Source organism: Haloimpatiens lingqiaonensis (assembly GCF_901447495.1).
GTDB classification, from domain to species: Bacteria; Bacillota; Clostridia; order Clostridiales; family Clostridiaceae; genus Haloimpatiens; species Haloimpatiens lingqiaonensis.
In genome coordinates, this window is record NZ_CABDWS010000005.1 from 1 (window position 1) to 57,671 (window position 57,671).

60 protein-coding genes and 1 other annotated feature (1 of these 61 running past the window's edge) are annotated in these 57,671 nt (G+C 29.8%); of the genes, 58 read left to right on the forward strand and 2 right to left on the reverse strand.

The window, feature by feature from the left end:
• The first annotated feature begins 180 nt into the window (after positions 1-180).
• From FGK85_RS01695 to FGK85_RS01860, 34 genes are all read left to right on the forward strand, one after another.
• Positions 181-1,092, forward strand: a complete 912-nt coding sequence (locus FGK85_RS01695) for a sigma-54 interaction domain-containing protein (protein WP_138203160.1) — start codon at positions 181-183, stop codon at positions 1,090-1,092.
• 536 nt (positions 1,093-1,628) lie between these two features.
• A complete protein-coding gene (ord, locus tag FGK85_RS01700) occupies positions 1,629-2,678 on the forward strand; it encodes a 2,4-diaminopentanoate dehydrogenase (RefSeq protein WP_138203162.1) in 1,050 nt (349 codons plus the stop codon).
• Positions 2,679-2,683: 5 nt separating this feature from the next.
• The gene (gene ortA, locus FGK85_RS01705; protein WP_138203164.1) at positions 2,684-2,980 is read left to right on the forward strand and encodes a 2-amino-4-oxopentanoate thiolase subunit OrtA; all 297 of its coding nucleotides are present in this window, start codon (positions 2,684-2,686) and stop codon (positions 2,978-2,980) included.
• A 12-nt stretch (positions 2,981-2,992) separates the two neighbouring features.
• Positions 2,993-4,396, forward strand: a complete 1,404-nt coding sequence (gene ortB / locus FGK85_RS01710; RefSeq protein ID WP_138203166.1) for a 2-amino-4-oxopentanoate thiolase subunit OrtB — start codon at positions 2,993-2,995, stop codon at positions 4,394-4,396.
• A 27-nt stretch (positions 4,397-4,423) separates the two neighbouring features.
• On the forward strand, positions 4,424-4,792 hold the full coding sequence (locus FGK85_RS01715) for an ornithine aminomutase subunit alpha (RefSeq protein ID WP_138203168.1): 369 nt from the start codon (positions 4,424-4,426) through the stop codon (positions 4,790-4,792).
• Entirely contained in the window at positions 4,785-6,989 is a 2,205-nt protein-coding gene (oraE, locus tag FGK85_RS01720; RefSeq protein WP_138203170.1) for a D-ornithine 4,5-aminomutase subunit OraE, read from the forward strand. Before FGK85_RS01715 ends, oraE begins: the two co-directional genes overlap by 8 nt.
• Before the next feature lie 10 nt (positions 6,990-6,999).
• A complete protein-coding gene (locus FGK85_RS01725; protein ID WP_138203172.1) occupies positions 7,000-8,331 on the forward strand; it encodes a GlmL-related ornithine degradation protein in 1,332 nt (443 codons plus the stop codon).
• Positions 8,332-8,345: 14 nt separating this feature from the next.
• Positions 8,346-9,416 (forward strand): ornithine racemase Orr, encoded by a 1,071-nt coding sequence (gene orr, locus FGK85_RS01730; protein ID WP_138203174.1) that lies wholly within the window; start codon positions 8,346-8,348, stop codon positions 9,414-9,416.
• A gap of 270 nt (positions 9,417-9,686) precedes the next feature.
• A complete protein-coding gene (locus FGK85_RS01735; RefSeq protein ID WP_171011300.1) occupies positions 9,687-10,604 on the forward strand; it encodes an AEC family transporter in 918 nt (305 codons plus the stop codon).
• Positions 10,605-11,166: 562 nt separating this feature from the next.
• Positions 11,167-11,697: a flavin reductase family protein gene (locus FGK85_RS01740; protein WP_138203178.1), complete on the forward strand. Its 531-nt coding sequence runs from the start codon at positions 11,167-11,169 to the stop codon at positions 11,695-11,697.
• Between the two features lie 70 nt (positions 11,698-11,767).
• Positions 11,768-12,592, forward strand: a complete 825-nt coding sequence (locus tag FGK85_RS01745) for a hypothetical protein (protein WP_138203180.1) — start codon at positions 11,768-11,770, stop codon at positions 12,590-12,592.
• 304 nt (positions 12,593-12,896) lie between these two features.
• Complete coding sequence (locus FGK85_RS01750; RefSeq protein ID WP_138203182.1) at positions 12,897-13,055, forward strand: zinc-ribbon domain-containing protein; 159 nt, start codon at positions 12,897-12,899, stop codon at positions 13,053-13,055.
• Positions 13,056-13,209: 154 nt separating this feature from the next.
• Positions 13,210-13,632, forward strand: a complete 423-nt coding sequence (locus FGK85_RS01755) for an HNH endonuclease signature motif containing protein (protein WP_243122776.1) — start codon at positions 13,210-13,212, stop codon at positions 13,630-13,632.
• Between the two features lie 142 nt (positions 13,633-13,774).
• Positions 13,775-14,356: a GDSL-type esterase/lipase family protein gene (locus FGK85_RS01760; protein WP_138203186.1), complete on the forward strand. Its 582-nt coding sequence runs from the start codon at positions 13,775-13,777 to the stop codon at positions 14,354-14,356.
• Positions 14,357-14,515: 159 nt separating this feature from the next.
• Entirely contained in the window at positions 14,516-15,787 is a 1,272-nt protein-coding gene (locus FGK85_RS01765) for a replication-associated recombination protein A (protein WP_243122777.1), read from the forward strand.
• Positions 15,788-15,884: 97 nt separating this feature from the next.
• A complete protein-coding gene (locus tag FGK85_RS01770; protein ID WP_138203190.1) occupies positions 15,885-16,304 on the forward strand; it encodes an RrF2 family transcriptional regulator in 420 nt (139 codons plus the stop codon).
• Positions 16,305-16,316: 12 nt separating this feature from the next.
• Positions 16,317-17,507: a cysteine desulfurase NifS gene (gene nifS, locus FGK85_RS01775; RefSeq protein ID WP_138203192.1), complete on the forward strand. Its 1,191-nt coding sequence runs from the start codon at positions 16,317-16,319 to the stop codon at positions 17,505-17,507.
• A gap of 2 nt (positions 17,508-17,509) precedes the next feature.
• Complete coding sequence (nifU, locus tag FGK85_RS01780; protein ID WP_138203194.1) at positions 17,510-17,938, forward strand: Fe-S cluster assembly scaffold protein NifU; 429 nt, start codon at positions 17,510-17,512, stop codon at positions 17,936-17,938.
• 18 nt (positions 17,939-17,956) lie between these two features.
• Complete coding sequence (gene mnmA, locus FGK85_RS01785; protein ID WP_138203196.1) at positions 17,957-19,033, forward strand: tRNA 2-thiouridine(34) synthase MnmA; 1,077 nt, start codon at positions 17,957-17,959, stop codon at positions 19,031-19,033.
• Between the two features lie 57 nt (positions 19,034-19,090).
• Positions 19,091-19,507 (forward strand): Fe-S cluster assembly scaffold protein NifU, encoded by a 417-nt coding sequence (nifU, locus tag FGK85_RS01790; RefSeq protein WP_138203198.1) that lies wholly within the window; start codon positions 19,091-19,093, stop codon positions 19,505-19,507.
• A gap of 53 nt (positions 19,508-19,560) precedes the next feature.
• Positions 19,561-19,740, forward strand: a binding site (T-box leader).
• An 85-nt stretch (positions 19,741-19,825) separates the two neighbouring features.
• Complete coding sequence (alaS, locus tag FGK85_RS01795) at positions 19,826-22,459, forward strand: alanine--tRNA ligase (RefSeq protein ID WP_138203200.1); 2,634 nt, start codon at positions 19,826-19,828, stop codon at positions 22,457-22,459.
• A gap of 89 nt (positions 22,460-22,548) precedes the next feature.
• Positions 22,549-22,803 (forward strand): IreB family regulatory phosphoprotein, encoded by a 255-nt coding sequence (locus FGK85_RS01800; protein WP_138203202.1) that lies wholly within the window; start codon positions 22,549-22,551, stop codon positions 22,801-22,803.
• A 56-nt stretch (positions 22,804-22,859) separates the two neighbouring features.
• A complete protein-coding gene (ruvX, locus tag FGK85_RS01805; RefSeq protein ID WP_138203203.1) occupies positions 22,860-23,270 on the forward strand; it encodes a Holliday junction resolvase RuvX in 411 nt (136 codons plus the stop codon).
• Between the two features lie 26 nt (positions 23,271-23,296).
• Positions 23,297-23,557, forward strand: a complete 261-nt coding sequence (locus tag FGK85_RS01810) for a DUF1292 domain-containing protein (RefSeq protein ID WP_138203205.1) — start codon at positions 23,297-23,299, stop codon at positions 23,555-23,557.
• A gap of 114 nt (positions 23,558-23,671) precedes the next feature.
• Complete coding sequence (locus FGK85_RS01815) at positions 23,672-24,130, forward strand: Fur family transcriptional regulator (protein ID WP_138203208.1); 459 nt, start codon at positions 23,672-23,674, stop codon at positions 24,128-24,130.
• A 38-nt stretch (positions 24,131-24,168) separates the two neighbouring features.
• Positions 24,169-25,836, forward strand: coding sequence for a ribonuclease J (locus FGK85_RS01820; RefSeq protein WP_138203210.1), 1,668 nt, complete (start codon positions 24,169-24,171; stop codon positions 25,834-25,836).
• A gap of 22 nt (positions 25,837-25,858) precedes the next feature.
• On the forward strand, positions 25,859-26,209 hold the full coding sequence (locus FGK85_RS01825; RefSeq protein ID WP_138203212.1) for a YlbF family regulator: 351 nt from the start codon (positions 25,859-25,861) through the stop codon (positions 26,207-26,209).
• A 141-nt stretch (positions 26,210-26,350) separates the two neighbouring features.
• Complete coding sequence (typA, locus tag FGK85_RS01830) at positions 26,351-28,180, forward strand: translational GTPase TypA (RefSeq protein WP_138203214.1); 1,830 nt, start codon at positions 26,351-26,353, stop codon at positions 28,178-28,180.
• Positions 28,181-28,203: 23 nt separating this feature from the next.
• Complete coding sequence (mltG, locus tag FGK85_RS01835; RefSeq protein WP_138203216.1) at positions 28,204-29,205, forward strand: endolytic transglycosylase MltG; 1,002 nt, start codon at positions 28,204-28,206, stop codon at positions 29,203-29,205.
• A 35-nt stretch (positions 29,206-29,240) separates the two neighbouring features.
• Positions 29,241-29,894 carry an O-methyltransferase gene (locus tag FGK85_RS01840; protein WP_138203218.1) on the forward strand — a complete coding sequence of 218 codons (654 nt, stop codon included), beginning with the start codon at positions 29,241-29,243 and terminating at the stop codon, positions 29,892-29,894.
• Entirely contained in the window at positions 29,887-31,113 is a 1,227-nt protein-coding gene (locus FGK85_RS01845) for a peptidase U32 family protein (protein ID WP_138203220.1), read from the forward strand. The genes FGK85_RS01840 and FGK85_RS01845 overlap by 8 nt, the downstream gene beginning before the upstream one ends.
• Positions 31,113-31,733, forward strand: a complete 621-nt coding sequence (gene udk / locus FGK85_RS01850) for a uridine kinase (protein ID WP_138203222.1) — start codon at positions 31,113-31,115, stop codon at positions 31,731-31,733. Before FGK85_RS01845 ends, udk begins: the two co-directional genes overlap by 1 nt.
• A gap of 123 nt (positions 31,734-31,856) precedes the next feature.
• Positions 31,857-32,546, forward strand: a complete 690-nt coding sequence (gene sigK / locus FGK85_RS01855) for an RNA polymerase sporulation sigma factor SigK (protein WP_138203224.1) — start codon at positions 31,857-31,859, stop codon at positions 32,544-32,546.
• Between the two features lie 197 nt (positions 32,547-32,743).
• On the forward strand, positions 32,744-33,799 hold the full coding sequence (locus tag FGK85_RS01860; RefSeq protein ID WP_138203226.1) for a type IV pilus twitching motility protein PilT: 1,056 nt from the start codon (positions 32,744-32,746) through the stop codon (positions 33,797-33,799).
• A gap of 26 nt (positions 33,800-33,825) precedes the next feature.
• Here FGK85_RS01860 and FGK85_RS15235 read toward each other — a convergent pair whose 3' ends face one another.
• Complete coding sequence (locus FGK85_RS15235; RefSeq protein WP_171011301.1) at positions 33,826-33,969, reverse strand: hypothetical protein; 144 nt, start codon at positions 33,967-33,969, stop codon at positions 33,826-33,828.
• A gap of 226 nt (positions 33,970-34,195) precedes the next feature.
• Here FGK85_RS15235 and FGK85_RS01865 point away from each other — a divergent pair, with 226 nt between their 5' ends.
• The 21 genes from FGK85_RS01865 (at position 34,196) to spoIVA (ending at position 55,454) form a co-directional block, all read left to right on the forward strand.
• Positions 34,196-35,473, forward strand: a complete 1,278-nt coding sequence (locus tag FGK85_RS01865; RefSeq protein WP_243122778.1) for a glycosyltransferase family 2 protein — start codon at positions 34,196-34,198, stop codon at positions 35,471-35,473.
• 226 nt (positions 35,474-35,699) lie between these two features.
• Positions 35,700-36,971, forward strand: coding sequence for a cell division protein FtsA (ftsA, locus tag FGK85_RS01870; RefSeq protein ID WP_138203228.1), 1,272 nt, complete (start codon positions 35,700-35,702; stop codon positions 36,969-36,971).
• Between the two features lie 15 nt (positions 36,972-36,986).
• Complete coding sequence (gene ftsZ, locus FGK85_RS01875; RefSeq protein WP_138203230.1) at positions 36,987-38,102, forward strand: cell division protein FtsZ; 1,116 nt, start codon at positions 36,987-36,989, stop codon at positions 38,100-38,102.
• Positions 38,103-38,329: 227 nt separating this feature from the next.
• On the forward strand, positions 38,330-39,136 hold the full coding sequence (gene spoIIGA / locus FGK85_RS01880) for a sigma-E processing peptidase SpoIIGA (protein ID WP_138203232.1): 807 nt from the start codon (positions 38,330-38,332) through the stop codon (positions 39,134-39,136).
• Positions 39,137-39,148: 12 nt separating this feature from the next.
• Positions 39,149-39,856 carry an RNA polymerase sporulation sigma factor SigE gene (gene sigE, locus FGK85_RS01885; RefSeq protein WP_138203234.1) on the forward strand — a complete coding sequence of 236 codons (708 nt, stop codon included), beginning with the start codon at positions 39,149-39,151 and terminating at the stop codon, positions 39,854-39,856.
• 74 nt (positions 39,857-39,930) lie between these two features.
• Positions 39,931-40,704 (forward strand): RNA polymerase sporulation sigma factor SigG, encoded by a 774-nt coding sequence (gene sigG, locus FGK85_RS01890; protein WP_138203236.1) that lies wholly within the window; start codon positions 39,931-39,933, stop codon positions 40,702-40,704.
• Positions 40,705-40,803: 99 nt separating this feature from the next.
• Positions 40,804-41,055 (forward strand): YlmC/YmxH family sporulation protein, encoded by a 252-nt coding sequence (locus tag FGK85_RS01895; protein WP_138203238.1) that lies wholly within the window; start codon positions 40,804-40,806, stop codon positions 41,053-41,055.
• 60 nt (positions 41,056-41,115) lie between these two features.
• Complete coding sequence (nrdR, locus tag FGK85_RS01900; protein WP_138203240.1) at positions 41,116-41,571, forward strand: transcriptional regulator NrdR; 456 nt, start codon at positions 41,116-41,118, stop codon at positions 41,569-41,571.
• A gap of 61 nt (positions 41,572-41,632) precedes the next feature.
• Positions 41,633-42,340 (forward strand): peptidoglycan editing factor PgeF, encoded by a 708-nt coding sequence (gene pgeF, locus FGK85_RS01905; RefSeq protein ID WP_138203242.1) that lies wholly within the window; start codon positions 41,633-41,635, stop codon positions 42,338-42,340.
• Positions 42,341-42,352: 12 nt separating this feature from the next.
• Positions 42,353-43,045: a response regulator gene (locus tag FGK85_RS01910; RefSeq protein WP_138203244.1), complete on the forward strand. Its 693-nt coding sequence runs from the start codon at positions 42,353-42,355 to the stop codon at positions 43,043-43,045.
• 2 nt (positions 43,046-43,047) lie between these two features.
• On the forward strand, positions 43,048-44,757 hold the full coding sequence (gene pnpS / locus FGK85_RS01915; protein ID WP_138203246.1) for a two-component system histidine kinase PnpS: 1,710 nt from the start codon (positions 43,048-43,050) through the stop codon (positions 44,755-44,757).
• 235 nt (positions 44,758-44,992) lie between these two features.
• Positions 44,993-45,877 (forward strand): phosphate ABC transporter substrate-binding protein, encoded by an 885-nt coding sequence (locus FGK85_RS01920; protein ID WP_138203248.1) that lies wholly within the window; start codon positions 44,993-44,995, stop codon positions 45,875-45,877.
• 142 nt (positions 45,878-46,019) lie between these two features.
• On the forward strand, positions 46,020-46,919 hold the full coding sequence (gene pstC / locus FGK85_RS01925; RefSeq protein ID WP_138203250.1) for a phosphate ABC transporter permease subunit PstC: 900 nt from the start codon (positions 46,020-46,022) through the stop codon (positions 46,917-46,919).
• On the forward strand, positions 46,909-47,796 hold the full coding sequence (pstA, locus tag FGK85_RS01930) for a phosphate ABC transporter permease PstA (protein ID WP_138203252.1): 888 nt from the start codon (positions 46,909-46,911) through the stop codon (positions 47,794-47,796). The genes pstC and pstA overlap by 11 nt, the downstream gene beginning before the upstream one ends.
• Positions 47,797-47,806: 10 nt before the next feature.
• The gene (gene pstB / locus FGK85_RS01935; RefSeq protein WP_138203254.1) at positions 47,807-48,559 is read left to right on the forward strand and encodes a phosphate ABC transporter ATP-binding protein PstB; all 753 of its coding nucleotides are present in this window, start codon (positions 47,807-47,809) and stop codon (positions 48,557-48,559) included.
• A 39-nt stretch (positions 48,560-48,598) separates the two neighbouring features.
• On the forward strand, positions 48,599-49,255 hold the full coding sequence (gene phoU / locus FGK85_RS01940; RefSeq protein ID WP_138203255.1) for a phosphate signaling complex protein PhoU: 657 nt from the start codon (positions 48,599-48,601) through the stop codon (positions 49,253-49,255).
• A 50-nt stretch (positions 49,256-49,305) separates the two neighbouring features.
• Entirely contained in the window at positions 49,306-50,073 is a 768-nt protein-coding gene (locus FGK85_RS01945) for a substrate-binding domain-containing protein (RefSeq protein ID WP_138203257.1), read from the forward strand.
• A 138-nt stretch (positions 50,074-50,211) separates the two neighbouring features.
• A complete protein-coding gene (locus FGK85_RS01950) occupies positions 50,212-51,549 on the forward strand; it encodes a DUF512 domain-containing protein (protein WP_138203259.1) in 1,338 nt (445 codons plus the stop codon).
• A 2-nt stretch (positions 51,550-51,551) separates the two neighbouring features.
• Positions 51,552-52,868: a ribosome biogenesis GTPase Der gene (gene der, locus FGK85_RS01955; RefSeq protein WP_138203261.1), complete on the forward strand. Its 1,317-nt coding sequence runs from the start codon at positions 51,552-51,554 to the stop codon at positions 52,866-52,868.
• Between the two features lies 1 nt (position 52,869).
• Positions 52,870-53,862: an NAD(P)H-dependent glycerol-3-phosphate dehydrogenase gene (locus FGK85_RS01960; RefSeq protein WP_138203263.1), complete on the forward strand. Its 993-nt coding sequence runs from the start codon at positions 52,870-52,872 to the stop codon at positions 53,860-53,862.
• Positions 53,863-53,975: 113 nt separating this feature from the next.
• Complete coding sequence (spoIVA, locus tag FGK85_RS01965; protein WP_138203265.1) at positions 53,976-55,454, forward strand: stage IV sporulation protein A; 1,479 nt, start codon at positions 53,976-53,978, stop codon at positions 55,452-55,454.
• A 342-nt stretch (positions 55,455-55,796) separates the two neighbouring features.
• Here the strand turns inward: spoIVA and FGK85_RS01970 are convergent, their stop codons facing one another.
• Positions 55,797-56,654, reverse strand: coding sequence for a coiled-coil domain-containing protein (locus FGK85_RS01970; RefSeq protein WP_138203267.1), 858 nt, complete (start codon positions 56,652-56,654; stop codon positions 55,797-55,799).
• A 132-nt stretch (positions 56,655-56,786) separates the two neighbouring features.
• Here FGK85_RS01970 and FGK85_RS01975 point away from each other — a divergent pair, with 132 nt between their 5' ends.
• The 3 genes from FGK85_RS01975 to FGK85_RS01985 form a co-directional block, all read left to right on the forward strand.
• On the forward strand, positions 56,787-56,969 hold the full coding sequence (locus FGK85_RS01975; protein ID WP_138203269.1) for a hypothetical protein: 183 nt from the start codon (positions 56,787-56,789) through the stop codon (positions 56,967-56,969).
• 81 nt (positions 56,970-57,050) lie between these two features.
• Positions 57,051-57,287 (forward strand): holin, encoded by a 237-nt coding sequence (locus FGK85_RS01980; protein WP_138203271.1) that lies wholly within the window; start codon positions 57,051-57,053, stop codon positions 57,285-57,287.
• A 144-nt stretch (positions 57,288-57,431) separates the two neighbouring features.
• Positions 57,432-57,671 carry the 5' portion of an asparaginase gene (locus tag FGK85_RS01985; protein WP_138203273.1) on the forward strand. It continues 744 nt past the right edge of the window, so the window shows 240 of its 984 coding nt (coding positions 1-240); the start codon lies at positions 57,432-57,434; the stop codon falls past the right edge of the window.

The window sequence follows — 57,671 nt, forward strand, 5'->3', positions numbered from 1 at the left end:
TAAATGTGGACTGAAAATAGACAGAGATAAAAACGCTTCAATTAATCTTGGTAACTATAAATTAGCATAATATCACCTAAAAGATAATGCTAATATGTACCCTGCGTTGTGGGGGAATTCAAGTCCTTGGAGAGTTACACAAACTAGAGTAGAATAATTAATTATTCAAAATAGAACTCTATGAATAGGAAATGTTATTTGGTAACGAATAACACAAGTAAAATTTATATATTTATAACTTTTTATAAGTTTTATACAACGGTCTTTGCTCAAAGTATACATTATAACGGTATAAGAAGTAACCAGCCCTTTATACCCATAAATTGTGCAGCAATTCCCAGTACTCTTTTGGAAGGAATGCTTTTTGGTACCACTAAGGGAAGTTTTACAGGAGCAGAAAATAAGAAAGGATTATTTCAATTAGCTCATAGAGGCACAATACTTTTAGATGAAGTTAACTCTATGGACACATATCTTCAATCTAAGCTTCTTAGGGTGCTTCAAGATGGATATATAAGACCTATAGGTAGTAGTAAGGTTTTTGAAGTAGATGTTAGAGTAATAGCAACATTAAATAAGGAACCTAAGGAATTGATTAAACAGGGGAAACTACGAGAAGATTTTTATTATAGATTAAGTGTTATAAGAATAGATATACCTCCTTTAAGAAATAGAAAAGAAGATATAATAATTCTTACAAATTATTTTGTTCATTATTATAGTAAATTACTAGGAAAAGAGGTTCAAGGTGTAGATGAATTGGTGATGGAAAAATTCATAAATTATAATTGGCCAGGAAATGTGAGAGAACTAAAAAATATTATAGAATCTGCTATGAATATGAGTGATGAGGAAGAATTGCTTCATAAAGAATTTTTTGAGAATAAAATAATTAAGCAAGAAAAGGACAATATGTTAAGTGCATATAGTAATTCAAATTTAAATTTGAATGATTATATAGAGGAAATTGAAAGAAAAATAATTAAGCAGGAGCTAGAAAATCACCAGGGTAATATAACTAAGACTGCAGATAAATTGGGGATTTCTAGGCAGAATCTACAGTATAAAATTAAAAAATACAATATTATATAAAATAAAGTTATGAATTAGGTGGATTAAAATTTAGTAGAAATACATTTGGCTAAATTTTAATTCACTTTTATTTTTTATCTAATAGCTCTTTTGTTTTAAATGTTAGACTTTAAGTTTCTATTTAAATTGTTTTTCTATATAATGTATTGAATTTTTAATATGAATTTCAAAAAAAGTGCCATAAATTCGGCAGCATACTGCAAAATAATTTGCAGTATGCTTGAAAAATATGTATTTTCAATTAATTCAGATAAATGCAATAATATTATGATGCAATATTTTTTGCGGTTATATAATTTATAGGGTGATGAATAGATGAATTTTAAAAACTGAATTAAATATTAAGGAGGAAAATAAGATATAAACATTAAAAAAAGCTGAAAAACTCTTTAAAAACGGAAAATTACTTTAGGGTAATTTAAAATATACAGCTATATATTATAAATTTATGGCATGGAATTTGCTTATAATATTAATGAATAAATGTTGTGAAAAATGAATAATTTTATAGAATAAAAATTAAGGGGGAGTAACACATGAGTAAAGTTAAAGTGATTTCTTGGGGACTTGGAGCTATGGGCAGTGGAATGGCAAAAATGCTTTTAGAAAAAAAAGATGTGGAAATTGTGGCAGCAGTGGATATGGCGCCATTTAAAATTGGAAGGGATTTAGGAGAAGTTTTGGACATAGGTAAAAAATTAAATGTAAATGTAAGTGATGATTTTTCTAAAATAAAACACATTGAGGCGGATGTAGTAATTCTTGCTATAGATTCTTTTGTGAAAAACGTATTTCCTTGCATAAAACAAATAGTTGAAAGTAAAAAGAATTGTATAACTATTGCGGAAGAAATGGCCTATCCTTATGAAGAGCATAAAGAGCTAGCTGAGGAAATGGATAGATTAGCAAAAGAAAATGGAGTAACTATACTAGGTACAGGGGTAAATCCTGGTTTTGTACTTGATACTATGATAATTACATTATCTGCAGCTTGTAGAAAAGTACACTCTATAAGTGCTTCTAGAGTAAATGATTTATCTCCATTTGGACTTACAGTTATGAAAACACAAGGCGTAGGTACTACTCTACAGGAGTTTGAAGAGGGAATTAAAAATGGAAGTATAGTTGGACATATAGGATTTAAACAATCTATACCTATGATAGCTAAGGCATTAGGTTTAGAGATAGATGAAATAGTAGAAACTAGAGAACCTATTATATCTAATACTTATAGGGAAACTCACTGCATAAAAGTAGAGCCAGGAATGGTTGCAGGATGTTGTCATGTTGCTTATGGCAAAAAGAATGGAAAAACTGTAATAACCCTTGAACATCCACAACAAATAAATCCTCAAAGTGAAGGAGTGGATACAGGTGATTACATTCATATTAAGGGAGATGCAGATTTAGATCTTTGTATAAAACCAGAAACTCCTGGTGGAATAGGAACTATGGCTATGGCAGTTAATACTATACCATTAGTTATTTCGAGTAAACCAGGTCTTAAGACTATGATAGATTTGCCATTACCACATGCTATAGAAAATAGTTTTGTAGAGCAAATAAAATATTATAGAGGTGAATAGAAACTATGATAGAAAAGGGAACTTGGGTAGAAATAACCAGAACAGTTTTAGAACCTAATGAAAGAGCGGATAATATACCGGAGGATACCAAAAACACTCCTTTAAAAATGTGGGTTAAGGGCTTTTGCAAAAAAGATTGTAATATAGGAGAAGAAGTGGAAATAGAAACACTAACTGGAAGATGCGAAAAAGGAATAGTTACAGAGTGTGAACCAAGATATGTCCATGATTTTGGTGATTATGTGAAAGAAGTTTCTCACATAGGAATTCAAGCAAAAAAAATACTAAATAGTTTAGAGTAAGAAGGTGAAATTTTGAGTAAATATCATGAGCTTATGGAAAGAAAAAATGAAATAATGCTTAAATCTGTGAAAATAAATTATTCTAAATATGAAAAATCAAATATTGCATTTGATTATGAAGATATGATGAAGGATACAGGATATGAACTTCAGGATGTAATAAGAATACAGAAGGAGACAGGAGTAGGGAATACACCTCTATTAGAGTTAAGAAATTTAACGGCTTTAGCAAGAAAAGTATCTAAAACTGGTGAGGCTGCTAGAATATTTTTAAAAGATGAAAGTGCTAATCCTTCTGGAAGTTTTAAAGATAGAAGAGCTGCTTTATCTGTATATGATGCAAAACGAAAAGGTTATAAGGGAGTGGTTTCTGCAACATCAGGAAATTATGGTGCTGCAGTGGCTTCTCAGGCAGCTATGAGAGGATTGAAATGCATAATTGTTCAGGAATGTTATGATTCTAAAAAAATAGGACAACCAGAGATTATTGAAAAGGGTAGAAAATGTGAATGTCTTGGGGCAGAGGTAATTCAATTAACAGTAGGACCAGAACTTTTTTATACATTTTTAAAGGTTTTGGAGAGCACTGGATATTATAATGCTTCATTGTATTCACCTAGTGGTATAGCAGGGGTTGAAAGTCTTGGATATGAAATATATAACCAGTGTATGGAGAGGTTTGGAAAAGAACCAGAAGGAGTAGTTGTAACACATGCTGGAGGAGGAAATTTAACTGGTACTGCAAGGGGACTTAAAAAAGCAGGTGCTATAAATACAAAGGTAATAGGAGCTTCTGTAGATTTAACAGGTCTTCACATGGCATCAGATAAAGATTTTAACAGAAAATCCTTCACCACTGGACACACTGGTTTTGGTATTCCTTTTATGACTTGGCCTGATAGATCAGATGTGCCAAGAAGTGCTGCAAGGCCACTAAGATATATGGATAGATATGTAACGGTAAATCAAGGACAGGTATTTTATATGACGGAACTACTTTCTCAAATAGAGGGTATTGAGAGAGGGCCTGCAGGCAACACATCTTTAGCAGCAGCTTTTGTTATAGCTCAAGAGATGAGAAATGATGAAATTTTGATTGTACAAGAAACCGAATACACAGGGGCAGGAAAACATATATTACCTCAGCTTACTTTTGCAAAGAAAAATGGAGTAGAAGTAAAATTAGGTGATCCACGAGAAGAGGTGCTTGGAAAAAATATTATAATACCAGATCATCCATCAAAAATATTTATAAAGGAAAAACAATTAAATGATTATAAAAAATCTTTAATTAGAAACAATTTGAAAAGTTCTAAAGCGACTGTTTTAAATGAAGAGGATATAGAGTTTTTATGTGAAGAAACAAAGCTTAATAAAAGAGAGGTTTTGGACATAATACAAAGTTTAGATAAATAATCTAACAAACTACAAGGGGGGCTATTTGTGAAAAGAGAAGATGATTTTGAAAAGAGAAGAGAGCATATTAAAGATTTAACCAATGAGGAACTTTACAATAGATTTTGGAGTTTAACAGAAGAAATAGTAAAACCTATGGTGGATTTGGCATATAATCATACATCTCCATCTATAGAGCGTTCAGTACTTTTAAGAATGGGGTTTACGAGTATTGAAGCTTCTGAAATAGTTAAACAGGGAAGTAAATGGAAACTTTTAGGTAAAGGTATGGGGCACGTAGTTTTAAAATATGCAGATATAAAGAATATAAATTATATGGAAGCAGGAAGAGAGCTGGCAGAAGGTAAAGGATGGGATAAAGTAAGTGCTTTGATAGGTGGTGCATTAAATGAGTAATGAAAAAGAAAAACTTATAGAAAATGAAAAAATAAATGTGGAAGAAATATTAAAAGACTTAGATGAATACAAGCCAAAGAGAAGGGGATGGCATTGGAGAGAACCATATAATGAGTTAGTAGGAGAATTTAAATATAGCGAAATATCAAAACCACTTAAGAAGAGTAAAGCTCTTCCAGCAGCTAGAGGGTTTAATAATATTGATCCTCAACCTATTCAAGTTATCACTTCAGAAATTGCATCAGGTAGATTTGAAGATGATATAAGAAGAATGAGAATGGCAGCATGGCATGGTGCAGACCATATAATGGTTATAAGAACCGCAGGACAGAGTCACTACGATGGACTTATTGAGGGCACTCCAGAGGGAATAGGAGGAGTTCCTATTACCAGAAAAGAGGTAAGAGCTACTAGAAAAGCTTTAGACCTGATAGAAGAAGAAGTGGGAAGGGAGATAAATTTTCACTCCTATGTTTCAGGAGTAGCAGGTCCTGATATTGCAGTAATGTTTGCAGAAGAAGGAGTAAATGGGGCTCATCAAGATCCACAGTATAATGTTTTATATAGAAACATTAATATGATTAGATCTTTTGTAGATGCTGCAGTAGCTAAAAGAATAATGGCTTTTGCAGATATGCTTCAAATAGATGGAGCACATAATGCTAATGCTACAGCCATGAAAGGCTATAATGTATTGCCAGAGTTAATGGTTCAACATGCTATAAATGCTAAGTATTCAGAAATGGTTGGTATGAAAAAAGAAAATATATCACTTTCTACAGTGCCTCCAACAGCACCACCAGCTCCTTGCTTAAAATTAGATCTACCTTATGCTGTGGCTCTTAGAAAAATATTTAAAGATTATAAGATGAGGGCTCAAATGAATACTAAGTATATGGAGTCTTGTACTAGAGAAGCCACAGTGACTCATGTATTAAATATACTTATTTCTAAGCTAACTTCAGCGGATATACAAAGTACTATAACTCCAGATGAAGGAAGAAATGTTCCATGGCATTACAATAGCATACATGCAATTAATACAGCAAAACAAGCTTTATTAGGCATGGATGGATTAAAAGAAATGGTGGAGCTTAAAGATGAGGGATATCTACCAAATAAGGTTAGAGAAATTACAGAAAGAGCTGTTTTGTTTTTAGAAGAAATAATTCAGGTAGGAGGATATTTCAAGGCAGTAGAAGAAGGTTTCTTTGTGGATTCAGGAATGTATCCTGAAAGAAATGGCGATGGTATAGCAAGAAAAATAGATAAGGGAGTAGCAACAGATACTGTTGTCCCTAGAGATAAGGATTATTTTGCTCCAGTTTGTGCACATTTTGGATATAATCATATACCAGAGGAATATAGTATAGATAAACCTTGCGAAGCTATAGAAGGTTGTACATTATGTAAACATGAGAAAATACAGTATATAGATGAGTTAGATCCAAATGATAATGTATATAAAAGAATGGAAAAAGTTAAAGATGATGGAGCTATTAAGCCAGAAGTTGAATGGAAGAAAGATGGAATTGTAACTATTAATATGTTTATACCTGAAGATGAGAGAACCAGTGAAGCAGCAGCTTTGGAAATAGCTAAGAATATGAATTTATTAGATCCAGAGGTAATACACAAACAAGTTTTACAGGATAGTGAAGGAACTTATGTAGAGGTTAAAGGAAAAGTTGGTTTTTCAATTAACAAAAGTGAATTAAAAGTTCCGGAAAAGAAGAAAATTTTAAGTGATGAAACTATGAGAGAATTTGTTAAGAACCATCCAGTAAGAATAGTGGCAGCTACTGTAGGAGAAGATGAACATTCTGTTGGACTTAGAGAAATTATTGATATAAAGCATGGAGGAATAGAAAAATACGGAATAGATTGTGTATATCTTGGAACTTCTTGTCCAGTAGAAAAGCTTATAGATGCAGCTATAGAAACTAAGGCACAAGCCATACTTGCTAGTACTATAATAACTCATAATGATGTGCATATAAAAAATATGCAAAAGTTAAATAATCTTTGTATAGAAAAAGGTGTTAGAGACAAGATTATATTAGTTTCTGGTGGAACTCAAGTAACTGATGAAATTGCTAAGGCTAATGGAATGGATGTGGGATTTGGAAGAGGTTCACATGGTAATGATGTAGCTTCTTTTATAGTAGAAACACTTCAAAAGAGATTAGAAGAGTAGGATGAGCTTTATGAAAATTGATTATTTAATTGCAGAAATAGGGAGCACTACCACTGTAGTCAGTGCTTTGGATTTTAATAGTGAAAAAATACTTGTAGCTCAAGGAAAAGCAAATACAACAGTGCTCCAAGGTGATGTAACATTAGGTCTTAGAAATGCCATAAAAGAAATAGAGGAATTTTTAGGTGAAAAAATTACTTGGAATAAAATGCTGGCAACTAGTAGTGCTGCAGGAGGACTTAAGATAACAGTTCATGGACTAGTTGAAGATATGACAGTTAAAGCAGCTAAGGAGGCTGCACTGGGGGCAGGGGGTATAATTAAAACTGTTACAGCAGGAAAACTATATAGAAGTGATATAAGAAAGCTTAAGGAATTAAGACCAAATTTAATAATGATAGCTGGCGGAACTGATTATGGGGAGCGGGATACGGCTATTTATAATGCTGAAGTCATAAGCAAAGAAAATCTAGGTATACCTGTTATTTACTGTGGGAATATAGCTAATAGAGAAGATATAAAGGACATATTTAGCGAACAAGAAATTTATATTGTAGATAATGTATATCCTAGAATTGATGAATTAAATGTAGAACCAGCTAGAGAAGTTATACAAAAGGCTTTCGAAAAAAATATAGTTAAGGCTCCTGGCATGGACAGAATAAAAGAAATGGTGGATGGAACTATAATGCCTACCCCAGGAGCTGTAATGGAAAGTGCTAAATTATTATATGAATCCATTGGGGATGTTTTAGTTATTGATGTGGGAGGAGCTACTACTGATGTACATTCTGTTACAGAAGGCTCAAAAGAAATACAGGACATACTTTTAAGTCCAGAGCCTAAGGCGAAGAGAACTGTAGAAGGGGATTTGGGGGTATATATAAATAGTTCTAATATAATAGATATATTACAGGAGATAGAAATGCAGGGATTAGATGCGGAATATATAAGAAATAACATAGAACCTATTCCTAGCACAGAAGAGCAAAAAAGATGTAGTGTTATATTGACTCAAAAGGCCGTTGATGTGGGATTGCAACGGCATGTGGGATATATTAAAAGAGTTTATGGAGCGGGAAAGAAATTTATAGCCTTTGGAAAAGACTTATCTAAAATTAAGTATATAGTGGGAACTGGCGGAGCGCTTACAAGACTTCCAGGAGGAGAAAATATACTTAAAAGCTTAAGATATTGTAAAGAAGACTTAACTATGTATCCTAGAAAAGAAGCTAAAGTATTAATTGATCATATGTATATAATGGCTTGTGCAGGAGTGCTTGCTAGGGAAAATAAAGAGTGTGCTTTAAGACTTGTTAAAAAGAGTATTAACTTACAATAAAAGAGGGGAGTTTTATGGGAAAGAATTATCCTTGTATAGAAATAAATTTAAACAAAATAACCCATAATGCCAAAAAAATAGTAAACATATGCAGTGAAATAGGTATACATGTAGTTGGGGTAACTAAAGTGTTTTGTGCAGAAAGGCCTATTGTAGAAAGTGAAATTAAAGGTGGCGTGGAACTGGTAGGAGACTCAAGGTTAGAAAATTTAATTAAGATGAAAGATTTAAAATGTAGAAAGATGCTTTTGAGAATACCTATGGAGAGAAATAGTGCTAAGGTGGTTAAATACTCTGATATAAGTTTGAATTCTGAGTTTCGTACCATAAAGGCGTTATCTAGGGCGGCTAAAAAAATAAATAAAATACATGCGGTAATTTTAATGGTGGATGTGGGGGATTTAAGAGAAGGTGTTTTGGAAAAAGATGTGTTAAACACTGTTAAGGAAATAATAACTCTTCCAAATATAAAATTATGTGGAATTGGGACTAATTTAACTTGTTATGGTGGTGTGATTCCTGATGAAAATAATTTAGGAAGGCTTGTAAAAATAAAAGATATGCTAAAAGAACAGTTGAATTTAAATTTGCCTATTATATCAGGAGGAAATTCTAGTAGTATTTATTTGGCGCTAAATAAGAAAATGCCAGAAGGAATAAATCAACTTAGAATAGGTGAAGCTATTGTTCTTGGAAGAGAAACAGCTTTTGGAGAGCACATAGAAGGATGTTATAGTGATTGCTTTATATTAAAAGGAGAAATAGTGGAAATAAAAGAAAAACCATCTATACCTGTAGGTAATATAGGAATGGATGCTTTTGGACACGTTCCTCATTTTGATGATAAAGGAATAAGAAAAAGAGCTATTGTAGCTATGGGAAGACAGGATATAAGTGTGGAGGGTACCTTCCCTATAGATAAAGATATTACAGTATTAGGTGGTAGTAGTGATCACTTGATTTTAGATGTAACGGATAGTAAGAACAGTTATAATGTTGGAGATGTATTAGAATTTAATGTAGATTATGGTTGTTTACTTCAAGCTATGACTTCTCCTTATATTAAAAAATATTATATAGAATAATAAAAAAGGATTTAAGAGTGAAAAAGTAAGAACTAATAGATAAAAGGTAAGAACTAATAGATAAAAAGTAAGAGTTTCTTAAAAAAAATTCAGCAAGGCTGAATTTTTACCACAACTCTTACTTTTTACTTATCGATTACCTATCTGCAAATTTAAAATATTAGTATATAGTTGCATGTGACGAATATGTGATATTAATATTTATATGTTCAAATCAAGATTAATATCATATAATTAAATGTGTATTTTATTTTAAAAGGATGGTGTGCAGTGGGAAATTTAGGCGTTATAAATCAAGTACTAATTTTATTTTTAATTATTGCAGTAGGGTATATTGCTAGGAAAATAGGCATATTAAACAAAGAGATGAATAAGGGACTTTCAGATTTGTTACTTAAAATAACACTCCCTTTCATGATAGTTGCCTCTTTTAATTACAAGTTTTCTCCGGAGATGATGAAAAATATAAAAAGCATTTTTATATATTCATTAATTATACATATCCTATTGATTCCTTTGAGTAAACTTTTTTATATTAAATTTCCAAAGGATCAGGATAAAAAAGATATATTGAGATTTGTAACAGTATTTTCAAATTGTGGTTTTATGGGATATCCAGTACTTCAAAGCATATATGGAAATGTTGGGGTTTTATATGCATCGGTATTTAATATACCTTTTACTGTATTTAGCTGGACTTTCGGAGTTATGCTTTTCACAAGAGATAAGGAGTCTAGAAGTTTAAAAAAAGTAATTACAAATCCTGGAATAATAGCGGTTTTTATAGGTATAGCAATATTTTTATTTTCTATACAGTTACCTTATGCATTAATGAATACCTTAAATTTAGTAGGTTCTATTACAACACCAGTATCTATGCTAGTTATTGGCAGTATGTTAGCAGAGGTGAAATTTTCTGAGATATTTAAAGAAATATCTATATACTATGCATCTATAATAAGACTTTTAGTTATACCAATAGTTATTTATTATTTTATGAGTTTTTGTGGAATTGATAAATTTTTAATAAATATAGCTGTAATAGTTGAAGCTATGCCTGCAGCAGCTATATGTTCTATATTTGCTGAAAGCTATGGAAAAAATCCTAAATATGCATCACAGAGTGTATTTATTACAACGTTAATTTCTACAGTTACAATACCACTTATAGTTATGCTTATTAAATAATCTATATTTTTTTCAACAATTATGTTAATAATTCAACTTTCGCAGTTATAAAATTTGCAGATAAGTAATGGATATTAGCTAAGAAGTAAGAGTTAAGGATAAAACTCTAGGTGTTTTTTATAATTAATAGTTCTTACTTTTTCACTATTACCTATTACTTTTTACCTTGTATAGTGTAGGACTTAAAATTTATATGCAAAAGTTGAGTTAGTAACTAGTACCTAGCACCTAGTACCTACTACTTACCTTGTATAGTGTAGGACTTAAAATTTATATGCGAAAGTTGAGTAATTAATTTATAAGTAAGAGATATTGAAAGCTATATGCGAAAGTTAATAATTAATTCTAAGCTTTATGATAATTTTAAGACGAGGCTTAGAATTTTTTTATAGAAATATTCTATTAGAAAATAAATGTTTAAAGAAATCTTCTATATTTGAGAAGTGAATGCAAGATATGTTAAAATATAATATAGAAAATATAAATAATAAACCCTCACTTAAGATTGAACAAGTGGAGTATAGGTAAGTGTATAATAAAAAATTATAAAGGGAGCGATATTATGGAGAGTAATTATACTTTAAATTTGGAGGAAGCCTTAAAAAAATTACAACATAAGGGTGCATTTTTAACAGTTAGGGATAGGGACGAAAATACAAATACTATGACTATAGGATGGGGAAACATAGGCTATGAATGGGGAAGACCTGTGTTTATAGTACTTGTGAGAGAGTCAAGACATACTCATAAATTGTTAGAGAATGCTGAAGATTTTACTGTATCTATACCTATGGATGACAGCATGAAAAAGTCTATGGGATTCTGTGGAAGTAAATCAGGAAGAGATTATGATAAATTTAAAGAATGCAATTTAATTATGAAAGAGAGTAATAAGGTTAAATCTCCTTCTATAGAAAATTGTGGAATGATATATGAATGTAAAATAATTTATAAACATAAAATGGACATTAATTTATTAGATGAAGATATAAAAAGCAAATGGTATAAGGAAGAAGATAGTAAATGGTATACACCAGGAGATGTTCATACTATTTATTATGGAGAAATATTAGATTGCTATAATAATAAATAAAAAGTTCATGTTCTAAAAGCATATTTACACTTATAGAATAATATGGGAGTAATGCTAAGGAGAGGTATGGTTGAGCGATAAAATAGCAATACCTTTTTATTTAAACCAAAATGCCATAAATGATATATATACTATAATTATAAAAAAATATGTGAACATAAAAAGTATAACTAGAAAAAAGCAGTGTATAGTAAAATTAACTACGCCTTTAAGTAATGTTATGGAAGGTAAGTATGTAGAAGGGGATTTATCTATACAGGTACTAAATGAATATTCAAGAGAAAGAATAGATGAAAGAGTCTCTATACTAATAGAAACCTTTATTAGTGTTTTAGATGCATTAGAAGATAATGGAATGCTTAAGCATGTGAATAATGCAAAGGATTTAGAAAGTGTAGAAAATAATGATTATATATTGATTAATTCTAAAATTAATAAAACATCTGCAGTTCATAATATAGAAGAAATGATAAATATTATGGAGGCAGAAAAAATAATAAGGGGACAGGATGATTCGCAAAAGGATAAATTTTTAAAAGCCATTAAGGATCAGATGAATTATATTAAAGAGAATAAAAGTATTAAATATTTATCAGAAGATTTTCTTGGAACTAATGTAAAATTTATATTACCATTGAAAACAGAGTATATACGAGGTAATATTGAGCATTTAATGAACAGTGAATTGTTTGTATTTGCAAAGGTAATAAATTTTTGCAGTAGTAAAGCAGAAAAAGAAAGAGCTTTGAGAATTGGTGGAAGTTTTGATTGTTTAGAGGATATGTTAAATGATGCAGACTATAAAGGATTTATGAAAAATACTAAAAAAGATCAGCTAAGGGATATAGAAGAATATAATTTTATAGAAACAATACCAATAGCTATATATATATAATTCAATTTTTGTATATAAATTTTAATGAGCAATTATCAATGAAGGTTGAAATTCTTAGGTAATTTCTTTAATTCATATTTTCCGTTTTCAAAAACTCACCTAAAGAAGTTTTATCCTTTATTTTGAATTTTCAATTTTACATTTTAAATTACCACTTGCGTATATACACAAGTATTGAATAAACTATTAATATATGGTATAATAAGTAAAAAATAGTGATTTAACTTTTTTAAGAAAATTTACTCCTAGATTTGGAGAGAAACATGTTCTTAAATCGTTAAATCCAGGTTTAGGAGGTTTTTTTATGGCAGATAAAACTTTAGTTTGCAAAGATTGTGGTAAGGAATTTGTCTTTACAGAGGGTGAGCAAGAATTTTACAAAGAAAAAGGCTTTGAAAATGAACCAAAAAGATGCCCAGAGTGTAGAAGACAAAGAAAACAACAAAACAGAGCAAGAGATTAATTTGAATTATATAAACTTTAATTAATGTTTATTTAAATATAATTTTATAGATATAAAATAGGCAGTTCAATGGAATTGGTTATTTTATATCTTTTTTTTATTTTGTTAAAAAAATATGATTGATGGTATAATATACTATGTAGGAGGCGATGTTTTGAAAAGTTGTGTTGTATGTGGCAAGGCTGGAGAAAGACATCACATTGTATTTAAAAATTCAGGAGGATTTGATTTTCCTTTAAATTTTATATATTTATGTTCGGAGCATCATAGAGGGAAAAATGGGCCTCATAAAAATAGAATTGTAGATTTGAACTATAAAATCAGTATGCAAAATGAATTGTTTAATAGGTTAAGTGAAGAATATTATGCTATAAATGATATTGTAAAGATTTTAGAAATAAATCCAAGGCAAGCTAAAGTACTGGTAAATGATTTGGCAAAGTATAATAAGGGGTATAAAACTGAAGATGTGATAAAAAAGCTCATGGGTGGCAAATTTTATTACGGATTTATGATAGATGAGAACTATAAGGAATGGTGGAACATACCAGAAGAAGAGATATTTTTAAATAAATAATTCAACTTTCGCAGTTATAAAATAAAAATATAAAACTTACAGTCAAGTAATACTTAGTTAGGTACTAGCACCTTATTTATTATAGTGTAGAGCTTAAAATCTATATGCAAAAGTTGAGTAAATAACATAAAGGAGCATTATAATGAAAGTAATTTGTATTGGAGATAGTTTAACTTATGGATTTGGAGTAATGAAAAGACATACGTGGATGGAAATATTAAAAGAGAAACTAAAAATAGATTTTGTAAATAGGGGAATAAATGGAGATACTACTGCGGGAATGTTAGCCAGATCCTATGAAGATATTATTTTAAATTATCCAGATAAAGTTATAATAATGGGTGGTACTAATGATTTTATTTCAGGTTATAATTTAAAAAATGTTCAGGAAAATATAAACCTTTTAGCTAAGGAAGCTAAGGAACACGGTATAGAACCTATAATAGGTATACAAATACCTACAGAACCTAATATGGCAAGAGCTAAATGGACTAAAGAAGTGGATTATGAAAATGTGAATAGTAAGATAATGAATTATAGAGAGAAAATAATAGAAGATTGTAAATTAAATGGATATAAATATATAGATTTTTATAAGGCGTTTGTAGAAAAAATAATAGAGAATAAAGACTATAGATATTATACAGATGGAATACATCCTAATTATGAAGGACACAAAATAATGGCTGTAAGTGCTGAAAAGTTATTTACTATTAACTACTGATCCTTAGTCTTTAATACTAAAAATATTCTTATATAAACTTAATTTAAGCAAGAAGTCCCACTTAAGTATTAGTAAGTGGATAGATTTCGTGAAGTGCTTGAAAAAATCATAATTATCTAAAATAGTATGAAAATATATGAGGACTTTGGAGGGATTTTTTTGAAACCTTTAGCAGATAGTATACGACCAAATTCTATAGAAGAGGTGGTAGGACAAGAACATCTTTTGGGCAAAGGCAAAATTTTAAATAAGATGCTTTCCACAGGAAAGATTACTAATAGCATATTTTATGGACCACCGGGAGTGGGGAAAACCACTGTAGCAAATTTGATGGCAAAAGCATCTAATAAAAGCTTTTATAAATTAAATGCTACCAATGCTTCTTTAAAGGATATTAAGGATATTGTAGATGAACTTGATAGTTTAATGAATTTAAATGGAGTTATATTGTACTTAGATGAAATACAAAATTTCAATAAAAAACAGCAGCAATCTTTATTAGAATTTATGGAAAATGGCAAAATAACATTAATAGCCAGCACTACGGAGAATCCATTTCATTATGTGTATAAGGCTATTTTAAGTAGGTCTGCAGTTTTTGAATTCAAGCCTATAGGACATGAACACATAGAAATTGCATTAGAAAGGGCCTTAGAATTAGCTAAAAAGGATTTTAAAAATATAAACATAAAAGCTGATAAAAAAATATTATCTTACATAGCCACCTTAAGTGATGGAGACTTGCGAAGGGCTATAAATATTTTGGAATTATGTATAAATACAACGGATATAAATGACCAAGGCATACTAAATATAGATGAGGAAGTGGTTAAAAATTGTTGTGCAGCTAAAATATTAAATTATGACGGAAATGGTGAAAGTCATTACGATATTTTAAGTGCATTTCAAAAATCCATAAGGGGAAGCCATGTGGATGCTTCACTGCATTATTTGGCTAGATTAATAAAAGTAGGAGACTTAATATCTATATGCAGAAGGTTATTGGTTATAGCAGCAGAAGACATTGGACTTGCATATCCTAATGCTATAACTATAGTAAAATCCTGTACTGATGCTGCTATGCAATTGGGTTTTCCAGAGGCTAAAATACCTCTTGCTGAAGCAGTAATACTTTTGGCTACGGCACCAAAATCTAATTCGGCGTTGGTAGCTATAGATAGGGCATTGGAGGATTTGGAGAAAAGTTATATTAGTGAAATACCATCTAATATAAGAGATGGACACTATAAAGGGGCTGAAAGTTTAGGTAGAATGCAAAATTATAAATATCCTCATGATTATCCAAATAGCTATATACAGCAGCAATACATGCCTAGTAGTATTGAAGGTAATACATACTATGAACCAGGTAACAATAAATTAGAAAGAAATGCAAAAGAATATTGGGATAAAATAAAAGGTAAGATTTAATCTTACCTTTTATATTTTAATGTTGACAAGAATGGTCGGGTTTGATATTATTTATTTAGAAAGTTGAGTGAAAGACTCGGCATTAAGAGGTGATTGAATGAAATTATCTACTAAAGGTAGATATGGGGTGAAGGCTATGGTGGATTTAGCCATAAATTATGGAAAAAATCCTGTATCTATAAAGTCTATTTCAGAAAGACAGGATATATCTGAATATTATTTAGAACAGTTATTTTCACCTTTAAGAAAGGCAAAGCTTATAAAAAGTATTAGAGGTGCACAGGGTGGATATGTTTTAAATAAAGAACCAAAAGATATAACCATATTTGATATAATGGAAGTTTTAGAGGGACCAGTAGAAATATCTGGTTGCCTTGAAGGAAATAAATGCAATAATATAGAGTGTTGTGCCACTAGGCTTTTGTGGAAAAAGATAAAGGAAAGCATAGATGGTGTAACGAGATCAGTAACGCTACAAGACATTGTAGATGACTATAAAAGAATGAATGAAAAGTAGGGAGTGATATAAATGGAAAACAATAAAAGAATTTATATGGATTATGCAGCTACTACATATACAAAACCAGAGGTTTTGGAAGAAATGATTCCTTATTTCACACAAGAATTTGGAAATCCTTCATCCATATATTCATTATCAAGGGGAACAAAGAAAGCTATAGATTTAGCTAGAGAAAGAGTAGCTAAAGTTATAAATTGTGAGCCAGCTGAAGTGTTTTTTACTGGTGGAGGTTCAGAAGCTGATAACTGGGCTTTAAAAGGAATTGCTTTTGCAAATAAGCATAGAGGAAATCATATAATAACTACTAAAATAGAACACCACGCTATACTTCATGCCTGTGAGTTTTTAGAGAGAAATGGTTTTGAAGTAACTTATCTTCCAGTGGATGAAGAGGGCAAAATCAGTATAGAAGACTTAAAAAATGCTATAACTGATAAAACTATATTAGTTTCAATAATGTATGCAAATAACGAAATAGGAACTATACAGCCAATAAAGGAAATAGGAGAAATCTGCAGAGAAAAAAGAATATTCTTTCATACAGATGCAGTGCAAGCGGTAGGACATGAAAAAATAGATGTTAAGGATATGAAGATAGATTTATTATCCATGGCAGCACATAAATTTTATGGACCTAAAGGTGTGGGAGTTTTATATATAAGAAAAGGTATAAGAATAGATAACTTAGTTCATGGTGGTGGACAGGAAAGAGGAAGAAGAGCAGGAACTGAAAATATAGCTGGTATAGTTGGACTTGGAAAAGCTATAGAATTAGCAAATGAAAATCTAGAAAAAGAACATGAAAGACTTTCTAAGTTAAGAGATAAATTAATTAATGGACTTTTACAGGTTCCATACACTAGATTAAATGGGCCAACAGGAAAAGATAGACTTGCAGGAAATGTGAATGTATGTTTTAGATTTATAGAAGGTGAATCAATACTTCTTCTTTTAGATGCTAAAGGAATATGTGCTTCTAGTGGAAGTGCTTGTACATCAGGTTCTTTAGATCCTTCACATGTGCTTCTTGCTATAGGACTTCCTCATGAGATAGCTCATGGTTCGTTAAGATTAACATTAGGTGATAGAACCACAGAAGAAGATGTAGACTATGTGTTAGAGGTAGTGCCTAGTGTAGTTCAAAGATTAAGAGAAATGTCACCATTATGGGATGATTTTTTAAAGAAAGGGGATAAATAATTATGATATACAGCGAAAAAGTAATGGATCATTTTACAAATCCAAGAAATGTTGGAGAAATACAAGATGCCAATGGGGTGGGAGAAGTTGGTAACCCTAAATGTGGTGATATAATGAAAATTTATTTAAAAGTTGAAGATAATATAATTAAAGATGTTAAGTTTAAAACTTTCGGATGTGGTTCTGCCATAGCTTCATCTAGTATGGCTACAGAACTTATAAAGGGAAAAACAGTAGAAGAAGCTTGGGAATTAACTAATAAGGCAGTGGCTGAAGCTTTAGATGGACTTCCACCAGTAAAAATGCACTGTTCAGTTTTAGCAGAACAGGCTATACATAAAGCTATAAATGATTATAGAAAAGGTGAAGGTTTAGAGCTTTGGGATTATGAAGAAAAAGATGCCCATGAGCATGAACATGGAGAAGAGTAAAATAAAGGTGATAAAATTATGAAGAAAAAAGTTATTATAGGTATGAGCGGCGGAGTGGATAGCTCCGTAGCTGCATATCTTTTAAAAGAACAGGGTTATGATGTAATAGGCATAATGATGCGTTTAGCCCCAGATACTAAAGAATATGAAGAATGTGAAACTAGCTGTTGTAGTTTATCAGCGGTGGAGGATGCTAGGAAGGTTGCAGATAATTTAGAAATTCCATTTTATGTAATGAATTTCAAAAGAGAATTTGAGGATATGGTTATTAAGCCTTTTGTAGATGAATATGAAAAGGGCAGTACACCAAATCCATGCATAGCATGTAATAAGCACATTAAATTTCAAGCTTTTTTAAGAAAAGCAAGGGCTATAGGAGCAGATTATATTGCCACAGGACATTATGCTAGAATAGAAAAAGAAGGAGATAGATATCTTCTTAAAAAGGCATGTGATCCTAAAAAGGATCAAAGTTATGTATTATATAACTTAACGCAAGAACAGTTAGCACATACTCTAATGCCCTGTTCTAAATATACAAAAGAAGAAATAAGGGCTATAGCAGAGAAAATAGGACTAAAAGTGCATAACAAAAAAGATAGCCAAGAAATATGTTTCATACCAGATAATAATCATGGAAAATTTATAGAAAATTATACTAATAGAATTAGTAAACAAGGTGATTTTATAGATAAATCAGGAAATATATTGGGAAGGCATAAAGGAATAATACACTACACCATAGGACAAAGAAAAGGTTTAGGAGTTGCCCTAGGTAGACCTGTATTTGTAACAGATATAAATCCTACTACTAATGAAGTTACATTAGGAGATGAAGAGGACATATTTAAAACGGAGCTTTTAGCTGGAGATATGAATTTTATTCCTTTTGATTCCTTGGAAAAGCCTATGGAAGTAGAAGCTAAGATAAGGTATTCTTCAAAGCCTGCAAAAGCTATACTAATTCCAGAAAAAGAAGGAAAAGTAAGAGTTGTTTTTGATGAGAAGCAAAGGGCTATTACTAAAGGGCAATCAGTAGTATTTTATCAAGGTGATTTAGTAATTGGTGGTGGAATAATCAGAAAAATACTATAGACTTTAGCAAAGACAATACTTATCATAGGGAACTTTATAGTTTGGGAGATGTGTAATATGATGTATAGTGACAAAGTTTTAGAACATTTTTATGCTCCTAGAAATGTTGGGGTACTACCTAATGCAGATGCTATAGGGGAATATGGAGATCCAAAATGTGGAGATGTAATGAAATTTTATTTCATCATAGAGAATAATATAATAAAAGATGTTAAATTTAAAGCTTTTGGATGTGGTTCTGCAATAGCAGCAGCTAGTATAGCTACAGAACTTATAAAGGGTAAAACCTTAGAGGAAGCATGGAACATAACTAACAAATCTGTTATTGAGGCATTAGAAGGTTTGCCACCTTCAAAGATTCATTGTTCAGTATTGGCAGAACAAACTATACACAAAGCTATAAATAATTATAGGCAAGCCGAAGGGTTAGAAATTTGGCAAGATAAATATGGCAGTGAAGAAAGTGAAGAATAATATTGACATATATTATATTTTTTTTTATAATTTGATTTAAGTAACTAAAAGAATATATGGCGATGATAAGAATGAGTAAACATTAATTTGGCATTCAGAGAGAAAGTGGTTGGTGAAAACTTTTTGCAGATTATGTTGAAGCTATCTTTGAGCTATGATTTTATGAGAGACACAGTATGGTGTATTGTACTGTGTAATTAGGGTGGTAACGCGGAATGATTTTCGTCCCTTTAGGGATGGAAGTCATTTTATTTTTTTATGTTTTTAAGATGAATTAGTAAGATAATATAATTAAAGTTAAAAATAGGAGGAAATCGTATGAACAATATAGGATTAAACGAAATAAGAGAAGCTTATTTAAGTTTTTTTGAAAGTAAGCAACATTTGAGATTAAAAAGTTTTTCATTGGTACCTGAAAATGATAAGAGTTTACTTCTTATAAATGCAGGTATGGCACCACTGAAACCATATTTTACAGGACTTAAAACTCCACCAAATAAAAGAGTGACTACTTGTCAAAAATGCATAAGAACCGGAGATATTGAAAATGTAGGAAAAACATCAAGACACGCAACCTTCTTCGAGATGCTAGGAAACTTTTCTTTTGGTGATTATTTTAAAGAAGAAATTATTCCTTGGGCATGGGAATTTGTTACAGAGGTTTTGAAAATATCAAAGGATAAGCTATATGTAACTATATACTTAGATGATGATGAAGCATACGAAATTTGGAGTACAAAAACAGATATAGACCCTAAGAGAATATTTAGATTAGGAAAAGAAGATAATTTTTGGGAAATAGGTCAAGGACCTTGCGGACCATCATCAGAAATACATTTTGATAGAGGTACTGGAGAGATAAAAAATGCAGAGGAATTTGTAAAGGCATCAGAAGAGGATAGAGTTGTAGAGTTCTGGAATTTGGTTTTCACACAATTTGATAAAGATGAAGAAGGAAATTACAATAGATTATCTCATCCGAATATTGATACAGGTATGGGGCTTGAAAGAATTGCAACTATAATGCAAGGTGTTGACAATATATTTGAAATAGATACTATGAAGAATATATTAGACAATGTATGTGCACTATCTAAAGTTCAATACGGTAAAGACAAAGAAAAAGATGTATCCTTAAGAATAATAACTGATCATGTGAGAAGCGTTACTTTTATGATAAGTGATGGTATTCTTCCATCCAATGAAGGAAGAGGATACGTATTAAGAAGACTTTTAAGAAGGGCAGCAAGGCATGGAAGACTTCTTGGCATAAAGGATATATTCTTATATAAACTTTGCGATATAGTAATAAAGAATTCATCAGGTGCATACCCTGAGTTAAAAGAGAAAGAAGAATATATAAAGAAAGTAATTAAATTAGAAGAAGAAAGATTTTCTGAGACAATAGATTCAGGTATGGATATATTAAGAGCTTATATTGAGGAAACAAAAGAAAAAGGTAAAAAAATATTGAGTGGTGATAAGGGATTTAAATTATATGATACCTATGGGTTTCCAGTGGAACTTACAGAGGAAATACTTCAGGATGAAGGCATGAAACTGGATTTAGAAGGTTTTTCAAAGGAAATGACAGAGCAAAGGGAAAGAGCAAGAAATGCCAGAGAAAAATCAAATTACATGGGAGCAGATGATGGAATAATTAATAAAATACCATCAGAAATAGAAACTAAATTTAATGGATATAATAATTTAGAATTAACTTCAAAGGTTAAGTTAATAATAGGGGAAGAAGAATTTTTAAATAGCTTAACTGCCGATGGAATAGTAATTACAGAAGAGACTCCTTTCTATGCAGAAATGGGAGGACAAATTGGAGATAAAGGTATAATATTTAATTCAAAATTTAAGGGTGAAGTAGTAGATTGTAAGAAAAATATATCTGGTAAGATAATGCACTTTGTAAAGATTATTTCAGGTGAATTAAATGTTGAGGATGAAGTTACTCTTAAAGTTCATGAAGAATTAAGGAAAAATGTATGTAGAAATCATACAGCAACTCATATGCTTCATGAGGCATTAAGAGAGGTGCTAGGAGAACATGTTCATCAATCAGGATCATATGTGGATGAAGGGCGATTCAGATTTGACTTTACCCATTTTTCAGCTCTTACGGAAGAGGAAATAAAAAAGGTAGAGAATTTAGTTAATGAAAAAATAATGAAAGCAATGAGTGTAAATACGGAAGTAATGAATTTAGATGAGGCTAAAGAAAAAGGAGCTACGGCATTATTTGATGATAAATATTCAGAAGAAGTAAGAGTTGTTTCTGTAGGAGATTTCAGTCAAGAGTTATGTGGTGGTACTCATGTATCTAATACTGGAGAAATTGGATTGTTTAAAATATTATCTGAGACAGGCGTTGCATCTGGTATAAGAAGAATAGAGGGTATTACTTCATTTAAAGCTATAGAATTTGTGGAAGAAAAGAATAATACAATAAAAGTTATAGCTTCAATGTTTAAGTGCTCAGAAAAGGATATTTTAAGTAGAATAGAAAATCAAATATCAGAACTTAAAGAAAAAGAAAAAGAGTTAAATGCTTTAAAAAGCAAATTAGCAGGAAGTGCTAAAGGTGACATAGTAAATTCAGCAGTAGTTATTAATGGAGTTAAAGTTGCATCAGCTGTTTTAAAAGATGTGGATGCTAATGCTTTAAGAGATTTAGCAGAAGAAATAAGAACTGCTATTGAAGATGGAGTAGTGGTTTTAGGGTCTACATTAGATAATAAAGTACAATTTGTAGCTATGGCGTCTAAAAGTGTATTGAATAAAGGTGTTCACTGTGGTAACATAATTAAACAAGTAGCTAAAATAGCTGGAGGCGGTGGCGGAGGAAGACCAGATATGGCACAAGCTGGTGGAAAACTTCCAGAAAAAGTTGAAGAAGCTATTGGAAAGGTAAAAGATATAATAGAAGAATCTGTTAAATAGTATACTTTTTGATGGATTTGTTTTATAATGATATTAAGTTTAGATAATATAATTTATTCATAATGAACCATGAAGAAGAGGTGAGTTATATGGGAATTGATGAAAGAACTTTGCAATTTGACTTCCCTAAAGACAATGAGGAATTAACAAAAAATATTTTAAATGAAGTATATAAATCTTTATTAGAAAAAGGATATAATCCAGTAAATCAATTAGTGGGTTATCTAATATCTGGAGACCCTACTTATATAACTAATTATAATGGAGCTAGAGCCCTTATTAGAAAGTTAGAAAGAGATGAGATACTAGAAGAAGTACTAAAAGCTTATCTGGATATAAAATAAAAATGCCTTCAAAGGCATTTTTATTTTAACATTACATATACTAGAAGGAGAATAGAATGCGAATACTAGGCTTAGATATAGGAGATAGAACCATAGGAGTGGCTGTAAGTGATCCTTTAGGATGGATAGCTGGAGGAGTTACTACCATAAGAAGAAAAAACGAAGAATATGATTTGCAAGAGTTAGATAAAATATGTAGAGAGTATGAAGTGGAACTTATAGTATCAGGATTACCTAAAAATATGAATGGAACCTTAGGACCACAAAGTGAAAAAGTTCTTGAGTTTTGTGAAAAGATAAAAGAAAAAACAAACTTGCCAATAAAAATGTGGGATGAGCGATTGACTACTGTAGCTGCACATAAAGCTATGATAGAGGGTGACTTATCTAGGGCTAAAAGAAAAAAAATAGTTGATAAAATAGCTGCTATTTATATTTTACAAGGATATTTAGACAGTATAAGATAAATATAAATATGGAAGGATGATTAATAATGGATAATAACGTAGAAAAAATAACACTAAAAGATGAAGAAGGAAGAGACATAGAGTTTACTGTTATAACTAAATTAGATATTGAGAGTGATGAATATGTAATAGTTTCACCATCAGAGGATGAAGAAGAGGAAGCTATAGCATTAAAGATACAAAAGGATGAAAGTGGAGAAGAAGTGTTAGTTACTATAGATGATGAGGAAGAATTTGCAAGAGTGGCAGAAGCTTACGAATTAATATTCAGTGATGAAGAAATGTAGTAAAAAAGTTTAATAAGTGATAAATTATATTAATTAATAATATTATCAATTGACAATACCGATTTTAGATATTAAACTTATTATAAATAATATTTATGTAAGAGAGGTATTAAGATGGGTGAGATATTTCCGGAATTTATGGAAAAGTTAAAAATTGATTTAAAAAATAAGGGTTATAAGTTAACTCCTCAAAGAAGAGCAGTAGTTTCTATTATTATAGATAACGAGGGAAAACATTTAACAGCTGAGGAAATTTACGATTTGGTAAAAGAACAATGCCCTGAAATAGGCCTTGCCACAGTATACAGAACTGTACAGTTATTGGAGCAGTTAGGTGTTATAAGTAAATTAGAATTAGATGATGGATGTGCTAGATATGAGCTTGTTCATGAAGATGAAAATCATAAACATCATCATTTAATATGCACTAAATGTGGAAAGGTAACTGAAGTAAAGGATGATTTATTAGAGGATTTAGAAGGTAAAATTGAAGAAACATATAAATTTAAAATATATGACCATAGCTTAAAATTTTATGGATTATGTAGAAACTGCATTGATAATGATAAATAAATATTAATATATAAAATTATGAAAAGGAGGGTAGTACTTTGCGAAGAGAAAGTGATAAAATAAAAGTTATCCCATTAGGGGGAATGAATGAAATCGGAAAAAACTTAACAGCAATCGAATACAAAAATGAAATAATTGTAATAGATTGTGGTTTGCAGTTTCCAGATGATGAGATGTTTGGTATTGATTTAGTTATACCAGATGTAACTTACTTAATAAAGAATAAAGACAAAGTAAAGGGTATATTTTTAACCCATGGTCATGAAGACCACATAGGAGCTCTTCCATATGTACTTAAACAATTAAATGTACCGGTATACGGAACAAAGCTTACTATAGCTATAGTAGAAACTAAATTAAAGGAACACGGGTTATTAAGTTCCGTTGAACTTAGAAGGGTTCAACCGAAAGATGTGGTAAAACTAGACTTAATATCCATAGAATTTATTAGAACAAGTCACAGCATACCAGATGCTGTAGCTATAGCTATTCACACTCCACTAGGAGTAATACTTCATACAGGAGACTTTAAGATAGATTATACTCCTATTGATGGTGGGGTAGCAGATTTAGGTAGATTTGCGGAATTAGGTAAAAAAGGCGTAATTGCTATGCTAGCTGATAGTACTAATGTGGAAAGACCAGGATATACCATGTCAGAAAGTACCGTAGGAGAAGCCTTTACCAATATTTTTTCTACAGCAAAAGGAAGAATAATTGTGGCTACCTTTGCATCTAATGTGCACAGAATTCAACAAATAATTTCTGCTTCTTATAAGTATGGAAGAAAGGTTGCAGTTTCTGGAAGAAGTATGGAGAATATAGTTACGGTAGCTAGTGAACTAGGATATTTAGATTATATTGATGAAATTTTAATAAATATAGATGATATAAAAAGATATCCTGATGATAAAATAACTATAATAACAACTGGTAGTCAAGGGGAGCCTATGTCTGCTCTTTCTAGAATGGCTTCTTCAGAACATAGAAAAGTAGAAATTATGAAAGGTGACATGGTTATAATATCTGCAACACCTATACCAGGAAATGAGAAATTAGTTTCTAAGGTTATAAATCAACTGTTTAAAAAGGGTGCGGAAGTGATATATGAAAAATTAGCTGATGTGCATGTATCTGGACACGCATGTCAAGAAGAATTAAAGTTAATGCATACTTTAGTAAAACCTAAGAATTTTATACCTGCTCATGGTGAATACAGACACTTAAAGCAACATGCTGAATTGGCTATTAAACTAGGAATGCCAGAAGAAAATATAGTAATAGCACAAAATGGTGATATTGTAGAAATAACAAAATCAGCCATAAGAAAAAATGGAACAGTAATATCAGGTCAGGTATTTGTAGATGGATTAGGTGTAGGAGATGTTGGAAATATAGTGTTGAGAGATAGAAAGCATCTTTCACAGGACGGTATTTTAACAGTTGTAGTTACCATAGAAAAGGAATCAGGTGCTGTAATAGCTGGTCCGGATATAATATCTCGTGGTTTTGTCTATGTTCGTGAGTCAGAGGATCTAATGGAAGAAGCTAAGAAAATTGTGAGGAATGAGTTAAATGAATGTGAAAAAAATCATATAACAGAATGGGCTACAATTAAATCCAAAATAAAGGATTCCTTAAGATTATTCTTATATGAGAAGACAAAAAGAAAACCTATGATATTACCTATAATAATGGAAATATAGGTTATTGTGGGGGTGTTAAAAAATGAATATATATGACAAAGCACATGAATTTGCAAATTATCTTAAAGATTGTGATGAAGTAGTTAATTTTAGAGAAGCTTCAAAAAAAATTAAAGAAAATGAAGAAAATAAAAAAATGTTAAATCACTTGAGAAGTATTCAATTTAAAGCTTATTCAGAGCAGATGGAAAAAGGAGAAATATCAGCCGAGACAAAGCAGGAATTAGAAGGCTTAGGTGCTATTATATCAATGAATCCCGCTATAGGTGAATATGTCCAATATGAATACAAATTTGGACTTTTGTGGGAAGATATATTGAAAATATTAAATGATGCTGTAGGCATAGAAATGGATTTTCCACAAAATAAATAAAATATGTTAGTTGACTTTTTAAGTCTAAAATATTAGAATATAATTTGATGCGTTATATTATGTAAAATTGGATACTAAATTGTATCCAATTTTTTAATGTTAAAAATGGAAAAAAGTTGTAATATATTGGAGGAATTGCTAATGAACATATTTACTAGAAATGATATAAGGAATATAGCTATAATCGCCCATGTTGACCATGGTAAAACTACAATAGTAGATGCACTATTAAAACAAAGTAATGTATTTAGAGTTAATGAAAAAGTTGAAGAAAGAGTAATGGATTCTAACGAATTAGAAAAAGAGAGAGGAATAACTATATTAGCTAAAAATACCGCAGTAATGCATAATGGTATTAAGATTAATATAATTGACACTCCAGGACATGCGGATTTCGGGGGAGAAGTTGAGCGTGTTTTAAAAATGGTAGATAGTGTACTTTTGGTTGTAGATGCTTATGAGGGACCAATGCCTCAAACTAAGTTTGTGTTGAAAAAGGCTTTAGAGCTAAATTTAAAACCAATTGTAGTAATAAATAAAATTGATAAAAAAGATGCTAGAGCGGAGGAAGTAATTGACGAAGTTTTTGATCTTTTTGTTGAATTAGGGGCAGATGATGAACAACTTGACTTCCCTATAGTTTATTGTTCTGCAAAAGCAGGTATAGCAAAAAGAGAACTAGATGAAGATGGGGAAAGTATGGAACCATTATTTGATACAATAGTGAAGAATGTTAAATCACCAGAAGGTTATTTAGACAAGCCACTTCAAATGTTGGTAACTACTATAGATTACAATGAATATGTAGGTAAAATAGCTATTGGAAAGATAGAAAGAGGAAATATTAGAAAGAACCAACAGGTAGCTTTAGTTAGAAAAGATGGAAAAATAGAAAATGTTAAAGTAGCTAATTTATATGTATATAATGGATTAAATAGGCAAGAAGTAGAAGAAGCTTTATTAGGAGATATAGTTGCTGTATCAGGAATACCAGATATAAATATAGGAGAAACTATAGCAGATAGTAGCAATCCAGAAGCTCTTCCTTTTGTAGATATTGATGAACCTACTTTAACAATGAATTTTATGGTTAACAATTCACCATTTGCAGGTAAAGAAGGTGAATATGTAACTTCTAGACATTTAAGAGATAGACTTATGAAAGAATTGGAGACTAATGTAAGCTTAAAAGTTGAAGAAACAGATTCACCAGATTGCTTCAAAGTTAGTGGAAGAGGAGAACTTCACTTATCTATATTAATAGAAACTATGAGAAGAGAAGGATATGAATTCCAAGTATCAAAACCTAGTGTAATATTTAAAGAGAAAAATGGAAAAAAACAAGAGCCTATTGAGTATTTAACTATTGATGTTCCAGAGGAATTTATGGGTGTTGTTATGGAAAAGCTAGGACCAAGAAAAGCTGAGCTTGTTAATATGACTTCTGCTGTAAATGGATATACAAGATTAGAATTCAAAATACCAGCAAGAGGATTAATAGGATTTAGAAATGAATTTATGACTGATACAAAAGGTAACGGTATAATGAACCATGTTTTCTATGTATATGACGACTTTAAAGGTGAAATTCCAGGAAGAAGTAGAGGTTCACTAGTAGCTTTTGAGCAAGGTGAAGCAGTAACTTATGGATTATTTAATGCTCAAGAAAGAGGAACGTTATTCATACCTGCGGCAACAGATGTATATGAAGGAATGATAGTAGGTGAGTGTTCTAGAGCAGAAGATATAGATGTAAATGTATGTAAAAAGAAACATCTTTCAAATACAAGATCTTCAGGTTCTGATGATGCGTTAAGATTAACAACACCTAGAGCCATGAGTCTTGAAGAGTGTCTTGAATTTATAGCAGGAGATGAACTAGTTGAAATTACTCCTAAAACTATTAGAATGAGAAAAAGAGTATTACCTAGTGCAGAGAGAAAGAGAATGGTAGCTAGAAATAGAAATTAAAGTTTAAAATGGGGTGTGATTAGGTGAAAAAGAAGGTAGTAATTCTATTATTGTCTATAATTATTTTACTTACGGCTTCAATTTCTATTATAACTAAAAAGGTTAAATCACCATTTAAAGTTAAGGAAAATTATTTAGTAAATGTGGAAAATGGTGATACCTTTTATAAGGTATTAAATAAATTAAGTGATAAAGATCTTATTTTTAATGCTAATTTTATAAAAATATATGTAAAAGGCAAAAAAATAGATTTAACCACAAAACCAGGTAAATACTTAGTGAATAAAAATACATCTTTAGAAGAATTTATATATATGTTAAACAAGGGGAATAAAGAGCTAGAAGTACAGGTAACTATACCAGAAGGATATACAGTAGAGCAAATTGCAAAGCTTCTAGATGATAAAAAATTAGTAAAAAAAGATGAGTTTTTAAAAAAATGTAATGAATATAAATTACCAGAGTACATAAAAGTAGAAAAAAATATCAAATATCCTTTGGAAGGATATTTGTTTCCTGACACTTATCAATTTAAGAAAGATACAAGTGCTGAAAAAATAATAGATACTATGGTAAAAAGAATGGAAAAAGTATTAGAAGAGATAAAAAATGAAACGGGAATTGAAATAAAAGATGTACAGCAGAAAGTAATAATGGCGTCACTAATTGAAAAAGAGGCTAGGGTTGACAGTGATAGGAGTAAAATTGCTTCTGTTATAGAAAATAGGCTAAAAAAGGATATGAAGCTTCAAATTGATGCCACCGTATTATACGCCCTTGGTAAACACAAAGAGGTGGTAACTATTAAAGATACTAAAATAGAATCACCTTATAATACATATTATGTAAAGGGATTGCCAGTAGGACCTATATGTAGTCCTGGAAAAGAATCCTTAGTGGCAACAGTAAAACCTGAGAAGACTGATTATTTATTTTATCTATATAAAAAAGATGCTTCAAAAGAGCATTACTTTACAAATAACTATGAAGATTTTAAAAATGCAATGAATAAATATGGATATTAATAAAATAGAACTAGGTATTATTTGGAGGAATTTACATGAGTGGTATTACTTATGATTATATTGAAAACTATTTAAGAGAAATTATTCCAAACAGGGAAGGAATACTTAGTGAACTAGAGGCATTTGCTATGGAAAACTCTGTTCCTATTGTTCAGAATGAAACTGCTCAATTTTTAGAGCTTATGATTAAACTTAAAAAGCCTAAAAGAATTCTAGAGCTAGGAACTGCAATAGGATATTCTTCGATTTTAATGTGTTTAAGTTCTAGTGAGAATGTGCACATAGATACAATTGAACGGGATGAAAAAATGATTAATTTAGCTAAAATTAATATTGTAAAGTCTGGATTTGAAGAGAATATTAACTTAATACAGGGAGAATGTCTTGAAGCACTAGAAGGCTTAAATGGAAAATATGATTTAATATTTATGGATGCTGGAAAAGGACATTATAATCACTTTTTACCTCATTGTTTAAGATTATTAGAAAAAGATGGTTTAATAGTAGCTGACAATGTACTTTTTAGGGGTATGGTAGCTACAGATGAATTAGTAAAACGTAGAAAGATAACCATAGTTAAGAGAATGAGAGAGTATTTACAAATGGTAAATGGAGAAGAACTTTTAACATCTGTAATACCTATGGGTGATGGAATAGCAATTACAGTAAGGAGGGAGAAGAATGAATAAACCTGAAATTTTAGCTCCGGCGGGTAATTTAGAAAAACTTAAGGCAGCCATAGACTTTGGAGCAGATGCAGTATACCTAGGAGGAAGTAAGTTAAATTTAAGAGCTTTTGCTGACAATTTTTCCAATGATCAGTTAAAAGAAGGAATAAAATATGCACATGATAGAGGAAAAAAAGTTTATGTAACTTTAAATGTTTTTCCTCATAACGAAGATTTAGATGGATTAGAGGATTATTTAAAAGAACTTTATAATATAAAGGTTGATGCTATAATAGTTTCAGATCCTGGGATAATAATGACAGCTAGAGAAGTAGTTCCAGACTTGGAATTACATTTAAGCACGCAAGCTAATAATGTAAATTGGAAGTCTGCTTTGTTTTGGTACAAACAAGGTGTTAAAAGAATAGTATTAGCTAGAGAATTATCTTTAGAGGAAATAAAAGAAATTAAGAACAAAGTTCCAGAGGGATGCGAAATAGAGATATTTATTCATGGATCTATGTGCATGGCATATTCAGGAAGATGCTTGCTTTCAAATTATTTAACTGGTAGAGATTCAAATAGAGGTCAGTGTGCTCAGCCATGTAGATATAAATATTATTTAATGGAAGAAATGAGACCAGGAGAATATTATGAGATAAAAGAAGACCAAAAGGGCACATATATAATGAATTCTAAAGATATGTGTATGATAGAGTATATACCGGAATTAGTTAGCTTAGGAGCTAGTTCTTTAAAGATAGAAGGAAGAATGAAGAGTGCTTTTTATGTAGCTTCTGTAGTGAAGGCTTACAGGCAGGCAGTGGATGAATATTTTAAAGACCCATCTAATTACAAGTTTGATGAAAAGTGGATGGAGATACTTATGAAACCTAGTCATAGGAAGTATTATACAGGATTCTATTTTAATGATGAAAATAAACAAGAATATGAATCATCTTCTTATATAAGAGATTATGATATAGTAGGTGTAGTTAGAGAATATAATCAGGAAACTGGGTTGGCAGTCATAGAGCAAAGAAATAAATGCTATGATGGCGATAAGGTTGAAATTTTAAAACCTCATGGAGATAATGAAGAAATAATATTAGAGGATATGAGAGATATAAAAGGCAATAAAATTGAATCTGCTCCTTCTGCACAGATGCTTTTTACTGTTAGGATGGACAGGAATATAGAGAAAAATTCTATGATTATAAAAGCTAAGGAGGAGAAGTGATGAATCGCCCAGTTTTAATTGGAATTTCTGGAGGAACAGGCTCGGGAAAAAGTACTATTGCTCAGGAGATCTATAGAAAGTTTGGAGAAGAATGCATAGCTATGATAGAGCAGGATTCTTATTATAAAGATCAAACTAATTTGTCTATGGAAGAAAGAGTTAAGACTAACTATGATCATCCAGATGCCTTTGATACTACTTTATTAATAAATCAATTGAGATATTTAATAGAAGGAAAAAATATAGAAAAACCTATATATGATTTTTCACTTCATACTAGAAAAGAAGAAAGTATAAAAGTAGAACCTAGGGATATAATTATTGTAGAAGGTATATTAGTATTTCAAGATGAAGAACTTAGAAATATGATGGATATAAAAATTTATGTAGACACAGATGCGGATGTTAGAATAATTAGAAGATTGGTAAGAGACATAAATGAAAGAGGAAGAACTGTGCAATCAGTTATTGATCAATATTTAAATGTGGTAAGACCTATGCACATGCAGTTTACGGAACCTACTAAAAGGTATGCAGATATAATAATACCTGAAGGCGGTCATAATAAAGTAGCAATTGATATTATTACTGCAAAAGTAAAACAATTATTAAATAAATAAAAAAAATCAGTTTTGTAATTTTTACAAAACTGATTTTTTTTATAATATAAATATGTACATGCACTTTTCTCCAAATAGTTCATATTATAGTAATAAGCACTGTTAGGAGGAATTTTACTGTATATGAGTAATTTAATAGAAATGTTAAGTAGCGTTACTTTTCTTATAGCTTATGTTACTAATAATACCTTTCCAAAACCACTAAGTCAAAAGGAAGAAAAATACTATTTAGAGAAACTAAAGGAAGGAGATGCATTAGCAAAAAATATATTAGTTGAAAGAAATTTAAGATTAGTGGCCCACATTGTAAAAAAATATTCTTATCCAAATAAAGAAGTGGATGATTTGATATCTATAGGTACTATAGGACTTATAAAAGCAATAGATTCATTTGATAGTAGTAAGGGAACTAGATTAGCTACCTATGCAGCTAGATGCATAGAAAACGAGATATTAATGCTTATAAGAAACAATAAAAAAACTAAATCTGAGGTATATCTTCAAGATCCAATAGGGGTGGATAAGGAAGGAAATGAAATATCTCTCATGGATGTATTAAGTAGCGACGAGGATTCAATAGTAGAGATAGTTCAAAGTAAAATACAAATTAAAAAATTATATAGTAAAATTGAAGAAGTATTGCAGGGAAGGGAAAAGTTTATAATAAAGATGCGTTATGGGTTAGAGGATGGTAAGCCTAAAACCCAGAGAGAAATTGCAAGGCAGTTAGGTATATCACGTTCTTATGTGTCTAGACTAGAAAAAAGAGCATTAAGAAAATTATATAAAGAGTTAAAATACTATAATAATTAGATAAATGAAGTAAAATTATAAATAAAATAAAAAAAATTATAAAAAAATGTACCAAATAGACGAATATAGTATATAATGATAAAGAGAAAAGTATGGTTAAATTTGCTTTTTATATTAAAAAATACTTTATATAGAAGGAATAAGTTAATGTAATGAAAAACTTAGTGATAAATAATTAATCAACGGAGGTATGTAAATTGAAGACATTAAATGACTTATTAAAAATAACTGTAAAGAACAACTCATCAGATTTACATTTGACCGTGGGGATTCCGCCTACTATGAGAGTTAATGGGAATTTAGTTATGTTAGAATGTGAAAAATTAAATGGAAAAGAAACAGAGGATTTTGCAAAAGAAATTTTAGGTGATTTATATGAGGAATACTTAAAAAAAGGCGAAATGGATACATCTTATTCAATTTCAGGAGTTGGAAGGTTTAGAGTAAATATATATAAGCAAAGGGGAAGCACTGCTATTGCTATAAGAGTTGTGGGTTTAAAAATTCCAAGTTTAGATGAACTTCAGATGCCTGATGTAATTCGTGAAATGACTAGTAAGCAGAGAGGATTAGTATTAGTAACAGGGCCAACGGGTAGTGGAAAGAGTACTACATTAGCTGCTATGGTAAATGAAATTAATAATACTAGATCAGCTCATATAGTAACCTTAGAGGAGCCTATTGAGTTCTTACATAAACACAATAAATCTATTATAAATCAAAGGGAAATAGGAAAAGATACTTTAGACTATAGAAACGCACTTAGGGCAGTTTTAAGAGAAGATCCAGATGTAATATTAGTAGGTGAAATGAGGGATTTAGAAACTATATCCATTGCTCTTACGGCAGCAGAAACAGGACATTTAGTGCTATCTACTTTACATACTATAGGAGCTGCTAAAACCATTGACAGAATAATTGATGTTTTTCCACCTCATCAGCAACAACAAATTAAAGTTCAATTATCAGCAGTGATACAGGGAATAATTTCCCAACAATTAGTACCTAAAATTGATGAAAGTGAAAGGATTGCAGCTTTAGAAATAATGGTAGCAACTCCTGCAATACAAAATTTAATAAGAGAAGGAAAGACATATCAGATACAGTCATCTATGCAAACTGGGGCAAAATATGGCATGAAAACTATGGATATGTCCTTAGTACAGTTATATAAAAATAAAAAAATAAGTTATGAAACGGCTTTGACATACTCTGCAGATAAGGAAATATTAATAAGAATGCTTTCCATGTAATGAAGACCTGAAAGGGTCTTTTTTTATTAAAATGTATCGTAGTCTAAGAATTTAAGAGAGAAAGTTCCTAATTTGTTTCTAGAAGAGATGTTTTTATTTTTTTTGCTATTGTGGGAATGATTTGGTGATTTGGATTTTGGTGAATTTTTTGTACTTTTTCGGGAATCCATAAATATCCTCCTTTATAATTATTGTATATATATCTATATTATATAGTATACTACTATAAAGGAAGGAGTTCAACGTAATTGTTTCATTGTATGCAAAATTCAAAATATTTTAATATTTTATTAATAATTAATAAGAATTAATATATTTTAAGTGAATTGTTAAAAATACTATAGTAATTAAAGAGGATTTGTGCTAAAATATCTTTTGAATTAGGGGGGATTTCTTGTGATTATTTTTAAATGGATCATAAGCGCATTATCAAAAACTTTTACAGAAGTTGTATTTATAATCTCCATGTATTATTTATGTATATCATTTTTTGGAATTTGGAGAAAGAAAGATAGTAAAGAGGTACAACCTGAAAAGAGATTTGCACTAATAGTAGCAGCGCATAATGAAGAAGTCGTTATTGAAGATATTGTTTTAAGTTTGAGAATGCTGGATTATCCAAATGAATTGTATGATATTTTTGTTATAGCAGATAATTGTGAAGATAAAACAGCTTCAAGAGCAAGAAAAGCAGGTGCATTAGTATTTGAAAGATTTGACGATGAAAAAAGAGGAAAAGGTTATGCATTGGAGTGGATTTTTAATATAATATTCAAAAAAATGGATAAAAAATACGATGCAGTAGCGGTATTTGATGCAGACAATCTTGCTTCTAAAAATTTTTTAAAGGAAATGAATAAAAAATTATGCGAAGGTTTTAAGGTAGTACAAGGATATTTAGATAGTAAAAACCCAAAGGATACTTGGATAACAGGTAGTTATTCCATATCATTTTGGGCAGCAAACAGAATGTTCCAGCTTTCAAGGAGCAATTTAGGATTATCTAATCAGCTAGGTGGTACAGGATTCTGTATAGATACCGAAGTATTGAAGGAACTTGGATGGGGTGCAACTTGTCTAACAGAAGATTTGGAGTTCTCATGTAAGTTAGTGTTAAATGGCTATAAGGTTGGTTGGGCTCATGATGCTATAATATATGATGAAAAACCTTTGACATTGAAACAGTCTTGGAGTCAGCGAAGAAGATGGATGCAAGGTTTTGCTGATGTATCTAGTAGATATTTCTTTAAATTAATGAAAAGATTCATTAAAAAGCTTGATTTAAAGGCTCTTGATTGTGCTTTGTATAGTATACAGCCAATAGTTATAATCTTAGTTGGAATATCTATGTTAATATCTGGTGCAAAATATTTTATGAATGCTTATGACATAATAGCTAATTTTGATACGGTTGTATATTCAGTAAATATAAATATGATTACTATAGCCGCAGTACTTTTAGGTATATTACAGTTTATATATACACCTTTTATTCTTATTTTAGATAAAAAACTAGAACCTAAAATATTTTGGTATTATATAATATATCCAATATATACCATAACGTGGCTTCCAATATCTATTCAAGGAATCGTTAAGAAAAATGATAAGGAATGGTCACATACATTACATACTAGGAGTATAAAAATAACTGATTTAGAAAAGGTTAATTAAAAAAGAGAAAACTTAGTTTTCTCTTTTTTTATTGTTTTAATGAGATAACTTATTAAATTAAATCTAATTGAATTTTTATTAAAAGTAATTAACATTCATATTTTTTATGATATAATTTAAATTATATAGGGATATGAAGAAAAAGTATGCTGTTTTAAAAGGAAAAATACTTTTTGTGTTGAATATATTAGTTTAAGATGGTCTCTTAAGGAGGGAAAAGACATAAATGAATGATTACTTAGTTGGAATTGATATAGGATTCTCTAAAGTATGTGCTGCAGTAGGCAAATTAGACAAGTATGGTCAAATTAATATAATAGGGGTAGCTTCAGCTAAAAATAGTGGATTAAAACGTTCTATAGTAGTTGATATAGACGAAACTGCTAATTCTATAAAGGAATGTATAGAGCAATTGCAAAGAATGATAGATATTAGAATAAAGGATGCATATGTATCTTTGGCTGGAGAAGTTTGTGAGCTTATTTATAACAAGGGTGTTGTAGCTGTTTCTTCTGATGAGAGAGAAATTCAGAAAAAAGATGTGGATAGAGCTATAGAATCTGCTAAACTTATAAATATACCCTCCGATAAGGAAATAGTAGGTATAATACCACTACAGTACATAGTAGATGGATATGAAAGTATAAAAGATCCTATTGGAATGAATGGGTTTAGATTAGAAGTTGAAAGTCAAATCATTACAACTAATACCACTGTAATAAATAATTTAATAAAAAGTATTAATAGAGCAGGAATAAATATATCTGGATTGGTATTACAACCACTAGCATTATGGCAGGCAGTTTGTGATGAAGAAGCTGGACAACTTAAAAATGTTATAGTTGATGTAGGTGCAGAGAACACTCGTATTTCAATATTTAAAAAGGGTGTTTTAATAAAAACAGAGGTAGTTCCTCTTGGTGGAAATAATATAACCAATGATATTTCTATATGTTTAAAAATTCCTTATTTAGATGCAGAAGAACTTAAGCTTAAATATGGAAATTTGAATGTAAATGGAAATGAAGAAAATAAAAAGTTGAAAATTAATTCTCAATATGGAAGTAATATTGAGGTTGATTATGTAATATTAAATCAAATAATGAAGGCAAGAGTAGAAGAAATTTTGCTATTTGTCAAGAAAAAGCTTATGGATACAGATGTTTATAATGAAATAAGCGATATTGTTTTAGTAGGTGGTGGTATTTCATTATTTTATGGAATTGAAAAATTGGGGAGAGAAGTGTTTGGTAAAAATATAAGAATAGGAACTGTTGATTTTACCGGTGCGGACAATCCTATGTATACTGCAGCTGTAGGAATAGTAAAAGATGTAGGATACAGTTTAAGAGAAGCAAAAAATATGCAAGAAGAAAATAATGTTTTTGAAGGAAAAGTTTCTGATAGAACAAGAATTAAAAAAGACGAAGATTCATTTGAAAATGGTAATAAAAAATTTTTAACAAAAATACGTGATTTTTTAACGGATTTCTTTTAATGAGGAGGTATTATTGTGCTAGATTTTGATGTAGATGTTCAGCAATTTGCTCAAATAAAGGTAATAGGTTGTGGCGGCGGAGGAAACAATGCGGTCAACAGAATGATAGTAGAAGGATTAAGAAATGTTGAATTTATAGCTATAAATACAGACAAGCAGGCTTTAATGTTATCTCAAGCTTCGCAAAAGATTCAGATAGGCGATAAATTAACAAAAGGGCTTGGAGCTGGTGCTAATCCTGAAATTGGACAAAAGGCAGCAGAGGAAAGTAAAGATGAAATTTCTCAAGCTATTAAAGGCGCAGATATGGTATTTATAACAGCTGGTATGGGCGGCGGCACAGGTACTGGTGCAGCTCCGGTAGTTGCGGAAATAGCTAAATCAATGGGTATATTGACTGTTGGAGTAGTAACAAAACCATTTCCTTTTGAGGGAAGAAAGAGAATGATTCATGCAGAAATGGGAATTAAAAATTTAAAAGATAGAGTTGATACACTTGTTACTATACCAAACGAAAGATTATTAACAATGGTTGATAAAAAGACTTCTTTAATGGATTCTTTTAAATTAGCGGATGATGTATTAAAACAAGGTGTACAAGGTATATCTGATTTAATAACTATACCTGGACTTGTAAATTTGGACTTTGCAGATGTTAGGACTATTATGTTAGACAGGGGACTTGCTCACATGGGAGTTGGTAGAGGAACTGGAGATAACAGAGCTCAGGAAGCTGCAAAGCAAGCTATATCTAGTCCTTTACTAGAAACTTCTATAGTAGGTGCCACTGGAGTTTTATTAAACATAACTGGCGGTGGAGATTTAGGATTGTTAGAGATAAATGAAGCTGCAGGAATAGTTCAAGAAGCAGCAGATCCAGAAGCTAATATAATTTTTGGTGCTGTTATTGATGAAAATTTAAAAGATGAATTAAGAATTACTGTAATTGCAACAGGATTTGAGCAAGAAAAAATTAATGCTCAAAATAGTTTTTCCGCTGAAAAGGACTTTGGCATTTTTTCTCCAAATGGAAGAAACAATGCTAAAACAGCTACAGATGAGGTAGCTTCAGATAAAAACTGTCCCAATGATGATTTAGAAATACCTACTTTTTTAAGAAGAAATAGATAAAAGTAATAGCTAAATATTCAAGTGAAAAAGTGTCTTAGGACACTTTTTTTATTTTATAAACAAATTTAGTATTTTGTTTTTATACTCAAATATATACGAGTTATGTTTATATTTATATAAAAATAATTTTATATAGGGAAAATAGTATAATAAAAAAAATATTCTATGTTATAAAATGACAAAATTTTAATATATAAACATATATAATATGTTTAGGGGTGTTAAATTTGATTGTATATGTAGATGTTATTTTTATAGAAAATTTAATAGTAAATTTATTTTTTTTATATATAACAGCATCCACAGTTAAAACAAAAATATATTTTAGAAGATTAATTATTGCTTCTTCAATTGGAGCTTTTTATGTAGTTATTATTTTATATTTAAAATCCAATTTTTTGAGCTTTTTACCCTTTAAAATATTTATAGCCCTATTAATGATAGTAATAGCTTATGGGGCTAAGTCAATTAGGTTTATTTTAAAAGCATTAGTAATTTTTATTGCCTATTCTATGCTTTTAGCAGGAATATGTTTATTTTTTCAAATGAACAATAAAGAATTATGTAATTTTAATGGAATATTTTTAGATGATTTTTCTTATAAAAAGTTAATTTTATCTTCTATGATAATATATATTTTTATAAATAGAATAATTGCATATGTTAAAGATAGAAAAATAATTAAAAACCTCATATACAATGTAGAGATAGTTACTGATAGATATAATAAATTAATAAAAGCTTTTCTAGATACAGGAAATGAACTTAGAGAACCTGTTACAAACTTACCAGTTATAGTGGTAGAAAAGAATCAGATTCCATATGTGGAAAATAACAAAGACAAACTCTATATATCCTATAAATTTGTAAATGGTGAGTGTGGTAGAATGGAGGCATTTAAACCCGTATACATAAATATTTATAGGGAAGGTTTTAAAGAAGAAAAAAAGCAAGTTATTATTGCTTTATGTGATAATAAATTAAGTAAAGATAATGACTACAATGCGTTACTATCAAGGGGAATATTTGAGTGATGGGGGGATATTATGTTCAAAATAAAAGTACTACTAAATCATTTATTAAGCAAGTTTAAAATATTTATAAAAAAGGTATATTACATAGGAGGAAGTGATGCCCTTCCTCCTCCTCTTACTAAAGAAGAAGAAGAGGAACTTGTAAACAAATTAATGTTAGGAGATGAAAGTGTTAGAAGTACATTAATCGAGAGAAATTTACGATTGGTTGTATATATTGCACGAAAATTTGAAAATACAGGAATAAGTATTGAGGATTTGATATCTGTAGGAACTATAGGACTTATAAAAGCAGTAAATACTTTTGATCCAAGAAAAAATATAAAATTAGCTACCTATGCATCTAGATGCATAGAAAATGAAATATTAATGTATTTAAGACGTAACAGCAAGGTGAAAGCTGAAATATCCTTCTATGAGCCTTTAAATATTGATTGGGATGGTAATGAGCTGCTTCTTTCTGATATATTAGGATCAGATAGTGATGAAGTATATGAACTTATTGAAGAGGAAATTGATAAACAATTACTTCTTTTAGCTATGAAAAAATTAAATACCCGAGAAAAAGAAATAGTAAAAATGAGATTCGGGTTAAATGGAAAGAAGGAGAGAACGCAAAAGGAAGTTGCAGATTCCCTTGGTATATCTCAATCTTATATATCTAGATTGGAAAAAAGGATAATTAAAAAATTAAAAAAAGAGATTAGTAGAATGTTATAGTTTGTCTATTAGTATAAAAATCGCCCACAAAGGAAATAATTAAAATGCGAGTATAACAAAGGGGCGAGAATATTATGATGGTAAACAAAGTAGAAATATGTGGAGTAAACACAGCAAAATTACCTATACTTAAGGAAGAAGAAATGAAACAAATGCTTATTAAAATGAAGGATGGTGATAATGAATTTAGAGAAAAGTTTATAAAGGGAAATTTACGTTTAGTACTCAGTGTTATACAAAGGTTTAATAATAGAGGAGAAAATGCAGATGATTTATTCCAAGTTGGTTGTATAGGCCTTATAAAGGCCATAGATAACTTTGATTTAAATCAAAATGTTAAGTTTTCAACCTATGCTGTTCCTATGATAATTGGAGAAATAAGAAGGTATTTGAGAGATAATAATTCAATAAGAGTAAGCAGATCATTAAGGGATATAGCTTATAAGGCACTACAGGTAAGGGATAGATTGATTGCTCATAATAATAAGGAACCTACCATATCAGAAATAGCTAAGGAATTGGAAATGCCAAGAGAAGAAGTAGTATTTGCCTTAGATGCTATTCAAGATCCAGTGTCACTGTTTGAACCTATATACCATGATGGTGGAGATGCAATATACGTTATGGATCAAATAAGTGATAATAAAAATTACGATGAAAATTGGCTAGAAGATATATCTATAAAAGAAGCTATGAAAAAATTGAATGGAAGAGAAAAACTTATATTGTCACTTAGGTTTTTTCAAGGAAGAACGCAAATGGAAGTAGCAGAGGAAATAGGTATTTCTCAAGCACAAGTTTCAAGGCTGGAAAAAACAGCTCTTAAACATATGAGAAAATACATATAAATTTATGGGTAGATAAAAATCTACCCTTTTTATTTATGACATATTTTAATAAATATTTCATAGATATTTATTAAAATAAACTTTTGGGGAGGGAAATATATGTTTTCTATGAATAATTTAAAAATGATGGAGATAATAGATATAGATTCTGGAGCTAAACTTGGATTTATAAAGGATTTTAAAATAGATACAGAGGACTATAAAGTTATATCCATAATATTGCCAGGAGAAAAAGGAACATGGTTTAGTAAAAATGAAGATTTAGAAATCCCTTGGGAATATATAAAAAAGATAGGTGTAGATGTAATATTGATACAGAGCCCTAAAGGACTATTAATAGATGAACAGTAGAATTTTTAATAAAATAGTGTATAATATAGTTATTATAATATTATAAGGAGGGCGTGTATAGTGAAGTGTCCGTATTGTGGATATGAAGAGAGCAAGGTTGTAGATTCTAGATCCACCGATGATAATACAGCTATAAGAAGAAGAAGAGAATGTTTAAGTTGCAGTAAAAGATACACTACTTATGAAAAAATAGAAGATATCCCAATTTTAGTAGTAAAAAAAGATTCTAGCAGGGAATATTTTGATAAAACTAAAATAGTAGCGGGACTTATTAAAGCATGTCAAAAAAGACCGGTGTCAAGAGCTCAAATAGAAGAAATAGCAGATGAAGTAGAAAAGGTTTTAAGCAATCAGATGATTACAGAAGTTAAGTCAGATTTAATCGGAGAAATTATTATGAAAAAATTAAAAGATGTAGATGAAGTAGCCTATGTTAGATTTGCATCTGTATATAGACAATTTAAGGATATTAATACTTTTATGGAAGAAATAAAGAGCTTAATGTACAACAAATAAAATCTATTTTAAATTAAATGAATTTTATTAGGACGAATATAAAACTTTTATGAGGTGTTAAATGTTAATTAAAAATATAGGACAGTATAAATTTATAGGGGAAGAATCTGAAGATTTACTTTTATACTTTTCTACAGCTAATGGAGAATTAAATTTCAATAAAAATACTAGTGAAGGAATAAAAAATCTTAAAAATATTAAAGAATGGTTTAATGCAGATAATGTAGGCTATTTAAATCAGACTCATAGTAATATAATAGTTAACTATGACGGTAAAATACATGAGGGAGATGCTATCATCACAAATAGCAAATTGGTAGCTATAGGTGTTTTTACAGCAGATTGTGTTCCAATAGTTATGTTTGATAAAAATAAAAAGGTTATTGCTGCAGTGCATAGTGGTTGGAAAGGCACTTATAACTTTATAGTAAGTAAAGTTATAAAAAATATGATGGACAAGTATTCCATAAAAAGTGAGGATATAATAGTTTATGTGGGACCACATATAGGTAAATGCTGTTATAAGGTGGGAGAGGATTTATTAAATAATTTTAAAAATGTAGATATTTATGGAGAAGATGTTACACACATAGACAAATTAGATTTAACAGCATGTATTAAAAAACAGTGTTTAAATTCCTATATACTTGAAGAAAATATACATATATTAGATTTATGCACCTTTTGTGATGAGAAAAATCAATGGTTTTCCTATAGAAAAAGTAAAACCTCTAATAGAATGTTTTCATTTATAATGTTAAAAAAATAGGGGGGAATAAACGTGGAGGAAAAAATATTAGTAGTAGATGATGAAGAACATATAAGGGAATTAATAAAATTCAACTTAGAAAAGAATGGATATAAGGTTGAATGTGCTGTGGATGGTAATGAGGCCTTAGAGTATGTAAAAAATAATATACCTAAATTAATATTACTTGATTTAATGCTTCCAGGTATTGACGGGTATGATGTGTGTAAAAAAATAAGGGGAGATAAAAATACATCAAATATTCCTATAATAATGATTACAGCAAAAGGAGAGGAAATAGATAAGATACTTGGGTTAGAATTAGGGGCAGACGATTATATAACAAAGCCTTTTTCTGTTAGGGAGTTAATTGCTAGAGTAAAAGCTATACTTAGAAGAGTAAATTCAAAAGATGATGGTAAGGTATATTCTTTTGGCAGTATATTTGTGGATTTTCAAAAACATTTAGTTTTAAAAAATGGAGATGAAATAGATTTAACATTAAAGGAATTTGAATTACTACAAATTCTTATAGAAAATGAAGGGAAAGTAATGACTAGGGAAATTCTTTTAGATAAAATTTGGGGATATGAATACATAGGAGAGACTAGAACTGTAGATGTACATATTAGGCATCTTAGAAAAAAGGTAGAGGAAGATGATAAAAATCCTAGATATATTCAAACAATACGGGGAATAGGATATAGATTTAATTTAGGAGAATAGATATGAAGAAAAAAATGATGCTTTACTTATGTGCTTCTATTGTTACTACCTTAATTGTGGTAACTATGTTATTTATGTCTATTGCTAATCTTCAATATGAAACCAATATAAGAAAACAGTTAAATAGCAATAACTTGATGATAAAAAATTTAATAGAGACTAATAATGTAAGAGATCAAAGGACTTTTTTTCAGGAAACTTTTAAAGATACACATAATAGAATTACCTACATAGATGCACAAGGAAATATTATATATGATTCTAAGGTAACTGAAAAATTAGAAAATCATAAAGAAAGAAAAGAAGTAAAGAGTGCTATGGAAAAAGGACAGGGAAGTGACCTTAGAATTAGTAACACTACAAAGGAAAAGACTTTATATGTGGCTACTAAACTTAAAAATGGAAATATAATAAGGAGTGCCATGTCTTTTCAAGTTATACAGGAATTTGATGAAAATTATCTAAATTACTATTTTTTAATACTAGTATTAGTATTTTTAGTTGTCATAGTCTTTGCTAATAGGCTTTCCTATATAATAATAAAGCCAGTAAAGGATTTAGAAATTACCACATCTAGAATAGCAAAGGGCGAATTAGATAGAAGAGTTAATGCAAATTCAAAGGATGAAATAGGACAATTGGGGAAAAGCTTTAATAAAATGGCGGATAAGCTTCAAGAGACAATTAATGACTCGGTAGATAAACAAACAAGGCTAGAAGCTATATTAAAGAGTATGGATAGTGGAGTAATAGCTATAGATAGAACCTTTAAAATAATAATGATTAATCCTTACGCAGAGAAGATTTTTGGTGTATCTGGTAACGTGGTAGGCAAAAACATTTTAGAAGGCATAAAGAATAATCATATAGAAAAAATATTTAAAAGTAGTAATGACGACTATTTTGAAATAAAGACTATATGTCCTTGTGAAAGAATTTTAAGAATAAAAACTGCTGATGTAGTAAATAGAAATGAATATATAGGTAAAGTTGCAGTGCTTCAAGATATAACTGATATAAAGAAATTGGAGAATGTTAGAAGTGAATTTGTAGCTAATGTATCCCATGAGCTCAAGACGCCTTTAACTTCTATAAAAGGATTTGCGGAAACTTTAAAGGAAGTAGAAGATTCAGATACAAGAGAAAAATTTTTAAATATAATAAATGATGAAGCAGAAAGATTAACAAGGCTTATAAGTGATATAATGGCTCTTTCTGATATAGAAAAGGCAAGAGAAGTTACTAAAGAACCTATGGACGTAAATAAAATAATAATGGATATATATAATTTGATGAAGAATACTGCCAAAGATAAAGGTATAGAAATTTACATTGAAGGAGAAAAAATTCCAATTATATATGGAAATGTAGATAAATTTAAACAAATGATAATAAACTTAGTTGATAATTCCATAAAATACTCTGAAAAAGGTGGCAAGGTTTATATAATAACTGAAAAAGGTAAATATAACATAAAAATATGTGTTAAAGATACAGGAGTGGGTATTTCACAAGAGCATATTCCACGACTCTTTGAAAGATTTTATAGAGTTGACAAGGCTAGGTCTAGAAGTGCAGGAGGTACTGGACTGGGATTAGCCATTGTAAAACATATAGTATTAAGTATGAATGGCAATATAGATGTGGAAAGTGTAGTTGGTAAGGGAAGTAAATTTACAGTTACACTGCCGTATAATCACAATGACAAATAAAATCTATATAAACAAAGAATTGTTTAATTATGATATGAACAGTTCTTTGTTTTTTTGTAGGTAATTTTATTAGAATGTTAACTTTAATTAACTTTCAATAAACTTTAATTAACATTGATATAATAATTACTTAACTTTAAAGGAATAATATAAATAGTGTAAGGAAAATGTATTGTGTAGTTTTAAAAATTTAGTAAAATTACAAACTACATAAATTACACAAGGAGGCATATGAATGAATATTAAAAGATCAAAAGGAATATTATTACTTTTAACGGTTCTTATGACAATGACGATTTTTGTAGGGTGTGGAAAAGGAAAACAAAATACCAAGGTGGAAAACACACAAATACAAGGAAGTATAACAACATTGGGTTCTTCAGCACTTCAACCATTAGTAGAACAGGCGGCAATAGAATTTTCATCTAAAAATCCAAAAGCTAAAATAAATGTACAAGGTGGAGGCAGCGGAGCTGGTATAAATCAAGTAGCCTCTGGAAATGTAGAAATAGGCAATTCTGATGTTATAGCAGAAAATAAGATTAAAGATGAAAAAATGGCAAAAGAATTAGTGGATCATAAAGTATGTGCTATAGGCTTTGCTATGGTAGTAAGTAAGGATATAAATATAAAATCTCTTACTAGTGAACAGATTACAGATATATTTACAGGTAAGATTAATAATTGGAAACAGGTAGGTGGAGAAGATAAGCAAATAAATATAATTAATAGAGGTAAATCCTCTGGAACTAGAGCTACTTTTATAGATACTATAATGGATGGGCAATCAGAAAAGGAAGGCTTAGGTACAACACAAGATTCCAGTGGAAATGTAAGAGCTGCTATTAAGCAAACTGAAGGAGCTATAAGTTATTTGGCCTTATCTTATATAAGCGAAGATGTAAAAAAAGATTTGAATACACTAAGCATAGATGGAGTGGAGCCTAAAGAAGAAAATATAATAAGTGGTAAATATCCATTTTGGTCTTATGAGCATATGTATACCAAGGGAGAACCTAAAGGATTGACGAAGGCATTTTTAGATTATATGGTAAGTAAAGAAAATAATGATTTAATAAAGAAAATGGGATATATACCTATGGATGAAATGCAAAAATAATTTAATAGTAATTGAAATTAATGAAATTAAAACTCTATTAAAATTAAAACTCTATTTAAATATAGAGTTTTAATTTTAAAAAATTGAATTATATTTAATTATTCTATATTTTAAATTATTAGGTTAGTTGAGGTATGTAGATATGAAAAATAAAATAAATATAAATAATTTTAAAAATGAATATATAGGAAAAGGCTTTGTAACCTTTTGTGGAATTTTAATAGTAGTATTAACTTTATCTATAATATTTTTTATAGGAAGTAAGGGAATTAGAATCTTCACAGTACATCATTATCCTATTAAAGATTTTTTATTTTCATCTAAGTGGATGCCAGATGCGGATATTCCTCAGTTTGGAACAGCTATATTTATAATGGGTTCAATAATAGTGTCTATAGGAGCTGTGATTTTAAGTACTCCAGTAGGTTTGGCAGTAGCGGTATTTATGAAGCATATATCTCCTTCCTTTGGTAAAAAGGTATTACAGCCAGTTATGGAATTGTTTGTTGGAATACCTTCAGTAGTATATGGATGGGTAGGCATTAGTTTACTTATTCCTTTTATAAAGAATACTTTTGGTGGAATAGGATTTAGTATTTTGGCTGGGGTAATAGTACTTAGTATAATGATTTTACCAACAATAACTAGTATAGCCTATGATTCGTTAAATGCAGTGCCTATAGAGTATTTAGAAGCATCTTATGGATTAGGGGCAACCAGATGGCAAACAATAACCAAAGCTATAATTCCTGCTTGTAAGAATGGAATAATGACAGGAATAGTATTAGGACTTGCTAGAGCTTTTGGGGAAGCATTAGCTGTACAAATGGTAATAGGTAATGCTATTAAAATGCCTAATGGAATTTTAAATCCAACCAGCACACTTACAAGTATACTAACCATGGATATGGCAAATACTCTATCTGGAACTGCATGGAATGATGCATTATGGAGTTTAGCACTATTACTACTTTTTATTTCCTTTATATTTATATTAATTACTAAATTTATAAGTAGAAGAGGTGAGAATGGTGAACGCTAAGGTTAAAGATAGATTATGGACAGGAATATTGTATTTTATGTCTGCTGTAATAGTTTTAATATTGGCAGGTTTAGTGGGTTATATATTTTACAAAGGTAATGGATTTTTAAAATGGAATTTTTTATTTGGAAAGGAAAAGAGAGTAGGAGCAGGAGGCGGCATAGGAATACAGTTGTTTAATTCTTTTTATATGTTAATTATAGCTCTTTTGATAAGTGTTCCTTTGGGTGTAGGAGCAGGGATATATTTAGCTGAGTATAGCAGAGAGGGAAGATTTTTAAATGTAATAAGAGTAAGCATAGAAACTATGGCATCATTGCCATCTATAGTAGTTGGATTATTTGGACTTTTGGTGTTTGTAAATTTGACAAATTGGGGATTTACACTTTTTTCTGGAGCATTAGCCGTATCTATATTAAATTTGCCTGCACTTACAAGAGTTAGTGAAAATGCTATAAAATCAGTATCTAAGGGAGTTAAAGAAGGAAGTTTAGCGTTAGGTGCAACTAAATTCCAAACCATTTGGAAAATAGTTTTGCCTGCAGCATTACCTCAAATATTTACAGGGATTATTCTTGCATCTGGTAGAATATTTGGAGAAGCAGCAGCACTTTTATATACCTCTGGTATGAGTGCACCACCTTTAGATTTTTCATTAGGTAATATTTTTACATCAAATTCTCCATTTAATATTTTTAGACCTGCAGAAACTCTTTCAGTTCATATTTGGAAATTGAATTCAGAAGGAATGATTTCAGATGCCGCAGAGATAGCTAGTAAGGCATCAGCAGTTCTCATATTAATGGTATTAATTTTCAATGTTTTAGCAAGAGTATTAGGAAAAGTTATAGAAAGGATTTATACAGGAACTAAGTAGGAGGGATTTTATGTATATTATAGAAACTAATAATTTAGAGCTTTTTTATGGAAAACACCAAGCTTTAAAAAATATAAATTTAAAATTTGAAAAGAATTCTGTTACTGCATTAATAGGGCCTTCTGGTTGTGGTAAATCTACCTTTATTAGAACAATTAATAGAATGAATGACTTAATAGATGGAGTTAAAATAAATGGTGAAATTATATATGAAAATAAGAATATATATTCTGAGTATTGGGATGTGATTGAATTAAGAAAAAAAGTGGGTATGGTATTTCAAAAACCCAATCCATTTCCCATGAGTATTTATGACAATGTAGCTTATGGACCTAGAATACATGGAGTAAAGGATAAAAGCAAATTAGATAACATTGTAGAGAAAAGCTTAAAAGTAGCTGCACTTTGGGATGAGGTTAAGGATAGATTGGGAAAAAATGCATTAAGTCTATCTGGAGGTCAGCAACAGCGATTGTGTATAGCTAGAACACTAGCAGTAGAGCCACAAGTTATATTAATGGATGAACCAACCTCTGCTTTAGATCCTATATCTACATTAAAGGTGGAAGAATTAATGGCTGATTTGAAAGAAAAATATTCAGTTATAATAGTAACACATAATATGCAGCAAGCCGGAAGAATATCAGATAATACAGTATTTTTTCTAAATGGAGAGATAGTTGAATTTGGAAAGACAGAAGATATATTCTATAGACCTAGAGATAAAAGAACAGAAGATTATATAACTGGTAGATTTGGATAAAATATTATTATATATATTTAATAAGGAGAGGTGTGTTTTATGGTAAGAGAGGTCTTTAAAGCTAAATTACAAGAACTTCATAAGGAGCTTTTAAGTATGGGTAATGTAGCGGAAAAACAAATTTCATTAAGTATAGAAGCACTTATAAATCATAATGGAGATTTGGCAAATAAAATAATTAAAGATGATGATATAGTTGATAATATGCAAAAGGAAATAGAGGATAGGTGTATAAAACTAATTGCCATGCAGCAGCCTTTAGCTTCAGACTTAAGATATATATTTACTACCAGTAAAATAGTTACGGATTTAGAAAGAATAGCAGATCATGCGGTAGATATAGCGAAAATAACAGGTATATTAAAGGATGAGGTTTATATAAAGGAGCTTATTGATATACCAAGAATGGCGGAAATAGTAGAGCATATGCTAAAAGAGTCATTGGATTCATATATTGAGGCTGATGTTAGTAAGGCTTATAATGTTTGTAAAATGGATGATAAGGTAGATGCCATATATAGACAGGTTTTTAGTGAGCTTTTGATAATAATGATGAAGGATATAAAGACTATTAACCAAGCTACTCAATTTTTGTTTATATGCAAATATTTAGAAAGAATAGCAGATCATATAACTAATATATGTGAATGGACTATATATTTAGTTACAGGAGAGCAGGTGGATTTAAATGAATAATTAAATGTAAATTGCAAAAACTATTATAAAAAGTACGGAAGGTAATGGATATGAGAAAACATTTATGTATTGTAATAAGTTTTTGCATTTTATCATTTGTAGCCTGTAGTTCATCAAAAACCGTGAAAAATAGTAGTAAAAATGCCACAATCATTTGTACAGAATCCACTTATAATATGGCAGCTGACTTAGTAGAAAGCTATAATGCTAACAGTGAGGAGGATTTACAAATTAAATTAGTGGATAATATTTCAAATATAAAAGAAGAGAAAAACAATAAATGCGCAATAATAGCTTATGAAAATAAAAAATTAAAGAAATTTAATGAGGCACCTCTTGGTATTGATGGGGTAGCCATAGGTATACATAAGGAAAAAGGTATAGAGAATTTAACTTACGAAAATTTAAATAAAATACTTAATGGAACTATAGATGATTGGAAGGATATTAGTAATAAAGAGGGGAAAATAAAAATTCTAGCCTTTAAGGAAATAGATAATTTTTTAAAATTGGAAAACAAAAATAAAATACAGTATATAGACAAGGAAAAAATATTAAAAAGCACAATGGATAAAGATACCATAGCTTTAATACCTAAAATGGAGCTATATAAAGAATTTGAGTATGTTAAATTAGATAATATTGAATTAAATGATAATAATATTAAAAATGGATTATATAAAATAACTATTCCAGTAAATATTTATTATAATTCTAAAAATAAGGAAGCTTTAGCGGGTTTTATGAGGTATTTAAAAAGTGATAACGGCAAGAAAATTATAAAAAAATACTATACATGCATAGATGAAAACTCCTAATAAAGGAGTTTTTATTGTTAAGTGATTTGTATGTAAATACTTAATATGTTTAAACTAAAACATTGACGAAGAATATTAATTAATGTATTATAACATAATAGATATTATTAACCTTTTTGAGGAGGAATTTTAAAATCAATGGAAAAAAACCAAATATTAAGGGTTCAACCAGGTGGCATAGCAGAAGAAGTGGGTATAGAACCAAATGATAAATTGATAAGTATAAATGGAAATCCCGTTAAAGATATAATTGACTATAAGTTTTTAGTTACAGATGAATTTGTAACAATAGAAGTAGAAAAAGAAAATGGAGAAGTGTGGGAAATAGAAATAGAAAAAGCCTATGATGAAGATTTGGGTATAGAGTTTAAGGATTTTATTTTAGATAAACCTAGAAGTTGCCACAATAAATGTGTTTTTTGTTTTATAGACCAACTTCCAAGTGGTATGAGAAAAACTCTATATTTTAAGGACGATGATTCTAGATTATCATTCTTTCAAGGTAATTTTGTAACTTTAACTAATATGAGTAATGAAGAAATAGATAGAATAATAAAATATAAAATAAGTCCTATAAATGTTTCTGTGCATGCAACTAATCCTGAGTTAAGAGCCAAAATGCTTAACAATAGATTTGCAGGAAGGTTATATGAAATAATGCAGAAAATGGCTAATGCACAAATAGAAATGAACTGTCAAATTGTTTCTTGTCCTGGTATAAATAATGGAGAAGAACTTGTAAGAACAGTAGGTGATTTATATAAATTATATCCGTGGGTTAAAAGTGTTGCGGTAGTGCCAGTGGGCGTAACGAAGTATAGAGAAGGACTACACCCACTGGAGACTTATTCACAAAATACTGCTAAGGAAGAGATCTTAAATATAGAAAAAATACAACAAAAGTATATAGCAGAAATAGATAATCCTTTTGTAAGATTATCTGATGAATTTTATGTAATGGCTGGATTAGATGTACCAGAAGAAAACTTCTACGGGGAATATTCTCAATTAGAAGATGGCATAGGAATGATAAGATTATTTAGAGAAAATATAAAAAGAAATTTACATAAAATAAACAAAAATCACAAAGGAAGTTTCACTATAATTACTGGTAAATCTGCATATGAAGAGATTTTAATTGCTACTGAAAAAATAATGGAAAATAACAATAATATAAAAATAAATGTAAAAAAAATAATTAATCATTTCTTTGGTGAAACTATAACGGTAGCTGGTTTGCTAACAGGTAGTGATATTATAGAACAAACTAAGCATGAGGAATTAGGCGAATATTTAATAATATCTAACAATATTCTTAGGAAAGGATATGAATTAGAACAGAATTCTGATAAAGTATTATTGGATGATATGACCATTGAAGGTCTGGAAAAGGCTCTTAAAAGAAAAATATTAATTTGTGATTACACAGGAGAAGATTTAATAGACATAATAAATAATCACAGCAAGGAGGAATAAATATGTCAAAGCCAATAGTTGCAATAGTAGGAAGACCAAATGTGGGTAAATCCACTTTATTTAATAAATTGGCCGGTGAAAGAATATCAATAGTGGATGATAAGCCGGGAGTTACAAGAGATAGAATATATGCACAATCTGAGTGGTTAAACAATAAGTTTACTATAATAGATACAGGTGGAATAGAACCTGAAAGAGATGACATAATAGTTAAACAAATGAGAAGACAGGCTCAAATAGCTATAGAAACCTGCGATGTTATAATGTTTGTTGTTGATGGAAAAGAAGGTCTTACGGCGGCAGATTATGAAGTAGCTCAAATGCTTAGAAAAAGTAAAAAACCGGTGGTTTTAGTAGTTAATAAAATAGATAAGGTAATGGATGAAGACAATAAATACGAATTTTATAATTTAGGATTGGGTGAGCCTAATGCTATATCAGCTTCTCAAGCACTAGGATTAGGAGATATGCTTGACCAAGTAATAGCCCATTTCCCAAAACTAGAGGATGAAGAAGAGGAAGATGAATTCATAAGAATAGCTTTTGTAGGAAGACCAAATGTAGGTAAATCTTCACTTATAAATAGAATATTAGGTGAGGATAGAAATATTGTAAGTGATATTCCTGGAACAACTAGGGATTCAGTAGATAGTTACATAGAGACAGAAGAAGGAAAGTTTATACTAGTTGATACAGCTGGTATAAGAAGAAAGAGTAAAGTTAAAGAAGAAATAGAAAGATACAGTGTTATAAGATCCTTAACAGCAGTAGAAAAGGCAGATATCTGCGTTCTTATGATAGATGCAGAAGAGGGAGTTAGTGATCAAGACGAAAAAATTATAGGTTATGCTCATGAAATGAATAAAGCTATAATGGTAGTTGTTAACAAATGGGACTTAATTGAAAAAGATGATAAAACATTAAATAAATTTAAATTAGATTTTCAAACCAATCTTTCTTTTATGCCTTATGCACCGTATTTGTTTATATCAGCTAAAACAGGACAAAGATCACATAAGGTTTTAAGTATGTGTAAAGAGTGCTATAATAATTATTGTAAGAGAATATCTACAGGAGTTTTAAATGAAGTTGTGAATAGAGCAGTATTAATGCAAGAACCTCCTGTGGTAGGATCAAAGAGATTAAAAATTTATTATGCAACTCAGGTTGGTATTAAACCACCTACATTTGTGTTCTTTGTAAATGATGTTAGTACGTTGCATTTTTCATACCAAAGATATTTAGAAAATCAATTAAGAGAAAGTTTTGAGTTTAAAGGTACTGGTATAAAGCTTATATTTAGAGAAAGGAAGGAGTAGAATGGAAAACATCACTTTCTTAGGAGGGGGAAGTTTTGGAACAGCATTATCTGTTATGTTAGGCAAAAAAGGATCTTCTATTACCCTATGGGATAGAAAAACTAGTGTAGTAGAGGATATTAATATAAAAAAAGAAAATATTAAGTATTTGCCTAATATTATAATACCTTCAAATGTATTAGCAACTACTGAATTAGATAAAGCTATAGAAAATAGTAAATATATAGTGTTAGCTGTTCCTTCACATGCAGTTAGAACCTTATGCAGAGACATAAAAGAGTTTATAACTAAGGATAAAGTGATAATAAGCATAGCAAAGGGTATAGATGAAGAAAGTGGAGATAGACTATCTCAAGTTATAAAAAGTGAATTAAATACAGAATCTATAGTTATATTATCAGGTCCAAGTCATGCTGAAGAAGTAGCTTTAGATATACCCACCACTGTAGTAGTTAGTTCAGAAAATATGGATATTGCTAAAGAAGTACAGGATTTATTTATGACTAATAAATTTAGAGTGTACACAAATGAGGACTTAATAGGTGTTGAAGTAGGCGGGGCAGTAAAAAATATAATAGCTTTGGCTGCTGGAATTTCTGATGGTATTGGTTATGGCGATAATACTAAGGCAGCACTTATGACAAGAGGAATGAGCGAAATAGTTAAAATAGGAACTAAGCTAGGTGGTAAAAAAGAAACTTTTTATGGACTTGCAGGTATGGGTGATTTGATAGTTACTTGTACTAGTATGCACAGTAGAAACAGAAGAGCTGGAATACTAATAGGTAAAGGGTTAACTACGGAAGAAGCTTGCAGGGAAGTTGGAATGGTGGTAGAGGGAGTAAAAGCATGTAAGGCCTTTTATAAACTAAGTTGCAAATTAGAAGTTAATATGCCTATCACAGAAATACTGTATAAAGTTTTATTCCAAGATAAAGATGCCAAATATGGTGTATATGAATTAATGACTAGAGATAAAAAAAATGAAATATAGATAAAAAAGCTTACATTAGATAAAAAAATATCTAATGTAAGCTTTTTTGTAATATTTTAAATATTGAGTAATATATATATATTGTTAATATGTAAATAATGGGAGGGTATAACTTGGAAAACTTCGATATATATAATGATATTGCTGAAAGAACCCAAGGGGATATATACGTGGGAGTAGTAGGACCTGTGAGAACGGGTAAATCTACTTTTATTAAGAGGTTTATGGAATTAATGGTTTTGCCTAATATAACCAATCCCCATAAAAAGGGTAGAGCAAAAGATGAGCTCCCTCAAAGTGGTTCGGGAAAATCTATTCATACAATGGAGCCTAAATTTGTGCCTAATGAAGCAGTGGATATAAACATAAATGACAATACCAAATTTAAAGTGAGAATGGTAGATTGTGTAGGGTATATAGTAGATGGAGCATTAGGTTATATGGAGAATGAAACCCCTAAGATGGTCACTACTCCATGGTATGATTATGAAATACCTTTTGAGGAAGCAGCAGAAATAGGAACCAAAAAAGTTATAAATGAACATTCTACCATAGGATTGGTGGTAACTACCGATGGATCTATTACAGATATAACTAGAGATGAATACGTTAAGGCAGAAGAAAGGGTAATTAATGAACTAAAATCTATAAACAAGCCTTTTATAGTTATTTTAAATACCAAAAAACCTTATGAGCCTGAAACTATAGAATTGAGAAAGTCATTGGAAGTAAAATATGACGTGCCTGTTCAAATAGTAGATGTATTAAACATGAAAGATGAAGATATAAAAAATATATTAGAAAGAGTACTAAAAGAATTCCCTGTAAAAGAAATAAATGTGGATATGCCGGAATGGATAGAAAAATTACAACCTAGTCATTGGTTGAAAGTAAACTTCATAAATCTAGTTAGAGACATGTGTAAGAACATATATAAAATTAGAGATATTAGAAAGTCTTTACTAGATTTTAGCAAAATTGAATTTTTAGATAGCTCCAATTTAATGGAAATAAATATGGGAGAAGGTACAGCTAGATTAGAATTAAAACCTAAAGGAGATATTTTTTATAAAGTATTAGGAGAAAAGTGTAATAGGGATATAAAAAACGAAAATGAACTATTAGATATAATGGATGACTTGTATACAGCAAAAATAGAATACGATAAAGTAGCTGAAGCGCTTAAAGATGTAAAAGAAACAGGATATGGATTGGTTGCTCCTCAGTTAGATGAAATGAAATTAGAAGAACCAGAAATTGTTCAACAGGGTGGTAGATATGGAGTTAAATTAAAGGCTAGTGCACCATCCTTACACTTAATAAAAGCTAATATAAATACAGAAATTTCTCCAATAATGGGTACTGAAAAACAAAGTGAGGAATTGGTTAAATCTATTTTAGAACAATTTGAAAGTGATCCTTCAAAGATATGGCAAAGTAATATGTTTGGCAGATCAATAGAAGTTTTGGTTAAGGATGGACTTCAGAAAAAATTATATAAAATGCCAGAGGATGTACAGGTGAAATTACAAAAGACTTTAGAAAAAATAATAAATGAAGGAAATGGTAATTTAATTTGTATAATATTATAAAAATAATAAACAGGCTGATTTAAATCAGCCTGTAATTTTTTAGTTAAAAGCAACAACAACATATAATTAAAATAAATATTATAAACCATATGCATATGCAAGAACAACTATATCCAAACCAGAACATATTAAGATCTCCTTTCCTTAATTTTTATAAACAGATCTCTAACCTTCAGATGGAGTTTTTACTCCAACTGAAGGTTAGAGATCGTTATCCAGGGACGTAGCTGCCGTTATCTTCCACTTTGTTAGAAGTGGGAGTGTTACGGCAGGTAGTCATCGGATAAAATAAGGAGAGAAAGGTTTCCTCAATACTATTCTATTGTAAATATAACTATTTTGTTACTCAGAAACTTTTGTACTAACTTTATTTGTGTTTTCTTTTTCTTCTAGAAGAGTTTTTATTTTAGAATTATAAGTGTCTATAATAGAATTAATTTTTGAATTATAATCTTTTTCTAATTTTAAAATTTCTTTATCTTTTTCAATACTAAATTTATCTTTTAGGTTTTCTATAGTTTTTTCATTGTCATTTTTAATTAGTTCTATAGTTTTCTCTAATGAAGATATTTGGTAATCTTTTTTTAACAGTTCTTCTCTATTGTCTGTAGATAGTTTTTCTAAAGAAGACTTTAAGCTTTCATTATCTTTTTCTAATTTTTTTATATATTCATTAGCTTTTATATATTCTTCTGAATCCTTCTTAAATTCATTTATCTTTTGAGAAAAATCATATAGCTTTTGGTTATATTCTTTTATAAGTAGCTTATTACTATTATTCATATCCTCTAGAGATGAATTTTTATCTTCCATTTCTTTCATAGAAGATTTTATAAGTTCCAATTCCTTAACTAATTTGTTGTTTTTATCTTGAGAACACTTAAGTTCTTCTTTTAAAGAAAAAATTTTTTCCTCTTGAATTTTTAATTGTTCTTCATATAGTTCATTATTTGAATTTTTTATATTATCTATTCTATGAGCTAAATTTAGATATATATTGTTTATTCTTGAAGTTAAATATTGTAGTTCTGTTATGTCTTGAGCTATTTCTGGTGTGGATTTTTTGGTGGTTTCCAATTCATAAATATTAACCATATTTTGCATAAAATCCTTGCCTTGCATGCCAGAGTCTTTAATTATTTTAGTTAATTTTTGCTTTAAATCTTCTGTTACTTTTACTCCAAATGTCACATCAGCCATTATAAATCACCTCTTAAGTTTATTGCTAATTGTATGTATATTTAATAATTATAGCATAGTCATTAATGAATAATAACTAAATTATTTCAAATAATAATAATAGATAATAATATAATGTTAGGAGTGATATATATGGATTTAAGTACAAAGGATATATTAAAGAAGAAAATATTAGATGCTCAAGAAAATGTAAGAGATTATCAAATGCATTCTTATGATGTAGATGATAAAGATGTGGCGTGTCTTTTTAAAGAATTTGCTGAAGAGTCTGCAATGCAGGCAAAAAGAATGCAAGAGGTATTAACTAAATTTTAAAATTAAAACAATGGATTTTGTAACCATTTTATCAAATCTAAAGTAAAATATAGTAAAGGAAAAAATGAAGGAGATGGAAATGTGAATAGATTTAAGAACTATGGATTATGGCTTTCTATCTTTGCCTTTGTTCCTTTACTTTTAGAAAGTTTTGGGTTAAAGGTGCTTCCTAAAAATTATAGTGAAATAGTAAATTCATTTTTAGGAATATTAGTTATAGCGGGAATATTAAATAATCCTATCACTCAAAACAAAGGATATCTTGACGATGAGATAGATGATAATGAGGAAAAAAAGGATGACCTAAATAAAGAATAAAATTAATATTTAAGAGCTAAGTTTAATTTAACTTGGCTTTTTTTTATTTTATAGTGTATTTATGATAAAAATATTGTAAAATAAATTTGTATAGAAGGAATTCTTTCAGAATTCAATTTACAATATATTTGGGGGGGAAACATTATGAAAAAGGTAGCAGTAGTATTTAATGGAGGAACTATTTCAATGAAAGTGGATCCTAGAATTCAAGCAGCAGTTCCAACTTTAAGTGGAGATGAGATTCTTCATATGGTTACAGGTATAGAGGAACATGCTGAAATTGAATCTTCAACTTTTTCAAGCTTACCAGGACCACACATGACACCAGAAAAAATGATGGAACTGTCAAAGTATGTAAGAAAACTATTAAAAAGAGAAGAAATA

What these genes read in the sequence shown, in the direction of transcription:
- FGK85_RS01695 (WP_138203160.1), top strand. Translation starts at nt 181, where the DNA reads ATGAATAGGAAATGTTATTTGGTAACGAATAACACAAGTAAAATTTAT.
- ord (WP_138203162.1), top strand. Translation starts at nt 1,629, where the DNA reads ATGAGTAAAGTTAAAGTGATTTCTTGGGGACTTGGAGCTATGGGCAGT.
- ortA (WP_138203164.1), top strand. Translation starts at nt 2,684, where the DNA reads ATGATAGAAAAGGGAACTTGGGTAGAAATAACCAGAACAGTTTTAGAA.
- oraE (WP_138203170.1), top strand. Translation starts at nt 4,785, where the DNA reads ATGAGTAATGAAAAAGAAAAACTTATAGAAAATGAAAAAATAAATGTG.
- FGK85_RS01725 (WP_138203172.1), top strand. Translation starts at nt 7,000, where the DNA reads ATGAAAATTGATTATTTAATTGCAGAAATAGGGAGCACTACCACTGTA.
- orr (WP_138203174.1), top strand. Translation starts at nt 8,346, where the DNA reads ATGGGAAAGAATTATCCTTGTATAGAAATAAATTTAAACAAAATAACC.
- FGK85_RS01740 (WP_138203178.1), top strand. Translation starts at nt 11,167, where the DNA reads ATGGAGAGTAATTATACTTTAAATTTGGAGGAAGCCTTAAAAAAATTA.
- FGK85_RS01750 (WP_138203182.1), top strand. Translation starts at nt 12,897, where the DNA reads ATGGCAGATAAAACTTTAGTTTGCAAAGATTGTGGTAAGGAATTTGTC.
- FGK85_RS01760 (WP_138203186.1), top strand. Translation starts at nt 13,775, where the DNA reads ATGAAAGTAATTTGTATTGGAGATAGTTTAACTTATGGATTTGGAGTA.
- FGK85_RS01770 (WP_138203190.1), top strand. Translation starts at nt 15,885, where the DNA reads ATGAAATTATCTACTAAAGGTAGATATGGGGTGAAGGCTATGGTGGAT.
- nifS (WP_138203192.1), top strand. Translation starts at nt 16,317, where the DNA reads ATGGAAAACAATAAAAGAATTTATATGGATTATGCAGCTACTACATAT.
- nifU (WP_138203194.1), top strand. Translation starts at nt 17,510, where the DNA reads ATGATATACAGCGAAAAAGTAATGGATCATTTTACAAATCCAAGAAAT.
- mnmA (WP_138203196.1), top strand. Translation starts at nt 17,957, where the DNA reads ATGAAGAAAAAAGTTATTATAGGTATGAGCGGCGGAGTGGATAGCTCC.
- nifU (WP_138203198.1), top strand. Translation starts at nt 19,091, where the DNA reads ATGATGTATAGTGACAAAGTTTTAGAACATTTTTATGCTCCTAGAAAT.
- alaS (WP_138203200.1), top strand. Translation starts at nt 19,826, where the DNA reads ATGAACAATATAGGATTAAACGAAATAAGAGAAGCTTATTTAAGTTTT.
- FGK85_RS01800 (WP_138203202.1), top strand. Translation starts at nt 22,549, where the DNA reads ATGGGAATTGATGAAAGAACTTTGCAATTTGACTTCCCTAAAGACAAT.
- ruvX (WP_138203203.1), top strand. Translation starts at nt 22,860, where the DNA reads ATGCGAATACTAGGCTTAGATATAGGAGATAGAACCATAGGAGTGGCT.
- FGK85_RS01810 (WP_138203205.1), top strand. Translation starts at nt 23,297, where the DNA reads ATGGATAATAACGTAGAAAAAATAACACTAAAAGATGAAGAAGGAAGA.
- FGK85_RS01815 (WP_138203208.1), top strand. Translation starts at nt 23,672, where the DNA reads ATGGGTGAGATATTTCCGGAATTTATGGAAAAGTTAAAAATTGATTTA.
- FGK85_RS01825 (WP_138203212.1), top strand. Translation starts at nt 25,859, where the DNA reads ATGAATATATATGACAAAGCACATGAATTTGCAAATTATCTTAAAGAT.
- typA (WP_138203214.1), top strand. Translation starts at nt 26,351, where the DNA reads ATGAACATATTTACTAGAAATGATATAAGGAATATAGCTATAATCGCC.
- FGK85_RS01840 (WP_138203218.1), top strand. Translation starts at nt 29,241, where the DNA reads ATGAGTGGTATTACTTATGATTATATTGAAAACTATTTAAGAGAAATT.
- FGK85_RS01845 (WP_138203220.1), top strand. Translation starts at nt 29,887, where the DNA reads ATGAATAAACCTGAAATTTTAGCTCCGGCGGGTAATTTAGAAAAACTT.
- udk (WP_138203222.1), top strand. Translation starts at nt 31,113, where the DNA reads ATGAATCGCCCAGTTTTAATTGGAATTTCTGGAGGAACAGGCTCGGGA.
- sigK (WP_138203224.1), top strand. Translation starts at nt 31,857, where the DNA reads ATGAGTAATTTAATAGAAATGTTAAGTAGCGTTACTTTTCTTATAGCT.
- FGK85_RS15235 (WP_171011301.1), bottom strand. Translation starts at nt 33,969, where the DNA reads ATGGATTCCCGAAAAAGTACAAAAAATTCACCAAAATCCAAATCACCA.
- ftsA (WP_138203228.1), top strand. Translation starts at nt 35,700, where the DNA reads ATGAATGATTACTTAGTTGGAATTGATATAGGATTCTCTAAAGTATGT.
- sigE (WP_138203234.1), top strand. Translation starts at nt 39,149, where the DNA reads ATGTTCAAAATAAAAGTACTACTAAATCATTTATTAAGCAAGTTTAAA.
- sigG (WP_138203236.1), top strand. Translation starts at nt 39,931, where the DNA reads ATGATGGTAAACAAAGTAGAAATATGTGGAGTAAACACAGCAAAATTA.
- FGK85_RS01895 (WP_138203238.1), top strand. Translation starts at nt 40,804, where the DNA reads ATGTTTTCTATGAATAATTTAAAAATGATGGAGATAATAGATATAGAT.
- pgeF (WP_138203242.1), top strand. Translation starts at nt 41,633, where the DNA reads ATGTTAATTAAAAATATAGGACAGTATAAATTTATAGGGGAAGAATCT.
- pnpS (WP_138203246.1), top strand. Translation starts at nt 43,048, where the DNA reads ATGAAGAAAAAAATGATGCTTTACTTATGTGCTTCTATTGTTACTACC.
- FGK85_RS01920 (WP_138203248.1), top strand. Translation starts at nt 44,993, where the DNA reads ATGAATATTAAAAGATCAAAAGGAATATTATTACTTTTAACGGTTCTT.
- pstC (WP_138203250.1), top strand. Translation starts at nt 46,020, where the DNA reads ATGAAAAATAAAATAAATATAAATAATTTTAAAAATGAATATATAGGA.
- pstB (WP_138203254.1), top strand. Translation starts at nt 47,807, where the DNA reads ATGTATATTATAGAAACTAATAATTTAGAGCTTTTTTATGGAAAACAC.
- phoU (WP_138203255.1), top strand. Translation starts at nt 48,599, where the DNA reads ATGGTAAGAGAGGTCTTTAAAGCTAAATTACAAGAACTTCATAAGGAG.
- FGK85_RS01945 (WP_138203257.1), top strand. Translation starts at nt 49,306, where the DNA reads ATGAGAAAACATTTATGTATTGTAATAAGTTTTTGCATTTTATCATTT.
- FGK85_RS01950 (WP_138203259.1), top strand. Translation starts at nt 50,212, where the DNA reads ATGGAAAAAAACCAAATATTAAGGGTTCAACCAGGTGGCATAGCAGAA.
- der (WP_138203261.1), top strand. Translation starts at nt 51,552, where the DNA reads ATGTCAAAGCCAATAGTTGCAATAGTAGGAAGACCAAATGTGGGTAAA.
- FGK85_RS01960 (WP_138203263.1), top strand. Translation starts at nt 52,870, where the DNA reads ATGGAAAACATCACTTTCTTAGGAGGGGGAAGTTTTGGAACAGCATTA.
- FGK85_RS01970 (WP_138203267.1), bottom strand. Translation starts at nt 56,654, where the DNA reads ATGGCTGATGTGACATTTGGAGTAAAAGTAACAGAAGATTTAAAGCAA.
- FGK85_RS01975 (WP_138203269.1), top strand. Translation starts at nt 56,787, where the DNA reads ATGGATTTAAGTACAAAGGATATATTAAAGAAGAAAATATTAGATGCT.